Below are 56,933 nucleotides of genomic sequence, written 5' to 3' on the forward strand. Positions count from 1 at the left end.
CGATGCCCTCCTTCTTCAGGGCGTGCCGGATGGCGTGGGACGGCTGCGACTGGAGCGAGTTGTCCGGGCCCGCCACATTGCCGTGGGCGCCGATCTCGGCGATCCACTCCAGGCCCAGCTCCTCGGCCTTGGCCCTGCTCATGACGACGACCGCGGCGGCGCCGTCGGAGATCTGCGAGGAGGTGCCCGCGGTGATCGTGCCGTCCTTGGCGAAGGCGGGGCGCAGCTTGCCCAGGGACTCCGCGGTGGTCTCGGGGCGGATGCCCTCGTCCTTGGCGAAGAGGACCGGGTCGCCCTTGCGCTGCGGGATCTCGACCGGGGTGATCTCGGCCTCGAACAGGCCGTTCTTCTGGGCGGCGGCGGCGCGCTGGTGGGAGAGGGCGCCGATCTCGTCCTGGGCGGCGCGGCCGAGGCCGAGGCGGGTGTTGTGCTTCTCGGTGGACTCGCCCATCGGGATGTTCTCGTAGGCGTCGGTCAGACCGTCGTACGCCATCGAGTCCAGCATCTCGATCGCGCCGTACTTGTGGCCCTCGCGGGACTTGGGGAGCAGGTGTGGGGCGTTCGTCATGGACTCCTGGCCGCCGGCCACGACGATGTCGAACTCACCGGCGCGGATGAGCTGGTCGGCCAGGGCGATGGCGTCGAGCCCGGAGAGGCACACCTTGTTGACGGTGAGCGCGGGGACGTTCATCGGGATGCCGGCCTTGACCGCGGCCTGGCGGGCGGGGATCTGGCCCGCGCCGGCCTGGAGCACCTGGCCCATGATCACGTACTCGACCTGGTCGCCGCCGATGCCGGCCCGGTCCAGCGCCGCCTTGATGGCGATGCCGCCGAGGTCCGCGCCGGAGAAGGTCTTCAGGGAGCCGAGGAGCCGGCCCATGGGCGTCCGCGCGCCCGCGACGATCACGGAGGTGGTACCGGTCGTTCCTGACATGAGGCACAGCCCCTTGGAGTAGATGTGAACGAGGGTGGGAGGGGCCGGCATATGAGGGGCGGCGTCACAGTGCCCGGCACGCACATCTGCGGCGTTGTCGTCGGTCGGCGTGGCTCCGCCACGCCTCCCTCCTCCGCCTTGCAGCTGCACGCACCAGGCCCTGCTCCTTCTTCCACCCCTCATATGCCGGCCCCTCCGCTTGAATGTACTGAGCGGTACCCGCCCCGTCATCCGCCCGCGAGTGTGATCGCGCGCACGTTGCGTAACCACCCGGAGCGCGCTGCACTGGTCCCATGCTGACGCGAATCGACCACATCGGAATCGCCTGTTCCGACCTCGACGCGACCGTCGAGTTCTACCGCTCGACCTACGGGTTCGAGGTCTTCCACACCGAGGTCAACGAGGAGCAGGGCGTACGCGAGGCCATGCTCAAGATCAACGGTACGTCCGACGGGGGCGCCTCGTACCTCCAGCTCCTGGAGCCCACCCGGGAGGACTCCGCCGTGGGCAAATGGCTGGCCAAGAACGGGGAGGGCGTCCACCACATCGCCTTCGGCACGGCGGACGTCGACGCCGACGCCGCGGACATCCGCGAGAAGGGCGTCAGGGTGCTGTACGACGAGCCCAGGACGGGTTCGATGGGGTCCAGGATCACCTTCCTCCACCCGAAGGACTGCCACGGCGTCCTCACCGAACTGGTCACGGCGAAGACGGAGCACTGACCCCAGCCATACCCGCCCGGTAGAGTGGGCTCTTCCGGGCCGGGGCCGGGTCGGGGGCGCGCCGCGTCCCCAGCCGTTGATCTGTCACCATTCCCCGAACGTTGAGAGCTCGGGGAAGGATGGGACCGCGCAGTGCGGGGCTACGAACGCCAGGAGAGCCACCGAGCTGAAGACGACCATCTCTCGCGGTTCGAGGCCGAGATGGACCGGCTCAGGACCGACCGGGAGAAGGCCGTCCAGCACGCCGAGGACCTCGGCTACCAGGTCGAGGTCTTGCGCGCCAAGCTGCACGAGGCTCGGCGCAGTCTGGCGATGCGTCCCGCCTACGACAGCGCGGACATCGGCTACCAGGCGGAGCAGCTGCTCCGGAACGCCCAGGTCCAGGCCGAGCAGCTGCGCAGCGACGCCGAGCGCGAGCTGCGCGACGCCCGCGCCCAGACCCAGCGCATCCTCCAGGAGCACGCCGAGCACCAGGCCCGCCTCCAGGCCGAGCTGCACAACGAGGCGGTCCAGCGCCGCCAGCAGCTCGACCAGGAGCTGGCGGAGCGCCGCCAGACCGTCGAGTCCCACGTCAACGAGAACGTCGCCTGGGCCGAGCAGTTGCGGGCCCGGACGGAGTCGCAGGCCCGCCGCCTGATGGAGGAGTCCCGGGCCGAGTCCGAGCAGTCGCTCGCCACCGCCCGGGCCGAGGCCGCCCGGCTGGCCGAGGAGACCCGTCAGCGCGTCGGTTCCGAGGCGGAGTCCGCCCGGGCCGAGGCGGAGTCGATCCTGATGCGGGCCCGCAAGGACGCGGAGCGGATGCTCGGCGTCGCGGCCGGCCAGGCGCAGGAGGCCACCAGCCACGCGGAGCAGCTGCGGCTGACGACGACCGCGGAGACCGAGCAGACCCGGCAGCGGACGACCGAACTGAACCGGGCCGCCGAGCAGCGCATGCAGGAGGCCGAGACCGGGCTGCGCGAGGCGCGCCTGGAGGCCGAGAAGGTCCTCTCCGAGGCCAAGGAGGCCGCGGTCAAGCGGCTGGCGTCCGCCGAGTCGCAGAACGAGCAGCGCACCCGGACCGCCAAGACGGAGATCGCCCGGCTGGTCGGCGAGGCGACCAAGGAGTCCGAGACCCTCAAGGCGGAGGCCGAGCAGGCGCTCGCGGACGCCCGCGGCGAGGCCGAGCGGCTGCGCTCGGAGGCGGCCGAGGCCGCGCGCACCGCCGCCGCCGAGGACGCGGCGGCCCAGCTCGCGAAGGCCGCCCGGTCCGCCGAGGAGATCCTGACCAAGGCGTCCGAGGACGCGAGGACGGCCACCAGGGCGGCGGGCGAGGAAGCCGAGCGCATCCGCCGCGAGGCCGAGGCCGAGGCGGACCGGCTGCGCGGCGAGGCGGCCGAGCAGGCCGACCAGCTCAAGGGCGCGGCCAAGGACGACACCAAGGAGTACCGGGCCAAGACGGTCGAGCTCCAGGAGGAGGCGCGCCGGCTGCGCGGTGAGGCCGAGCAGCTGCGGGCCGAGGCGGTCGCGGAGGGCGAGCGGATCCGGGGCGAGGCCCGCCGCGAGGCCCTTCAGCAGATCGAGGAGGGCGCGAAGACCGCCGAGGAGCTTCTCGCCAAGGCCAAGGCCGACGCGGAGGAGCTGCGCGGTACGGCGACCGCCGAGGGCGAACGCGTACGGACCGAGGCCACCGAGCGGGCCGCCGCGCTGCGCAAGCAGGCGGAGGACGCGCTCGACCGGGCCCGCGCCGAGGCCGAGCAGCTGCGCACGGAGGCCGAGGAGCAGGCCGAGGCGGCGGGGACCGCTGCCGAGGAGGCGGCGGCCGCGCTGCGCGAGGAGACCGAGCTCGCCGTCGCGGCCCGGCAGGCGGAGGCGGCCGGTGAGCTGACCCGGCTCAAGGACGAGGCCGGGACCCGGGTCACCGCGGCCGAGCAGGCACTCGGCGAGGCGCGTACGGAGTCGGAGCGCATCCGGCGCGAGGCCGGTGAGGAGTCCGAGCGGCTGCGCGCGGAGTCCGCCGAGCGGCTGCGGACGCTCCAGGAGCAGGCGGAGGCCGAGGCCCAGCGGCTGCGCGACGAGGCCGCGGCGGACGCCTCGCAGTCGCGTGCGGAGGGCGAGGCCGTCGCCGTACGGCTGCGCACCGAGGCGGCCACCGAGGCGGAGCGGCTGCGGACCGAGGCGCAGGAGAGCGCCGACCGGATGCGGTCGGAGGCCGCCTCGGCCGCGGAGCGGGTAGGCACGGAGGCCGCCGAGGCGCTGGCCGCCGCCCAGGAGGAGGCGAACCGGCGCCGGCGCGAGGCCGAGGAGACGCTGGACGGGGCCCGCTCCGAGGCGAACCAGGAGCGTGAGCGCGCCCGTGAGCAGAGCGAGGAGCTGCTGGCCTCCGCGCGCAAGCGGGTCGGGGAGGCGCAGGCCGAGGCGCAGCGCCTGACCGGCGAGGCGGAGTCCCGGGCGGCCGAGCTGGTCGCGGCGGCCGAGCAGACCGCCCAGCAGGTGCGGGACGCGGTCAGCGGGCTGCAGGAGCAGGCCGAGGCGGAGATCGCCGGGCTGCGCTCGACGGCCGAGCATGTCGCGGAGCGGACCACGTCGGAGGCCCAGGACGAGGCCGACCGGCTGCGGGCCGACGCGCACGCCGAGCGGGAGCGGGCGGGCGAGGACGCCTCGCGCATCCGCCAGGTGGCCAAGGAGGAGACGGACGCCGCGAAGGCGATGGCGGAGCGTACGGTCTCCGACGCGATCGCGGAGTCCGAGCGGCTGCGGACGGACACCGCCGAGTACAGCCAGCGGATGCGCACCGAGGCGTCGGACGCGCTGGCGTCCGCCGAGCAGGACGCTTCGCGCAGCCGGGCGGAGGCCCGCGAGGACGCCAACCGGATGCGGACCGATGCGGCGGCCCAGGCCGACCTGCTGGTGTCCGAGGCGACCGCCGAGTCCGAGCGGCTGCGCACGGACACGGAGCGCCAGGCGGCCCGGACCGTGGACGAGGCGGCGGGCGACGCGGAGCGGATGCGCGCGGAGGCTTCGGCCACGGTGGGCTCCGCGCAGGAGCACGCGACGCGCACCCGGGAGGAGGCGGAGCGGCTGCGGGCGGACGCGGAGGCGGCTGCCGAGCAGATGCGGGCCGAGGCGCGCCAGGAGGCGGACCGTCTTCTGGACGAGGCGCGCGAGGCGGCGTCGAAGCGCCGGGCGGACGCGGCGGAGCAGGCGGACCAGCTCATCGCCAAGGCTCAGGAGGAGGCGCTGCGTGCCGCCACGGAGGCCGAGGAGCAGGCCGACACGATGGTCGGCGCGGCGCGCAAGGAGGCCGTGCGGATCACCTCCGGGGCGACGGTCGAGGGCAACTCGCTGGTGGAGCGGGCCCGGACGGACGCGGACGAGCTGCTGGTCGGCGCGCGCCGGGACGCGACGCAGATCCGGGCGCGGGCCGAGGAGCTGAAGACCCGGGCGGAGACCGAGGTCCAGGAGCTGCACGACCGGGCGCGCCGGGAGACGGCCGAGCAGGTCAAGACGGTCGGCGAGCGCGTCGACAAGCTGATCAAGGCCGCCGGCGAGCAGCGCGAGGAGGCCGCGGAGAAGGCCAAGGAGCTGATGGCGGACGCCAACTCGGAGGCGAGCAAGGTCAGGATCGCCGCCGTGAAGCGGGCCGAGTCGCTGCTGAAGGAGGCCGAGCAGAAGAAGGCCAGCCTGGTGCGCGAGGCCGAGAAGCTGCGGGCGGACGCCGAGGCGGAGGCCAAGCGGGTGGTGGACGAGGGCCGGCACGAGCTGGAGGTCCTGGTGCGCCGGCGCGAGGACATCAACACGGAGATCTCCCGTGTCCAGGACGTACTGGAGGCGTTGGAGTCTTTCGAGACCCCTGCGGCGGGCGGTAAGGGCGGGGGCGCCGCACCGGCCGGCGGCGTCAAGGCCGGGGCTGCGGCGGGCACTCGATCGAGTGGCAAGCAGTCCGATGGGTAGCCGAACCGCCGTCACCCGTGGTTCCGCATGGACCGTCATTCGTCCGAGTGGCAAGGGTTACGGGGGCCAGCCACTCAAAAGGGGTGTCATTCTCCAGATCAAACCGGCATCTGCTCGATGACACGCCGTTCCGGCCCCTAGGATTCCCTCTATCACCTCACCGGTCTCACTTCGACAGGAACCCCATGAGTGACCCTTCCTCCCCCTTCGGCTTCGAACTCGTGCGGCGTGGTTACGACCGCGGTCAGGTGGATGACCGCATTACCAAGCTCGTCGCCGACCGTGATAGTGCTCTCGCCCGCATCACATCGCTGGAAAAGCGCATCGAGGAGCTGCACCTCGAAACGCAGAACGCCCAGGCCCAGGTGAACGACGCGGAGCCGTCGTACGCGGGTCTCGGCGCGCGCGTGGAGAAGATCCTCCGCCTGGCCGAGGAGGAGGCGAAGGACCTGCGCGAGGAGGCCCGTCGCGCCGCCGAGCAGCACCGCGAGCTCGCCGAGTCCGCCGCCCAGCAGGTGCGCAACGACGCCGAGACCTTCGCCGCCGAGCGCAAGGCCAAGGCCGAGGACGACGGTGTGCGCATCGTGGACAAGGCCCAGGGTGAGGCCACCGCGCTGCGTGGCGACGCGCAGAAGGACGCGGCGCAGAAGCGCGAGGAGGCCGACGCCCTCTTCGAGGAGACCCGCGCCAAGGCCGCCCAGGCCGCCGCGGACTTCGAGACCAACCTCGCCAAGCGCCGCGACCAGTCGGAGCGCGACCTCGCGTCCCGCCAGGCCAAGGCCGAGAAGCGTCTCGCCGAGATCGAGCACCGCGCCGAGCAGCTGCGCCTGGAGGCCGAGAAGCTGCGCACGGACGCCGAGCGCCGGGCCCGTCAGACGGTGGAGACCGCGCAGCGCCAGTCCGAGGACATCGTGGCGGACGCCAACGCGAAGGCCGACCGCATCCGCAGCGAGTCGGAGCGCGAGCTCGCGGCCCTCACCAACCGCCGCGACTCGATCAACGCGCAGCTGACCAACGTCCGCGAGATGCTGGCGACGCTGACCGGTGCCGCGGTGGCCGCCGCCGGTACCCCCGCCGACGAGGAGCCCGCTCCGCGCGGCGTCCCGGCCCAGCAGACCCGCTGACCCCGGGAAGCAGCACCCGCACGGTTCTCCCGCGTGCCCGGTTCCGCCTTTGTGGTGGCGCCGGGCACGCGGCCGTTCTAGCGTGAACGCATGATCGAGCTCGATGGCCTCACGAAGAGGTACGGGAACAAGGTCGCCGTCGACCAGTTGTCGTGCGTGATCAAACCGGGAATGGTGACGGGTTTTCTGGGACCCAACGGGGCGGGCAAGTCCACCACGATGCGGATGATGCTCGATCTCGACAACCCGACCAGCGGTTCCGTGCGGATCGACGGCAAGCACTACCGCCAACTCGATGAACCGCTGAAGTACATCGGGGCGCTCCTGGACGCCAAGGCGATGCACGGTGGGCGCAGCGCGTACCACAACCTGCTCTGCCTGGCGCAGAGCAACCGCATTCCCGAACAGCGGGTGGCGGAGGTGCTGGAGACCGTCGGCCTGACCGCGGTGGCGCGGAAGAAGTCCAAGGGTTTCTCGCTCGGCATGGGCCAGCGCCTGGGCATCGCCTCGGCGCTGCTCGGCGACCCCCGGATCCTGATGTTCGACGAGCCGGTGAACGGTCTCGACCCCGAGGGCATCCACTGGATCCGGAACCTGATGAAGACGCTCGCCTCGCAGGGCCGGACGATCTTCGTCTCCTCGCACCTGATGAGCGAGATGGCGCTGACCGCCGATCATCTGATCGTGATCGGCCAGGGCAGGCTGCTCGCCGACACGTCGATGGCCGACTTCATCCAGGAGAACTCGCGCAGTTACGTCCGGCTGCGCTCCCCGCAGCAGGAGCGGCTGCGCGACGTGCTGCACCAGGAGGGTGTCGTCGCCGTCGAGGCGGACGGCGGCACGCTGGAGGTGGACGGTGCCACCACCGAGGACCTGGGCGAGCTGGCGGCCCGGCACGCGATCACGCTGCACGAGCTGAGCGCCCAGCGGGCGTCGCTGGAGGAGGCGTTCATGCAGATGACGGCGGGCTCGGTCGAGTACCACGCGCACTCGGAGCCGGGCGGGGGCGCCCCGCCGCCGCCCGAGAACCCGCAGTGGGGCGAGGGCTGGGTCCAGCGGCCCGGCGGCGGAGAGGGGGCGTGACGATGGCTTCGGTCCCCGCGGTCCTGACCTCTGAATGGACCAAGATCCGCACGGTCTCCTCCACCACCTGGACGCTGATCTCGGCGTTCCTGGTCACCGTGGCGATGGGCGCGGCCCTGTGCGCGGTGATGAACGCCCAGTTCGATGATCTGGGCGAGGCCGAGCGGCTGACCTTCGACCCGACGTTCGTCAGCTTCTCCGGGATGATCCTGGGCCAGCTGGCGATGGTGGTGTTCGGGGTGCTCGTCGTCGGTACGGAGTACAGCTCCGGCATGATCCGCACCTCGCTGGCGGCCGTGCCGCGGCGGGCGACCTTCCTGTTCAGCAAGATGCTGGTGGCCGGGGTCCTCGCACTGGTGGTGGGGCTGCTCACCAGCTTCGTCACGTTCTTCCTCGGCCAGGCGCTGCTGGGCGACCACGGTACGGACATCGGCGCGGACAACGTGCTGCGCGCGGTGGTCGGCGGCGGCCTCTACATGGGGCTGATCGCGCTGTTCTCCATGGGGGTCACGGCGATGCTGCGCAGCTCGATGCTGTCGCTGGGCATCCTGGTGCCGTTCTTCTTCCTGGTCTCGCAGATCCTGTCGGCGGTGCCGGGCGCCAAGAAGGTCGCCCAGTACTTCCCGGACCAGGCGGGCTCCAAGATCATGCAGGTGGTGCCGGACGCGATGAACAGCGACCCGGCACCGTACGGGCCGTGGGCCGGGCTGCTGATCATGGTGGCCTGGGTGGCGGCCGCGGTGCTCGGCGGCTTCCTCGTACTCAAGAAGCGGGACGCCTGAGAGCCCGTACGACAGGGCGGCCCGGGACTCGCCCCCGTAACGACTTGGCCGGAACCGTCAAGGCGCGGATATCCTCCTAACTCTTACGGGGGCGTACGGCCGGACGGCGTGTGCCCCGACGACAGATAAGTCGATGGGGCTGGAGCATGATCGAGGCAGTCGGCCTGACCAAGCGCTATGGCGCGAAGACGGCCGTGTACAACCTTTCCTTCCAGGTGCGGCCGGGCGCCGTCACCGGGTTCCTCGGTCCCAACGGGTCCGGCAAGTCGACCACCATGCGCATGATCCTGGGCCTGGACCGGCCGACGGCCGGCCGGGTGACCATCGGCGGCCACGAGTTCCGGAGCCTGCCGAACGCGCCCCGCCAGGTGGGCGCCCTGCTCGACGCGAAGGCGGTGCACGGCGGGCGCAGCGCACGCAACCACCTGCTCTCGCTCGCCCAGCTGGCCGGCATCCCGGAGGCCCGGGTGGACGAGGTGCTGGGCGTCGTCGGCCTCCAGGACGTGGCCCGTAAGCGCTCCAAGGGGTTCTCGCTGGGCATGGGGCAGCGGCTGGGCATCGCGGCGGCGCTCCTCGGCGACCCGCAGGTGCTGCTGTTCGACGAGCCGGTCAACGGCCTCGACCCGGAGGGCATCCTCTGGGTCCGCAATCTGATGAAGCTGCTGGCGTCCGAGGGCCGCACGGTCTTCGTCTCCTCACACCTGATGAGCGAGATGGCCCTCACCGCCGACCACCTGATCGTGATCGGGCGCGGCCAGCTGATGGCCGATATGAGCGTCAAGGACTTCATCTCGGCCAACTCGGCCGACTTCGCCCGGGTCCGGTTCCCGGACGAGACCCCGGAGCAGCGGGAGAAGCTGACCACCACGCTGACCGAGGCGGGCGGCCAGGTCCTGTCCGAGCCGGACGGGGCCCTGCGGGTCACCGGCCTGGCGCTCCCCCGCATCAGCGACCTGGCCCACGAGTCGGACGTCCGGCTCTGGGAGCTCTCGCCGCACCAGGCGTCGCTGGAGGAGGCGTACATGCGGATGACGCAGGGCGCCGTGGACTACCGCTCGACGGTCGACCAGCGGGCCCACCTCCAGCAGCAGCCGCCGCATCCCGGCTACGGGCAGCAGCCGGGGTACGCGCCGCCGCCGCCGCAGCCCGTGCCGGACGTGCCGCAGCAGGGCTGGTACGCCCCGCCGCCGCCCGGACAGAACCCGTACGCGGCCGGCGCACCGGCCCAGGCGCCCGTGCCCCCGGCCCAGGCGCCCGCGCCGGCCCCCGCAGACCTGACCAAGCGCGAGACCAGCGAGGACCCCCGATGACCACGCCGCCGGCGCCGCAGGCGCCGTACCAGCAGCCCGCGCCGCAGCAGGCGTACCCGCAGGGGCAGGGCTTCTACGTCTCGCCGATCCCGCAGCGTCCCGCGACGTTCGGGGACGCGATCGCCTCGGAGTGGACCAAGATCCGGTCCGTGCGCTCGACCATGTGGACGCTCGGCGTCATGACCGCGCTGCTGCTGGTCATCGGCGTGCTCGCGGCCGTCGCCGTCTCCGCGTCCGACTCGGACATGGGCGAGACCCCGGTGCTGAGCCTCGGCTTCTTCGGGGTGCTGCTCGGCACGATCTGCGTGATCACGCTCGGCGTGATGACGATCGCCTCGGAGTACGGCACCGGCATGATCCGTACGACGCTGACGGCCTGCCCGAGCCGGGGCCGGGTGCTCGGCGCCAAGGCGCTCGTCTTCTTCCTGCTCACCTTCGTCATCACCACCGTGATGACGTCGGTGGTCGCCCTGATCCAGTCGTCCATGCTGGACGCGGTGTCACCGACCGGCGAGGAGTGGCTGCGCGCCACGGTCGGGGTCGGGCTCTATGTGGCGACGCTGGGGCTGCTGGCACTCGCCGTCGGCGCGCTGATCCGGCACTCGGCCGGGGCGATCACCCTCATGATCGGCGTGGTGCTGCTGCCGCTCGTGCTGGCCATCTTCATGTTCGCGTCGTCGCTGTCGACGCTCCAGGAGAAGCTGCTGGAGTACTCGATCCCCAACCAGCTGAGCGTCTTCTACGACAACTCGGTCACGTCGTCCGGCGGCCCGTCCGGCTGGCAGCCGCTGTGGATCCTCCTCGTCGTGACGGCGCTCGCCATGGGCGGGGCGTACCTGTCGATGAACCAGCGCGACGTCTGAGGACTAGGGCGTGTTTCGAAAGTAGCGCCGTCCGCCCGCAGGGCGGGCCGGGCGGTGTCTGGTGCGTGCTCTCGGCGTGCCGGCCGCGATCCCTCGTACTGGACGTACTAGGGATCTCGGCCGGTGCGGCGAGAGTGCGTGCCAGGCGTCGCCCGGCAGGCGGGACTTTCGAAACACGCCCTAGTAGCGGGGCGCGTTCCGGGACCGCTGCACCTTCGTGGTGCGGCGGTCCTTCGCGTTCCAGCAGGCTTTGTGCCAGTGCCTGCGGTCGTCCACCCCGCCGTACTCGGACCAGGCCACCAGATGCGGGACGCCGGACGGGATCTCCTGGTCGCAGCCGGGGCAGCGGTAGCGCTTGCCGGCCGCGCTCGCGCCGCTGACCGGGCGCACCGACCACTCCTCGCCCTGCCACTCCTCCGTATTCCCTCCCCCGCCGTACCGGTCCGCCGAATCGCGCGCACTGTCGTCGCGGCTCTCGCCGCCTCGGGGGCGGTTGCGGCGCGGGGACACGTTTCACCTCACGGAACGGGCTGGGCGGGACCCGTCCAGCGTAGGGCCATTCGGGCGGGGTACCCGCCTCCCGGGCTTCGTGGCGCGAGCGGTTACCGGAAAATCGCAACAACTCCGCGCCGGACCGTGCCTTTGGCACGTGTCAGACGTTGTTGCCAGTAGGGGAGAGCCGCGGCGGCCGCAAGGAGGCAATTGGCGATGCGTGTCGGAACGTTCGTACTGGCGGCCCAGTTTCCGGGCCAGGGGCCGGGGGAAGCGCTGCACCGCGCGATCCGGTCCGCCGAGGTCGCCGAGGAGTCCGGGCTCGACTCGGTCTGGCTGGCCGAACATCACTTCGTGCCGTACGGGGTCTGCCCGTCCGCCGTCACCCTGGCCGCGCAACTGCTCGGCCGGACCCGCCGCATCCGCGTCGGTACGGCGGTGAGCGTGCTGCCCACGCAGCACCCGGTGGCGCTCGGCGAGCAGGCCGCGCTGCTCCATCTGACCAGCGGCGGCCGGTTCAGCCTCGGGGTCGGCCGGGGCGGTCCCTGGGTGGACCTGGAGGTGTTCGGCGGCGGCCTGGAGGCGTACGAGAAGGGGTTCCCGGAGTCCCTGGGGCTCCTGCTCGACTGGCTGCGGAAGCCGCGCGTGGCGGGCCGGGGCGAGCGGTACGCCTTCCGCGAGGTCGCGGTCGTCCCCCGGGCCGACGAGCTGATCGGCGTGGACGGCGCGGAGGGGGCCGGGCCCGAGGTGATCGTCGCGTGCACCTCCCGCAAGACCGTGGAGCTCGCCGCCGACCGGGGTCTGCCGATGCTGCTCGGCATGCACTGCGGGGACGAGGAAAAGGCGGAGATGGTGGCGCTCTGGCGGTCCCGCGCGCTGGCGGCCGGCCACGCTCCGGAGAGGGTCCACGGGGCGGGGCATGTCTCGGCCGGAGTGGCCCAGATCGCCGACCGCACCGAGGACGCCGTCGAGACGCTGGTGAAGGCGATGCCGGGCTGGCTGCGCCAGGGGCTCGGCGCGCATGTCACCGTCGACGGCCGGCACCGCGTGATGCGGGACCCCGTCGGGTACGCGGAGCTGTTGTGCGGCCTTCATCCGGTGGGCACGCCGGAGCTGGCGGCGGAGCGCCTCGCGGTCACCGCCGAGCGCACGGGCATCACCCGCTTCGCGCTCCTGGTGGAGGGTTCCGGAGATCTCGTCGCCACGGAGGAGAACGTAGCGCGGCTGGGCACGGAGGTACGGCCACTCCTCGAATGACCCCCGCGCACGGACGGAAGGGTGTACGGCGGTGTGCGTACGGCGCCGCCGCCCCGGACCAGTTGCACCTCCCGCGGCCCGGAACGGCGACGAAGCGTTCAGCAGTCCCGTAGTTCGGGCGACTGGTTGAGCAACTGGCCCCTCACCGAGGTGAACTTGGCCAGTCGGTCGTCGACCGAGGCGTCCAGCGGGAACACCGCGACGCGGTGGCAGTTCTGGAATGCGAGACGCACCCCGAAGTGCCGTTGCAGCGCTCCGCGTATCGCATCACTCGCGAGCGCGCGCAGCAGCTGACCACGTGCCTGCTCATTGGGCGGCGGCGTCTGGTTGTCGGCGAACTCCCCGCCGTCGACCTTCAGCTGAGCCACCAACGAGCTGATCATCTCCCATGCGAAGGGCAGGGAGGTCCGGACGCAGTCGACGAAGTCGGCTTCGTCGACCTCGCCTCGCTCGGCCTGTTCCAACAGCGCCGGTGAGACGTCGAGCGACATGGGTTCTCCTCTCGCGACCCCGGCGGATTACCGGAGCCTTACGGGCAGGGAAGAAGGCCGACGACGACGCAGCGTGCACGCACGGCGACCTCCCGCTTCCACGGTAAGGGCGCAGTCCGGGCCGCACCAGGAGATTGGGAACACAACCGGCCAATAACGAAGGGGTTCAAAGAGGGGCAAGACAGAAAGCGTCAACTCCGGAAGGGGCGGGAGTGACGGATGGGTGAATCGCGTCGGGCCCCCGACGTCGAGTAGCGTTGCCGACCATGCGTCTCGTCATCGCCCGCTGCTCCGTGGACTACGCCGGCCGGCTCACGGCCCACCTGCCCTCCGCTCCCCGCCTCATCCTGGTGAAGGCGGACGGGAGCGTGTCGATTCACGCCGACGACAGGGCGTACAAACCGCTCAACTGGATGTCGCCGCCCTGCACTCTGAAGGAGGGCGGCGGCGACGCCGAGGGCGTCTGGACCGTGGTGAACAAGGCGGGCGAAAAACTGATCATCACGATGGAGGAAATCCTCCACGACTCAAGCCATGAACTGGGCGTCGACCCGGGGCTGATCAAGGACGGCGTCGAGGCGCACCTCCAGGAACTGCTCGCGGACCGCATCGAGATCCTGGGCGAGGGCTACACGCTGATCCGCCGCGAGTACTTCACGGCGATCGGCCCGGTCGACATCCTGTGCCGCGACGCGGACGGGCAGACGGTCGCCGTCGAGCTGAAGCGGCGCGGCGACATCGACGGCGTCGAGCAACTGACCCGCTATCTGGAACTCCTCAACCGCGACCCGCACCTGGCCCCGGTGAAGGGCGTCTTCGCGGCCCAGGAGATCAAACCGCAGGCCCGCGTCCTGGCCACGGACCGCGGCATCGGCTGCGTGGTCCTGGACTACGACGCGATGCGAGGCATCGAGGACGACAAGCTCCGCCTGTTCTGAGCGTGGGGGCCGGCCGGGCGGGCTTTTCAAGCCCGTCCGGCGATTGAGGACGGAACCCTCGGGCCGAGGGCCGGCGCACTCTCGGACTACTCCCCCGAAGGGCTACCGCTCGCCGCACCCGTGGACCCACTCGCCTGCTCAGGCGTCTCCGGCTTCATGGGCGGCTCTTCCGGGTCCTCCGTCGGAGACTCGGTCTCCGTCGGCGTAGGCGTAGGCGGCGTAGGCGAGCCCGCCGTCTTCGTGGGCGTAGGCGAAGCAGACGTCGGCGGCTTGTGGGACGACTCGGTCGCCCGCGGCGACGACGGCGACCCCGGGGACGACGGCGTGTCCGGCGCCGAGGACGTCGCCGAGGGCGTCACCCCGCCGGCCGGCGCCGATTCGCTCCCCGTGGCGGACGGCGTCACCGAGGCCGACGAGGACGCGGACCCCGAAGGCGCCGCGCTCGTGGACGGCCCGTCCGCCGGCTCCCCGGTCTCCACCTCCTCGTCGTAGATGCCGTCGTCGTCCGGCACCTCCTGCTCGGTCGACGTACCGGCCCCGCCCTGCGGATCGCTGTTCGACGTCAGCCCGAGCGTCACCACCGTGCCGAGGACCCCGGCCAGCAGGACGCCCGCCCCGGCGGCGACCAGGTTGCGCCGGGCCCCGCCGATGAGGGCCAGCGGCCCGCCCCGCGCCGCACCCTTGCCGCCACCCGCCGCGGGGGCCGGCACCGGCATCGTCATCGGCTCCTGCCGGGGCACCACCGCGGTGTCGGCGAACGCACTCGTCATCGAGACCGGCACGACGGCCGGCACTCCCAGCGGCGGCGACGCCTCGAACGCACCGTCGCCCCCCGCCGCCGGACCTCCGGCCCGGTCCTCGACCAGGGCGAGCGCGCGCCGTCCGGCCACCGCGCCGCTCTTGTCGGCGAGCGCCCCGCGCATGCTGATCGCGGTCTCCAGCTCGGCCCTGGCCCGGTCGGGGTGACCGGTGCAGAGCGCGAGGACGCCCAACTCGTGGTGGAAGTACGCCTCTTCCGCGACCTCCCCGGCGAGCCGCCCGGCCTCCTGGCCGATCCGGAGCGCCCGCTCCCAGGCCCCCCAGAGCAGCCCGGCCGCGAAGGCGGGGGCCGCGCTGCGGGCGAGGAGCACGGCGGCGCTCGTCCCTCCGGCCCCCTCCCCCGGCACCAGCCGGCCCATGGCGGCGATGATCGCGTCGGCCTCGGCGGTCGCCCGCTCGGGGGTGACCGAGGGGTGCCCGGTCCACCAGGCGTAGTGCTGGGCGGCGGTGCGGGCGCGGTCGGCGGCGCCGTCCTCGTAACCGGCCGCCGCCAGCTGGGCCAGGACCCCGGCGGCCAGCCGGTAGCGGGAGCCGGACGGGGAGAGCAGCCCGCAGCCGGCCAGCTCGCCGAGGGCGGCGTCGGCGTGGGTGTCCCCGACGAGCGCGGGCAGATGGGCCTGGTGCGGCACCTCACCGCCGAGGGCCACCGCGAACCGCAGCGTGTCGCGGGCGGCGTCGCTCAGCCGGGAGGCGAGCAGGGCCGCGGGCGCCGCGGCCTCGCCGAGGCTGGGCAGCGGCACCTCGGATTCCCCGGCCGGCTCGGGCGCGGGCGGCGCGTCGGCGGGCCGGTTCTCCAGGTAGCCGTACTCGTCGTACGCGGCGGCGTCGGTGCGCAGCTGGTCGCGCCGGCGCAGCAGCGCACCGGCCTGGACGAAGCGCAGGGGCAGGCCCTCGGACTCGAACCAGAGGTCTCCGGCCCAGTTGGCCTCCTCCTCGGTGAGCTGCCGTTCGACCACCCGGCGCAGCAGGTCGAGAGAGGTGGCGCGGTCGAGGCCGGTGAGGAAGACCTCTTCGAGCGCGGAGTCGGCGCCGGGCGCGGCGGTCTCGGGCGTGGCGGCGAGCAGGAAGGCGCACTCGGGGGTCGCGTCGAGGAGTTCGCCCAGGGCGGCGCCGCCGAGCTCCAGGTCGTCCAGCACGACGACGGCGCCGGTGGAGCGCAGCGTCTCCAGCAGGAGCACCCGGTCCGGCCGGTGCCGGGGGGCGTCGTGGACGGCGTCGAAGAGCGCGTACATCAGGTCGGTGGCGGTGCGCTTGTGGCCGCTGAGGCGGACGACCCCGTCGGGCGCGAAGTCCGCGCAGTCGGCGGCGACGGCGGCGAGCAGGGCGGTACGGCCGGAACCCGCCGGTCCGGTGAGCCGGACGGAGCGGCCGCGGGCGAGGAGGCGGGTCAGCCGTTCGCGTTCCTCGTCGCGCCGCAGCAGCGGGAGCTGGGGGACGGGCGGGCCCGGCGGTACGGGCGGCGTCGCGGCCCGGGCGCGGTCGGCGCGCTCCTCGGGGGTGCGGCGGACGGGCGCCGCGGGCCGCTCACCGGGCGGGCACGGCTCGACCTCGCTGCCGTCGACGGGGTTGACGGTGAGCGTCAGGTCGCCGGCGACGAGGGTGACCATGCGGACCTGCTGCGGTGTTTGCTGACCGAAATCCGGGGTCAGTGGATCGCGGGAAGGACGGCGCCGGCCGGCCTCCTCGGCGAAGTCCTTGCTGTCGTGGCCGAACTCTTCCGGCCCCCGGTGTATCGGGTCCATCGCCAAAGCCCCCAAGACGCGTCGAGCGCGGTTGTCCGTCCCGGCCTCGCACGTCCAGATGCCGCCCACGGTCCGGTGTCCGCCGGGTCGGGTCCGTCAATCGGCAGACGGCCGAACCCTAAACCTTCGCACAGTATCCACGACCATCCGGGGTGGCGCGCCGCCCCGAGATCACGGTCTCGTGAGGATTGTGTGCCGTCTTGCCGTACGGTCACCGAGGGGGGCCACGCGGCGTCCCCGTGAGCCCCTTCAGACGCGGGGCAGGGACTCCGCCGCGATGCCGCCCTCGATGGCGAGGATGCGGTGCAGCCGGGTGGCCACCAGGAGGCGTTGCATCTGCGGAGGCACGCCGCGCAGCACGAGGCGCCGTCCGGCGCGCCCGGCCCTGCGGTGTGCGCCCATGATGACGCCGAGACCGGTGGCGTCCCACGAATCCAGCTCGGTCAGATCGAGCACCAGATCGCCGACGCCGCCGTCCAGGGCCGCGTGCAGGACCGTACGGGCGTCCGCCGCGCTTCGGACGTCGAGGCGGCCCCCGACGACCAGCTCGGCGTGGTCGCCCCTGATGTGCATATGCGCTCCCCTGGAATGCTCCGTGGCCCGGTCCGTCTGTCCGAAACTGTCTCTGCCCCAACTGACTGCGGCAGCGACAGGGTAGTTGCCGTCTGTAAGCGAACCGATACCGAATTCACTCCGAGGAGTGATGCGGGATGGTCGCGAACGCTGGTGGATCCGGTGGATCCGGACGGCGTTCCCCGAACGGCACCCGGTCTGACTGACAGCGGATCAGCCGGACCGGACCGAAAATGATCAGTAGGTGTAGAAGCCCTGCCCGCTCTTGCGCCCGATGTCACCTGCATCGACCATCCGGCGCATCAGCTCCGGGGCGGCGAACTTCTCGTCCTGCGACTCGGTGTAGATGTTGCTCGTGGCGTGCAGCAGGATGTCGACACCGGTGAGGTCCGCGGTGGCCAGCGGTCCCATCGCGTGGCCGAAACCGAGCTTGCACGCGACATCGATGTCCTCGGCCGTGGCGACGCCCGACTCGTACAGCTTGGCGGCCTCGACCACGAGCGCCGAGATCAGCCGGGTGGTGACGAAGCCGGCCACGTCGCGGTTGACGACGATGCAGGTCTTGCCGACGGACTCGGCGAACTCCCGCGCGGTGGCGAGGGTTTCGTCACTGGTCTTGTAGCCGCGTACGAGCTCGCAGAGCTGCATCATCGGGACCGGCGAGAAGAAGTGCACGCCGACCACGCGCTCCGGGCGCTCCGTCACGGCCGCGATCTTGGTGATCGGGATGGCGGAGGTGTTGGAGGCGAGCACGGCGTCGTCCCGGACGATCTTGTCGAGCGACCGGAAGATCTCGTGCTTCACCTCCAGCTTCTCGAAGACGGCCTCGACCACGATGTCCGCGTCGGCGACGGCGTCGAGGTCGGTGGTCGTGGTGATCCGGCCCAGCGCGGCCTCGGCGTCGGCCGCGTCCAGCTTGCCCTTGGCGACGAACTTGTCGAAGGAGCCCTGGATGCCGTCGCGGCCGCGGGTCAGGGCCTCGTCGGTGACGTCGCGCAGGACGACGTCCCAGCCGGCCCGGGCGGAGACCTGCGCGATGCCGGACCCCATGAGTCCGGCTCCGATGACGGCGAGCTTCCTGGCCACGTTGGCACCCCTCTGTATGTGTCGCTGGTTCTGGATCCATGCCCTCCGGCGGAGGTTAGTACCCGGGGCGGGTGCTGGGGCCGTGAAGAGATGCGCGTCACGTCTCAAATGACGGACATCACACCGGGGGCCGTCATCCGGCGGTGCGCCGGGCGTAGTTGAGCACCTTTTCGCCCAGCAGGTCCTCGATGTCGTCCAGCAGGACGAGCGCCCGCCTGGACACCTCGGCGGGCTTCCCGCCGGCCACCATCTCCTGCCCGATGCACGCCATGAGGGTGCTGTGGACCCAGGAGAGCTGACCGGCCACCAGGACCGGCGTCCGGTCCCCCGCCCCGGCGCCGCTCACCTCCACGAGGGTGGCCTCCAGATGCTGCGCGGCCTCCTGCTGGATGTGCCAGAGGCGGGCCTTGAGGCTGTCGGCCTCCTCGATGACCCGCATGAAGCGGGCGTACCCCTCCATCAGGCCGACGGTGGGCGAGACGCCCTCGACCTGGATGCGCAGCTCCCGCAGCACGGCGTCGGCCGCGGACTCGCCCCGGTCGCGGCCCCTGACGTACCGCGAGAGGCGTTCCACGATGCCCTTGCTCCGGTCGAGGAACAGGTCCTCCTTGGCGGGAAAGTAGTTGTACACGGTGTTGACGGAGACGTCGGCGGCGTGGGCGATCTCGGCGATCGTCACCGCGTCAAAGCCCCGCTCCAGGAAGAGGCCGGTGGCCACGTCCGAGAGGTGCTGCCTGGTCTGCCGCTTCTTTCGCTCCCTGAGCCCCTCAGCCATGGGTCCATCGTAGATCGTCTGGGGTTCTCACAAATTTGGTGTCATTGCATTTTTGCAGTGACTCTGTTTTCGTGGAGGCCATGACCGTCATCAGTACGTCCGGGCTCGCCCGGACCTTCATGGGCAAGTCCGGCCCCGTCGAGGCCGTCCGCCGGCTCGACCTGACCGTCGCGGCCGGCGAGATCGTCGGCCTGCTCGGCCCGAACGGCGCGGGCAAGACGACCACCCTGCGCATGCTCACCACGCTGCTCTCCCCCACCGGCGGCGCGGCCACCGTCGCCGGCCGCGACCTGGTCGCCGACCCGGCGGGCGTACGCGAGCAGTGCGGTTACGTCGCCCAGTCGGGCGGGGTCGACCCGCACACCACCGTGCGGGAGGAGCTGGTCACCCAGGGCCGGATGTACCGGCTCGGCAAGGCGGCGGCGGTCGCCCGGGCCGCCGAAATCGCCGGGGAACTGGGCCTGGCGGACCTGCTCGACCGGCGGACCGCGACCCTCTCCGGCGGCCAGCGCCGGCGCCTCGACATCGCCATGGGGCTCACCCACCGCCCCGCCGTGCTCTTCCTGGACGAGCCGACCACCGGCCTCGACCCGGGCAGCCGCGCCGACCTCTGGGACCTGGTACGCCGGCTGCGCGACGCGCACGGCACCACCGTCGTGCTCACCACGCACTACCTGGACGAGGCGGACGCGCTCGCCGACCGGCTCGTCGTCATCGACGGCGGCCTGGTCGCGGCGGAGGGCACCCCGGCCGCGCTCAGGACCCGGTACGCGGGCTCGCCCGACGCCACGCTCCAGGACGCCTTCCTGGCCCTCACCGGACGCGCCCCCGCCGCCGACACCGCTCCCCTCGCGGTCTGACACCTCCCGGGACACCCATGCTGCTGCACGACACCGCGCTGATCTTCGGGCGCTACGCCCGCCAGACCCTGCGCTCCAAGTTCCAGATCCTCTTCGGCATCCTGATGCCCCTGCTCTACCTGCTCTTCTTCGGCCCGCTGCTCACCGGGCTGCCACTCGGCGGGAACACCGACTCCTGGCAGGTCCTGGTGCCCGGGCTGCTGCTCCAGCTCGGCCTGTTCGGCGCCTCGTTCGCCGGGTTCGGCCTGATCATCGACAAGTCGACCGGGGTGGTCGAGCGGATGCGGGTGACCCCGGTGAGCCGGGCGGCGCTGCTGCTGGGCCGGGTGCTGCGGGACGCGCTGCTGTTCGTGTTCCAGGCGGTGCTGCTGGTGCTCGTCGCCGTACTGATGGGGCTGCGGGCGCCGCTGGCCGGTGTACTGATCGGCTTCCTCTTCGTCGGCCTGCTGACGGTCTCGCTGGCCTCGCTCTCGTACGCGCTGGCGATGCGGGTCTCGACGCCGCAGGAGTTCGGGCCCGTCATCAACTCCCTCACCATGCCCGCGATGCTGCTGTCCGGCCTGATGCTGCCGATGACGCTCGGCCCGAAGTGGCTCGACGTCCTCTCGCACTTCACGCCGTTCCGCTACCTGGTGGACGCGGTCCGGGACGCGTACGTGGGCTCGTACGCCACCCCGCACATGCTGTACGGGGTCCTCGTCGCCCTCGGCTTCGCGGCGCTGGCCGTGACAGTGGGCACAGGTGTCTTCCGGAAGGCCGGGGCCTAACTACTCTGGCCGCATGGTCAATCTGACGCGCATCTACACCCGTACCGGCGACAAAGGCACCACCGCCCTCGGCGACATGAGCCGCACCGCCAAGACCGATCTGCGGATCTCCGCGTACGCCGACGCCAACGAGGCCAACGCGGTCATCGGCACCGCGATCGCCCTCGGGCGGCTGGACGAGGACGTCGTGAAGGTCCTCGTCCGCGTGCAGAACGACCTGTTCGACGTGGGCGCGGACCTCTCCACGCCGGTGGTCGAGGACCCGAAGTACCCGCCCCTGCGCGTCGAGCAGTCGTACGTGGACAAGCTGGAGGCCGACTGCGACCACTACCTGGAACAGGTGGAGAAGCTCCGCAGCTTCATCCTCCCGGGCGGTACGCCGGGCGCCGCGCTCCTCCACCAGGCGTGCACCGTGGTCCGGCGTGCCGAGCGGTCCACCTGGGCGGCGATGGAGGTGCACGGCGAGGTGATGAACGCGCTGACGGCGACCTACCTCAACCGCCTCTCGGACCTGCTGTTCATCCTGGCCCGGGTGGCGAACAAGGAGGTCGGCGACGTGCTGTGGGTGCCGGGCGGCGAACGCTAGGCATTCGGGCCCGGCTCCCGCTTCGTATCCCGCCCCGGCTCCCCCTTCGGGAACACCGTGTAGCTCGCCGCGATCACCAGGTTGATCCCGATGACCAGCAGCATCGTCCGCTGCCAGGACCGCAGCGAGCTCGTGTCCCCGTCGCCGCCCACGTACCAGACGGCCGCCTGGAGCAGCGCCAGCGCGGTCGCGGCGGCCACGGTCCAGCGGCCGGCGACCTTCCACTCGTGCACCGCCCGCGCCTTCCCGTACCTCGGCGGCTTCACCGGCGGCGGGCCACCGGCGAACCGGTGGGCGACGCGGGCGTCGGCCCACTTGATGGTGGAGTGCCCGAGGCCGGCCGTGAAGCCGATGTACACCGCGGCGAGTCCGTGCTTCCAGTCCGGCTCGGCGCCGTTCTTCAGGTCCACGGCGGTCACCGCCAGCAGGACCAGCTCCAGCACCGGTTCGCACAGCAGCACCGCGGCGCCCAGGCGCGGCTTGCGCGCCCCGTAACGCAGGGCGAGTCCGGCGGCCAGAAGCACCCAGAAGGCGATCTCGCAGGCAACGATCAGTGTGACGATCACGGGTCCGCTCCTCTTCGCTCCCTTCCAGCCTGGCCGCCGCGCGAGCCCGAAGCGTCGGCCCAGGTGACGAGACCGGACTGCATACTTCGATGTAGTGCCGACGCTCTCCCCGCCCCGCCCGCACCGCGACGACGTGCTCATCGCGGTCCTCGGGCTGCTCGGCGGACTGGTGCTGTGGCTGCTCAACCTGTACATGCGGACCGGTGACGTCCTCGGGGGCACCCGCCTGCCGCTCGTCCCGCTCGTCGTGATGTCGGCGGCGGAGCTGCTGCGCAGGACCTCGCCGCGCACCGCCCTGACCATCGGCTCCGTCGCGCTCGTCGCGGACCAGTGCACCCACGGCAACCTGGCCACCGTGGCGATGTACACCGACGTCATGTACGCGGCGGTGCTGTACGGCACCCCGGCGGCCGCCCGCCGCATCCCGGTGGTCACGTTCCTGATCTCCCTCCTCGTCACCATCGGCTCGCTCGCCTGGACCCGCAGCCCCGAGGCCCTGCTCCTCGGTATCGTCACCGCCCTCGTCGTCTTCGTGCCCGCGCTCACCGGAGTCAGCGTGCGCAACCACCGGGACGCCGCCGACACTGCCCGGCTGCGCGCCGACCAGACCGCCCTGCTCGCCGAGATGGACCGCGCCCAGGCGGTGACCGCCGAGCGGGCCCGGATGGCGCGCGAGCTGCACGACCTGGTCGCCAACCACCTGTCCGCGATCGCCATCCACTCCACCGCCGCGCTCTCCCTCGGCGACCCGGAGACCTCGCGCGACGCCCTCGGGGTCATCCGCGAGAACTCCGTCGAGGGTCTGGCCGAAATGCGCCGCCTGATCGGGCTGCTGCGCACCGGGGCCGCCGACGCGGAGCCCATCAGCTCGCCGTCCCTGGGTTCGCTGGACGCGCTGGTCGAGCAGCACCGCGCGGCCGCCGCGGCCGACGGGCTGACCTGCGTGCTGGAGGACACCAGGGACGGCGGGGCGCCCCTGCCGGCGCCGGTCGAGCTGGCCGCGTACAGGATCGTCCAGGAGTCCCTGACCAACGCGCTCAAGCACGCGGCGCCGGGCCCGGTCACAGTGCGGCTGGAGCGGACGGGGCGGTGGCTGACGGTGGAGGTGAGCAGCGTGCTCGGGGACCGGGCGGGGCCGCGCGCGCCGGGGTCGGGGGCCGGCCTGGTGGGGATGCGGGAGCGGGTGGCGCTGCTCGGCGGGGAGTTCGCGGCGGGAAGCACCTCGGCGAGCGACGGGATGTGGCGGGTACGGGCCGAACTGCCCGTGGACGAAGGAGAAGTGGGGTCATGACGGTCCGGGTGGTGGTCGCGGAGGACCAGACGGCGGTACGGGCGGGGCTGGTGCTCATCCTGGGCAGCGCGCCGGACATCGAGGTCGTCGGGGAGGCCGGGGACGGCGAGGAGGCGGTACGGCTGGCCCGCGAGCTGCGGCCGGACCTGGTGCTGATGGACGTGCAGATGCCGCGCCTGGACGGGGTCGCGGCGACCCGGCAGGTGACCGCTGAGGGGCTGGCGGACGTGCTGGTGCTGACGACGTTCGACCTGGACACCTATGTGTTCGGCGCGCTGCGGGCGGGGGCCTCGGGCTTCCTGCTGAAGGACACCGAGGCGGCCGGGCTGCTCGACGCGGTGCGCACGGTGGCGCGCGGTGAGGGGCTGATCGCGCCGGCCGTGACGCGGCGGCTGATCGCGGAGTTCGCGGGCGGCGGTTCCGTACGGGCGGACGGCCCGGACGCGTCGGTGCTGGAGGCGCTGACCCGGCGGGAGCGCGAGGTGCTGGGATGCCTCGGCGAGGGGTTGTCCAACGCGGAGATCGCCGAACGGCTGTCCATGGCGGAGGCGACGGCGAAGACGCACGTCAGCCGGTTGCTGGGGAAGCTGGAACTGCGCAGCCGGGTCCAGGCGGCCGTGCTGGCCCAGGAGTTGGGCGTCTGAGGTTTATTCAGCGGACGGTCACGGTCTTTGGTCCAGACCTCTTGACGATTGGTCCAGACCTTCTTAATCTCACCGAACACACTGCGGTGAGCCTGCCATGACAAAGCGGGCTCAGGGCGGCGCAGGGTTGCAGTTCACGGACCACCCCGTATGTCCGGACCTCAACCGAGGAGCACCGTTGAGCACTGAGACCCCCCGCCGTACCCGATTCAGACTCGGGTCCGGTCGAGCCACCAGAAGCAGAGCCGTCGCGGGCCTCACCGCACTGCTCCTTCCCCTTGCCGCCATGGTCGGCATGGCCTCCCCCGCCGAGGCGGCGACCTCCGCCACGGCCACGTACGTCAAGAAGTCCGACTGGGGCACCGGCTTCGAGGGCCAGTGGACGGTGAAGAACACCGGCACCACGTCCCTCAGCTCCTGGACCATCGAGTGGGACTTCCCCAGCGGCACCGGCGTCGGCTCCGCCTGGGACGCCACCGTCACCCACACGGGCAACCACTGGACCGCCAAGAACGTCGGCTGGAACGGCACCGTCGCCCCCGGCGCCAGTGTCTCCTTCGGCTTCAACGGCACCGGCTCCGGCAGCGGCGCCGCCACCAACTGCACGCTGAACGGCGCCTCCTGCGACGGCGGCCCCACCGTGCCGGGTGACAATCCCCCGTCGGCGCCGGGCACCCCCACCGCGAGCGCCGTCACCGACACCTCGGCGAAGATCAGCTGGACCGCGGCCACCGACGACAAGGGCGTCAAGAACTACGACGTCCTGCGGGACGGCTCGGTCGTCGCGACGGTCACCGGCACCACGTACACGAACAGCGGCCTCACCGCGGGCACGGACTACTCGTACAGCGTGCAGGCGCGGGACACCGCCGACCAGACCGGCCCGGTCAGCGGCGCGGTCAAGGTCCACACCACGGGCGGCGGCGGCACCGACCCCGGCACCGGGGACAAGGTCAACCTCGGCTACTTCGCCGAGTGGGGCGTCTACGGGCGCAACTACCACGTCAAGAACCTGGACACGTCCGGTTCGGCTGCGAAGATCACGCACATCAACTACGCCTTCGGCAACGTCCAGGGCGGCAAGTGCACCATCGGCGACTCCTACGCCGACTACGACAAGGCGTACACCGCCGACCAGTCCGTCGACGGCGTCGCCGACACCTGGGACCAGCCGCTGCGCGGCAGCTTCAACCAGCTGCGCAAGCTGAAGGCGAAGTACCCCCACATCAAGGTGCTGTGGTCCTTCGGCGGCTGGACCTGGTCCGGCGGCTTCGGCCAGGCGGCCCAGAACCCGGCCGCGTTCGCCGACTCCTGCTACAGCCTGGTCGAGGACCCGCGCTGGGCCGATGTCTTCGACGGCATCGACATCGACTGGGAGTACCCCAACGCCTGCGGCCTGACCTGTGACACCAGCGGCCCGGACGCGCTGAAGAAGCTCACCTCGGCGCTGCGTACCAAGTTCGGCAGCAGCAACCTGGTCACCGCCGCCATCACGGCCGACGGCTCCCAGGGCGGCAAGATCGACCTGGCGGACTACGCCGGCGCCGCGCAGTCGCTCAACTGGTACAACGTGATGACGTACGACTTCTTCGGCGCCTGGGACGCGAAGGGCCCGACCGCCCCGCACTCCCCGCTGAACTCGTACTCCGGCATCCCGATCGCCGGCTTCAACTCCGCCGACGCCATCGCCAAGCTGAAGGCCCAGGGCGTCCCCGCGTCCAAGCTGCTGCTCGGCATCGGCTTCTACGGCCGCGGCTGGACCGGCGTCACCCAGGACGCGCCCGGCGGCACCGCCACCGGCGCCGCCCCGGGCACGTACGAGGCGGGCATCGAGGACTACAAGGTCCTCAAGAACACCTGCCCGGCCACCGGCACGATCGCCGGCACCGCGTACGCCCACTGCGGCACCAACTGGTGGAGCTACGACACCCCGGCCACCATCAAGTCGAAGATGGCCTGGGCGAAGACGCAGGGCCTGGGAGGCGCGTTCTTCTGGGAGTTCAGCGGGGACACCAGCAACGGTGAACTCGTGAGCGCGATGAACACCGGCCTCAAGTAACCCCCGAGGCTCAACCCCCCGAAAGACGCCGGGGAGACAGGTCCGCCCCCTGTCTCCCCGGTTTTCGTGTGTGCGGCACGCCGCTCAGGCGACGTTGACCCTCTGGCCGGGCGGGGCCGCCTCCAGCCAGGCGAGGAAACCGGTCAGCGCGTCCTCGCTCATCGCCAGCTCCAGGCGGGTCTCCCGGTGGAGACAGCCGAGCACGATCGCGTCGGAGAGCAGCGCCAGCTCCTCCTCGCCCTCCGGCATCCGGCGGGCCACGACCTCGATCGCGGACCGTTCCAGGACCCGGCGCGGCCGCGGCGAGTAGCTGAAGACCCGGAACCAGTTCACCTTGTCGCCGCTGTACCGGGCGACGCCGTACACCCAGCCCTTGCCGGACAGGTCGGGTTCCTCGGGTACGTTCCACCGGAGACTGCAGTCGAAGGTCCCGCCGGAGCGCTGAATCAGCCGCCGGCGCAGACCGAAGACGAAGAGTCCCAGCGCGACCAGTGCGACGACCAGTCCGCCCACCCACAGCGCGAGGTACATCTCCACCGACCTCCTCGCATCATCGAGTAAACGGATACCGTCCGTACGTCACCTGCATCTGCATCGCCTCAGCCGCGACACGGTCCGGAGAGGTCTCCGGCACGGGCCGCGGCTGAGGGTACATCCATGTCGTGAGGTGGCTAGTGTGCCGCCACCGCACGCAGTCGCACTTCGGCGCGCCGCTCGGAAGCGGCGTCCGTGTCCGACTTCGCTCGCTCCAGCGCACGCTCGGCGCGCTGGACGTCGATCTCGTCGGCAAGCTCCGCGATCTCCGCGAGAAGCGAAAGCTTGTCGTCGGCGAACGAGATGAAACCGCCGTGCACGGCGGCGACGACGGTCGCGCCCTCGCTCGTACGGATCGTCACCGGGCCCGATTCCAGCACACCCAGAAGCGGCTGGTGACCGGGCATGACGCCGATGTCGCCGGACGTGGTGCGCGCGACGACCAGGGTGGCCTCGCCGGACCAGACACTGCGGTCCGCGGCGACCAGCTCGACGTGCAGCTCAGCAGCCAAGGGTGGCTCCTCGGGTCACCACCCGGCGGTCGTGCCGGGTGTTGGGTCAATTCTACGGGGCGTGGTGAGGGGGACGGGACGCACCCGCCCCCCTCGGTGAGCCGGGGGCTCAGGAGACGCCGAGCTCCTTGGCGTTGGCCTTCAGGTCCTCGATGCCACCGCACATGAAGAACGCCTGCTCGGGGAAGTGGTCGTACTCACCGTCGCAGATCGAGTTGAACGCGGCGATCGACTCCTCCAGCGGAACGTCCGAACCGTCCACGCCGGTGAACTGCTTGGCGACGTGGGTGTTCTGCGACAGGAAGCGCTCGACGCGACGGGCACGGTGGACAACGAGCTTGTCCTCCTCGCCCAGCTCGTCGATACCGAGGATCGCGATGATGTCCTGGAGGTCCTTGTACTTCTGGAGGATCCCCTTGACACGCATGGCGGCCTCGTAGTGGTCCGCCGCGATGTACCGCGGGTCGAGGATGCGGGACGTCGAGTCCAGCGGGTCCACGGCCGGGTAGATGCCCTTCTCGGAGATCGGACGGGAGAGAACCGTCGTCGCGTCGAGGTGGGCGAAGGTGGTCGCCGGCGCCGGGTCGGTCAGGTCGTCCGCGGGGACGTAGATCGCCTGCATCGAGGTGATCGAGTGACCGCGGGTCGACGTGATGCGCTCCTGGAGCAGACCCATCTCGTCGGCCAGGTTCGGCTGGTAACCCACCGCGGACGGCATACGGCCGAGCAGGGTGGACACCTCGGAACCGGCCTGGGTGTACCGGAAGATGTTGTCGATGAAGAAGAGCACGTCCTGCTTCTGCACATCGCGGAAGTACTCCGCCATGGTCAGACCGGCCAGGGCGACGCGGAGACGGGTCCCCGGCGGCTCGTCCATCTGGCCGAAGACGAGCGCCGTCTTGTCGATGACGCCGGAGTCGGCCATCTCCTCGATGAGGTCGTTGCCCTCACGGGTACGCTCACCGACGCCCGCGAACACCGACACACCGTCGTGGTTGTTGGCGACGCGGTAGATCATTTCCTGGATCAGCACGGTCTTGCCGACACCGGCACCACCGAACAGACCGATCTTTCCACCCTTGACGTACGGGGTGAGCAGGTCGATGACCTTGACGCCGGTCTCGAACATCTCGGTCTTGGACTCGAGCTGGTCGAAGTTGGGCGCCTTGCGGTGGATCGGCCAGCGCTCGGTGACCTCGGCCTCGGCCTCGGGCTTGTTCAGGATCTGGCCGAGGGTGTTGAACACCTTGCCCTTGGTGACGTCACCGACGGGGACGGTGATGCCCGTGCCCGTGTCGGTCACCGGGGCCTGGCGGACCAGACCGTCGGTGGGCTGCATCGAGATCGCGCGGATCACGCCGTCACCGAGGTGCTGGGCGACCTCGAGCGTCAGCGTCTTGAGCTTGCCGTCCTCGGCCGGGTCGGCCACCTCGACGGTCAGCGCGTTGTAGATCTCCGGCATCGCGTCGACGGGGAACTCCACGTCGACGACCGGGCCGATGACCCGGGCGACGCGGCCCGTGGCGACGGCCGTCTCCACTGTGGTCGTCATTACTTGTCACTCCCCGCGGTCGCGTCGGCCAGCGCACTGGCACCACCGACGATCTCGCTGATTTCCTGGGTGATTTCGGCCTGGCGGGCCGCGTTGGCAAGCCGGGAGAGCGTCTTGATGAGCTCACCGGCGTTGTCGGTGGCCGACTTCATCGCGCGGCGGCGGGCGGCGTGCTCGGAAGCAGCGGCCTGCAGCAGCGCGTTGTAGATACGGCTCTCGACGTACCGCGGAAGCAGGGCGTCGAGGACGTCCTCCGCCGACGGCTCGAAGTCGAAGAGCGGCAGGATCTCGCCCTTGCCGGTCTCCTGCTCCGTGGCATCGAGACTGAGCGGCAGCATCCGGTCGTCGACCGGGTTCTGCGTCATCATCGACACGAACTCCGTGAAGACGATGTGCAGCTCGTCGACGCCGCCCTCGGCGGTCTCCTTGGTCACCGCCTCGATCAGCGGAGCAGCCGCCCGCTTGGCATCCGCGTACGTCGGGCTGTCGGTGAAGCCGGTCCACGAGTCCGCGATCTTGCGCTCGCGGAACCCGTAGTAGGCGACACCCTTGCGGCCGATCACATACGTGTCGACCTCCTTGCCCTCACCGCGCAGCCGCTCGGTCAGCTTCTCCGCGGCCTTGATGGCGTTGGAGGAGTAACCGCCGGCCAGACCGCGGTCGCTCGTGATGAGCAGGACCGCGGCCCGGGCCGGGGACTCGGCCTCGGTGGTCAGCGGGTGCTTGGTGGTGGAGCCGGTCGCCACCGCGGTCACCGCGCGGGTGAGCTCGGTCGCGTACGGCGTCGACGCCGCCACCTGGCGCTGCGCCTTGACGATGCGCGAGGCGGCGATCATCTCCATCGCCTTGGTGATCTTCTTCGTGGCGGTGACGGAGCGGATGCGGCGCTTGTAAACGCGAAGCTGAGCGCCCATCGATCAGCCCTCGCCCAGGAGCTTGCCGTCCGAGGTCTCGAACTGCTGCTTGAAGGCGGCCACGGCGTCGGCGATCGCCTCCAGCGTGTCGTTGGACATCTTGGCGCCCTCGCGGATGCCGGTGAGGAGGTCCTTGCGCTCGCGGCGCAGGTACTCCAGCAGCTCCGACTCGAAGCGGCGGATGTCCTCGACCGGGACGTCGTCCATCTTGCCGTTGGTGCCGGCCCAGACGGAGACGACCTGCTCCTCGACCGGGAACGGGGCGTACTGCGGCTGCTTCAGCAGCTCGACCATGCGCTTACCGCGCTCCAGCGACGCCTTGGAGGCCGCGTCCAGGTCGGAACCGAAGGCGGCGAACGCCTCCAGCTCGCGGTACTGGGCGAGGTCCACGCGAAGCCGGCCGGACACCTGGCGCATGGCCTTGTGCTGGGCTGAGCCACCGACGCGGGAGACCGAGATACCGACGTTCAGGGCCGGACGCTGACCGGCGTTGAACAGGTCGGACTCCAGGAAGCACTGGCCGTCGGTGATGGAGATGACGTTGGTCGGGATGAACGCCGACACGTCGTTCGCCTTGGTCTCGACGATCGGGAGACCCGTCATCGAACCGGCACCCATGTCGTCGGAGAGCTTGGCGCAGCGCTCCAGCAGACGCGAGTGGAGGTAGAAGACGTCGCCGGGGTACGCCTCACGGCCCGGCGGACGGCGCAGCAGCAGGGAGACGGCGCGGTAGGCGTCGGCCTGCTTCGAGAGGTCGTCGAAGATGATCAGGACGTGCTTGCCCTGGTACATCCAGTGCTGGCCGATGGCCGAGCCGGTGTACGGCGCGAGGTACTTGAAGCCGGCCGGGTCGGACGCCGGGGCGGCGACGATGGTCGTGTACTCCAGCGCACCGGCCTCTTCGAGGGCGCCGCGCACGGACGCGATCGTGGAGCCCTTCTGACCGATGGCGACGTAGATGCAGCGCACCTGCTTGTTCACGTCGCCCGAGCGCCAGTTGTCGCGCTGGTTGATGATCGTGTCGACGGCCAGAGCGGTCTTACCCGTCTGACGGTCGCCAATGATCAGCTGACGCTGGCCGCGGCCGATCGGCACCATGGCGTCGACGGCCTTGTAGCCGGTCTGCATCGGCTCGTGCACCGACTTGCGGACCATGACGCCAGGGGCCTGCAGCTCGAGGGCGCGGCGGCCGTCGGTCGCGATCTCGCCGAGACCGTCGATCGGGTTGCCGAGCGGGTCGACGACGCGGCCGAGGTAGCCCTCGCCTACGCCGACGGAGAGCACCTCACCGGTGCGCTGCACCGGCTGGCCCTCCTCGATGCCGCTGAACTCGCCGAGGACGATCGCACCGATCTCGCGCTCCTCAAGGTTGAGGGCGAGACCGAGGGTGCCGTCCTCGAACTTCAGCAGCTCGTTCGCCATGGCGGAGGGCAGGCCCTCCACCTTCGCGATGCCGTCGCCGGCAACGCTGACCGTACCGACCTCCTCGCGCGAGGCCGCGTCCGGCTTGTACGACTGGACAAAGTTCTCCAGCGCGTCCCGGATCTCCTCCGGCCGGATCGTGAGCTCCGCCATCTGGGTTCCCTGCTCTCCTTGTTGGGCCCGAAGTTTCTTAAGGGGGTCTGGGGGCGACCCCCAGGAATCTTCTGCAGTTTCTGCACGGCCCAACCGGGCCGCTTGTCTTGCTCTGTTCTGTTGCGCCTGCGTCAGCCGGCCATACGGCGGGTCGCCTCGTCGAGGCGGTCCGCGATGGTGCCGTTGATGACCTCGTCGCCGACCCGCACCGCGATCCCGCCGAGGACCGAGGGGTCCACGTCCAGGTTCAGGTGCATCTCGCGGCCGTAGATCTTCGCCAGGGCCGCGCCCAGGCGCTGCTTCTGCCGGTCGCTGAGCGGCACCGCGGAGGTGACGATCGCGACCATGCGCTCCCGGCGCTCCGCGGCGAGCTTGGAGAGGGAGTCGAGTCCCGCTTCCAGGCTACGTCCACGCGGCTGGGTGACAAGCCGCACGATGACGCGCTCGGTGGCGGGCCGCACCTTGCCGCCGAGCAGGCTGCGGAGCAGCTCGCCCTTGGCGGCGGGGGTCGCGGTCCGGCTGGTGAGCGCGGCGCGCAGGCCGGTGTCCGAGGCGACGATGCGGCCGAACCGGAAGAGCTCGTCCTCCACGTCGTCCAGGTCGCCGGTGCGCTGGGCGGCGGTGAGGTCGGCGGTGTTCGCCAGTTCCTCGACCGAGTCGACCAGGTCACGCGACTGCGACCAGCGCGAGCGGACCATGCCGGAGACCAGGTCGACGGCTTCGCCGCCCACCTGGCCGCCGAGCAGGCGGCCCGCCAGCTCGGCCCTGGCCTCGCCGGGCTGCGCCGGGTCGGTCAGGACCCGGCGCAGCGACACCTCGCGGTGCAGCAGCGCCGTGACGCCGGCCAGGTCCTCGGCGAGCTTCGCCGCGTCGACCGACGTGGAGTCGGTCAGCGCGTCGAGACGCTCGCGTGCGGCAGCCAGTGCCTCGCGGCTCGCGCTGTTCATCGGACGGCCTCGGCCTTCGCTTCGAGCTCGTCGAGGAAGCGGTCGACGGTGCCACTCTGCCGGGCGTGGTCCTCCAGGGACTCACCGACGAGCTTGCCGGCCAGGTCGGTGGCGAGCTTGCCCACGTCCTGGCGCAGCGCGGCGGCGGCGGCCTTGCGGTCGGCCTCGATCTGGGCGTGGCCGGCGGCGACGATCTCGTCGCGCTGGCGCTGGCCCTCGGCGCGCATTTCCTGCAGGATCACGGCGCCCTGCTCCTGCGCCTCCTGGCGCATACGAGCGGCTTCGTGGCGGGCCTCGGCGAGCTGAGCCTTGTACTGCTCAAGAACGCTCTGGGCCTCGGTCTGGGCCGCATCGGCCTTCTCGATCCCGCCTTCGATGGCCTCGCGACGCTCTTCCAGAACCTTGTTGATGTTCGGGAGGAGCTTCTTGGCGAGGAAGCCGAAGACGATGACGAAAGCGATGAGGCCAATGACGAGCTCAGGGATCGGCGGGATGAGCGGGTTTTCCGCTTCCTCCGCCGCGAGCTGAACCAGGGGGTTCACGTCAGTGCCTTCCGTCGAATGGGCTGTTCGCGACCGGTCAGGAGGTCGGGTAGACGAACGGCATGACCAGACCGATCAGGGCGAGCGCCTCACAGAAGGCGAAGCCGAGAATCTGGTTGGCGCGGATGAGACCGGCAGCCTCGGGCTGACGGGCGAGCGCCTGGGTGCCGTTACCGAAGATGATGCCGATGCCGACGCCGGGGCCGATCGCGGCGAGGCCGTAACCGATCGAGCCGAGGTTGCCCTTGATTTCGACGCCGGCGGCGAGGGTCTGGAGAGCGGACATGCCGGTTCTTCCTTCTCTTTCAATGTCCGGTGGGGGTTGGCCACCGGGTGCTTCAGGAGTGGGGTGCTCAGTGGCCCTTGGCGAGAGCGCCCTGGATGTAGCTGCAGGCCAGCAGCACGAAGACGTAAGCCTGAACAGCCTGGATGAAGAGTTCGAAGGCGGTCATCACGATGACCATCACGAACGACACACCTGCGTAGGCGATTCCGATGCCGTTGAGCATGTACCAGCTGGCGATCGTGAAGAGCAGCAGGAGCGTGTGGCCCGCGAACATGTTGGCGAACAGTCGGACCGCGTGCGTGAACGGCCGGACGAACAGGTTCGAGAAGAACTCGATGGTCATCGAGAGCGGCAGGACCCCGCCGAGGCTCTTGTCGTAGCCCGTGAAGTTCTTGAGGGCTCCGACGAAGCCGTGCTTCTTGAAGGTCAGTCCGACCCACAGGAAGTAGACGATCGCGGCCAGTGCGGCCGGGTAGGAAATGATCGCCGTTACGGGGAACTGGGCAACCGGGATGATGGACCAGAGGTTCATCATCCAGATGACGAAGAACAGGGAGACCATCAGCGGGACGTACTTCTCGCCGTCGCGCTTGCCGATCGTCTCGTAGACGATGCCGCGGCGGATGAAGTCGTATCCGGCCTCGGCCGTCATCTGGAGCTTGCCGGGCACCAACTTCGGCTTGCGGAAGGCGGCCCAGAAGAAGCCAACGATGATCACCGAGCCGAGCAGGGCCAGCAGCATCGTCTTGTTGAAGTACAAGTTGCTGTCCGCGTCGCCCCAGAGGGGCTCGAACAGGAACGAGTGCAGGCCGGGTGCCGGAAAGCCACAACCGTCGAAGAGGTGGCAATCGGTCTCGAAGGCGAGCACCTGTGTCGGGTCAGCACTCACCGCGGGCTCCTTCAGCGTGGCGCATAGGTACGGCAACCTCGTTGTGTCGGCGCGGCGCGCAGCCGCGGTTCGGCACTGGACTGGTGTTTCGGATGTGTGAGCGGCGGTCAGGCATGTGAGCCTCGCGATCGAGCAGGCGTCAGCTCACATGCACGCGCCCGCAGTGCCGCAGTTGGAACCGGACGATAGCAGGGTCCTGACCCCGCACTTATTCCGCCCCTACCCTTCACGCGTCGGACCCCGGTTTCCCGGCCTTGTCGGCCTTCTCGGATTCGGGTTCCACGTAAAGGATCTTCGCCTTCATGTGCGCACGCGCCTGTGCGCCGATCCACACGAGGGTCGTCGCGACCAGGGTGATCGCGAACGCCTTCGGGTTGAACAGCGAGGTGTTCTTGAATACGGCGACGAAGATGAACAGCAGCAGGAGTTGCGCCGTGTAGAGCGCGAGCCCCATCGCCTGGAAGAGGTGGGGCATGGACCTGGCGGTCCGTTGCAGGACCAGGAGTCCGATCCCCATGAAGAGGATGACCACGACCGTCCCCACGATCGCGCCCAGGGCTCCCTTGCCACCGGCGACGCCAGCGCTGATCGCGACGGCTACGGCGCCGGCGACAGCGGTGGGTACGGCGGTCTGGAGGAGAGTCCGGACGTCGTTGGACGGCATGGCGGCAGCTCCGCTTGCAGGGGGTGGGCAGTGTGTCGTCATGGACGAGCGTAGGCCCGGTCCGAGTCGATGCCTCGGGCCGATGGACCGTGCTACATCAGGTCCTTCGGCTCTGTCACCGGGCTTCGTGAACGGTATCACAAACTATTTGATGAGGTCTTTACCAAGAAAGTGTGCTTGCTGTCACACGTGAGGGCTAACGAGCACGTGTGAGCGAGGCGCAGCTTCGCTTTGTCTGCTAATGGGCGCCCGTGACCGGTTCACCGTCGGGTGGAACCGGCCGCCCGACGGTCGGTCGTACGCGAACGGTGGCCGATGGCGGTCGCCCCGTTGACGCCCGAGACACCCGCGACGACGGGAGCCCCGTCAGCCGCCTCACGCTCCTCTGCGGCATCCCCGGCCCCATCCGCCGCATCCGTCCCCATCTGGCCGTCCACGGCCCCCTGTTGGCCCTCCGCGGCCTCCTCCGACGCGGCGGCACCCGGCCCCTCCTGGCGACGCCGTCCGCGGCGGTAGCGAGGCGGCACGAAGCGTTCCGCCCAGCGCGGGGCGCGCGGGGTGAACCGGGGCATCAGGAGCAGGATCAGCCCGAGCGCGCTCAGCCCCACGATCACGAGCACGATCCACAGGGACGTCGAGTGCACCGAGTACCCCACCGCGCCGAACGCGATCAGCGCCGACCAGAAGTACATGATCAGCACCGACCGGCTGTGCGAGTGGCCGATGTTCAGCAGCCGGTGGTGCAGGTGGCCGCGGTCCGCCGCGAACGGCGACTGGCCGTTCCAGGTGCGCCGCACGATCGCCAGCACCAGGTCGGCCGCCGGGATCGCGATGATGGTCAGCGGCAGCAGCAGCGGGATGAACACCGGGAGCATCGCGTGGGTCGCCTCGCGCTCGCTGCCCGCGAAGAGCCTCATGTTGTCCGGGTCGACCTGCCCGGTCACCGAGATCGCACCGGCCGCCAGCACCAGCCCGATCAGCATCGAACCCGAGTCGCCCATGAAGATCCGCGCCGGGTGCATGTTGTGCGGCAGGAAGCCGAGGCACATGCCCATCAGGATCGCCGCGAACAGCGTCGCCGGGGCGGCGGCCTCGATCGTGTGCCCGTACCAGAGCCGGTACGTGTACAGGAAGAACGCGGCGGCGGCGATGAGGACCATGCCCGCAGCGAGCCCGTCCAGGCCGTCCACGAAGTTGACCGCGTTGATGGTGATGACGACCAGCGCCACGGTGAGCAGCGTGCCCTGCCACGGGGTGAGGGCCACGGTGCCGACGCCCGGGATCGGCAGCCACAGGATCGTGAGGCCCTGGAGGACCATCACGGCGGCGGCGAGCATCTGCCCGCCCAGCTTGATCAGGGCGTCGATCTCGAACTTGTCGTCCAGGACCCCGATCAGCCAGATCAGCGCCGCCCCGGAGAGCAGCGCCCTCGGTTCGCTGGAGAGCTCGAAGACACCGTCGAGGTTGGCGAGGTGGTTGGCCACGATGAGCCCCGCGCACAGCCCGCCGAACATGGCGATGCCGCCGAGCCTCGGGGTCGGTTCGCGGTGGACGTCGCGCGCGCGGATCGCGGGCATCGCCCCGACCGCGATGGCGAACTTGCGCACCGGACCGGTGAGCAAGTAGGTCACAGCGGCCGTGACACAGAGTGTCAGCAGGTAATCACGCACGGGCTGCCCCACAGATATCGCCGGCCATCTCAGCCCACACCTTAACTAGACAGGTCCCATGGTTGAGGACACGGAGTCCGTCGCGATGGTTGCACAGAGGAAGTCAGTGGGGCGCGGAGACGCCGGTCAGCGCGGTGACGACCGGGTCCAGGGCCTGGCTGATCTCGTCGCCGATGGACCGGAAGAAGGTGATCGGGGCGCCGTACGGGTCGTGGACCTCGTCGGCGTCCGGGGTCGGGGCCAGCAGCCAGCCGCGCAGCGCGGCGGCGGCCCGGACCAGGGCGCGGGCACGCTCGACCACGCCCTCCTCGGCGGCGTCGGGCAGGGTGGCCGGGTCTATGGCCCGGACCAGCCTGGTGAACTCCTTGAGCGTGAAGGTGCGCAGCCCGGCCGAGTGGCCCATGGAGATGACCTGGGCGCGGTGGTCGCGGGTGGCCGTGAGCACGAGGTCGGCACGGATCACGTGCTCGTCCAGCAGCTCACGGCCGGTGAAGCCGGTGGCGTCGGCGCCGAAGTCGGCGAGGACCACCTCGGCGTTGGCCTCCATCGGGGCGCCCTCGTGGCCCCAGGTCCCGGCGCTCTCCACGATCAGCCCGCCCTGGAGCGGGTCCCCGAGCCGGTGCACCAGGGCGTGCCGGGTCAGCCGCTCGGTGATCGGCGAGCGGCAGACGTTGCCGGTGCTGACGTGGAGGATGCGGAAAGTGTCGGGCCGCCCCGCTATGCCACGCCCCTCGGGGGCGGTCAATTGGCCACCTCAAGGTCGGGGACCACCTTGCGCAGTTCCTCCGCCGAGATCGCTCCGGCGCGCAGCAGGACGGGCACCTTGCCGGTGACGTCCACGATGGAGGAGGGCACGATGCCGGGGGTCGGGCCGCCGTCGAGGTAGACGGAGACGGAGTCGCCGAGCATCTCCTGGGCGGCGTCGCAGTCCTCCGGCGAGGGGTGGCCGGTCAGGTTGGCGCTGGAGACGGCCATCGGGCCGACCTCGGTGAGGAGCTCGATGGCGACCGGGTGCAGCGGCATCCGGACGGCGACGGTGCCCCGGGTGTCGCCGAGGTCCCACTGGAGCGAGGGCTGGTGCTTGGCGACCAGGGTCAGGGCGCCCGGCCAGAAGGCGTCGACCAGCTCCCACGCCTGTTCGGAGAAGTCCGTGACCAGGCCGTGCAGGGTGTTCGGGGAGCCGATGAGGACCGGCGAGGGCATGTTGCGGCCGCGGCCCTTGGCTTCCAGGAGGTCGCCGACGGCCTCGGAGGCGAAGGCGTCCGCGCCGATCCCGTACACGGTGTCGGTGGGCAGCACGACGAGCTCGCCGCGGCGGACGGCCGACGCGGCTTCGCGCAGCCCCGTCGTGCGGTCGGTCGCGTCGTTGCAGTCGTATCGCCGTGCCATCAGCCGGCCTCCTCAAGCATGTACGGGTAGGGGTGCGGGGCGCGGGTCACGGCATCGCCTTGCGGGCGGTGGCGAACCGGGGTCGCCGGTTGAGGTCGGGATGGTCGGCCGCGTCGGCCCAGCCCCGTTCCTCGGTGAAGATCCAGGGCACCTGGCCGCCCTGGGTGTCGGCGTGCTCGATGACGACGAGGCCGCCGGGGCGGAGCAGGCGGTGCGCGGTGCGCTCGATGCCCCGGATGGTGTCGAGGCCGTCCTCGCCGGAGAACAGCGCCATCTCGGGGTCGTGGTCGCGCGCCTCGGGCGCCACGTACTCCCACTCGGTGAGCGGGATGTACGGCGGGTTGGAGATGACCAGGTCGACCTGGCCGTCCAGCTCGGGCAGGGCGGTGAGCGCGTCGCCGCGGTGGACGGTGACGCGGGAGTTCTCGGCGTTCTTCCGGGTCCACTTCAGGGCGTCCTCGGAGAGCTCCACGGCGTGTACGCGGGAGCGCGGGACCTCCTGGGCCATGGCGAGGGCGATGGCGCCGGAGCCGGTGCACAGGTCCACGATCAGCGGCTCCACCACGTCCATCGCGCGGACGGCGTCTATGGCCCAGCCGACGACCGACTCGGTCTCGGGGCGGGGTACGAAGACGCCGGGGCCGACCTGGAGCTCCAGGTAGCGGAAGAAGGCGCGTCCGGTGATGTGCTGGAGGGGTTCGCGGGCCTCGCGGCGGGCGATGGTCTCCCAATAGCGGGCGTCGAAGTCGGCGTCCGGCACGTGGTGCAGTTCGCCCCGCTTGACGCCGTGCACGAACGCGGCGAGTTCCTCGGCATCGAATCTCGGTGAGGGAACACCGGCGTCGGCCAGCCGCTGGGTGGCCTGGGCCACCTCGGCGAGCAGCAGGTTCATCGCGGTTCTCCGTACGGGTTCACGAGCGGGGCGGGACGGGCGGTGGGCTCAGGCGGCTGCCAGCTTGGCGGCGGAGTCGGCGTCGACGCACGCCTGGATCACCGCGTCCAGGTCACCGTCGAGCACCTGGTCCAAGTTGTACGCCTTGAAGCCGACGCGGTGGTCCGAGATCCGGTTTTCCGGGAAGTTGTACGTCCGGATCTTCTCGGAACGGTCGACCGTACGCACCTGGCTGCGACGTACGTCCGAAGCCTCCTGCTCGGCGGCCTCCTGGGCGGCGGCGAGGAGCCGGGAGCGCAGGATGCGCATCGCCTGCTCCTTGTTCTGGAGCTGGCTCTTCTCGTTCTGGCAGGAGGCGACGACGCCGGTCGGCAGGTGCGTGATGCGGACGGCGGAGTCGGTCGTGTTGACGGACTGGCCGCCGGGGCCGGACGAGCGGTAGACGTCGATGCGGAGGTCGTTGGCGAGGATCTCGACGTCGACCTCCTCGGCCTCGGGCGTCACGAGGACACCGGCGGCGGAGGTGTGGATGCGGCCCTGGGACTCGGTGGAGGGCACGCGCTGCACACGGTGCACCCCGCCCTCGTACTTCATCCGGGCCCAGACGCCCTGGCCGGGCTCGGTGGCCCCGTTGCCGCCCTTGGTCTTCACGGCGACCTGGACGTCCTTGTAGCCGCCGAGCTCGGACTCGGTGGAGTCGATGATCTCGGTCTTCCAGCCGACGCGCTCGGCGTAGCGCAGGTACATGCGCAGCAGATCGCCGGCGAACAGCGCGGACTCGTCGCCGCCCGCCCCGGCCTTGATCTCCAGGAGCACGTCCTTGTCGTCGCTGGGGTCCCGGGGGACGAGCAGCAGGCGCAGCTTCTCGGTGAGCTCCTCGCGCTGCTTCTCCAGGTCCTTGGCCTCGGCGGCGAAGTCGGGGTCGTCGGCGGCGAACTCGCGGGCGGTCTCGATGTCGTCACCGGACTGCTTCCAGGAGCGGTACGTCGCGACGATCGGGCTCAGCTCCGCGTAGCGCTTGTTGAGCTTGCGCGCGTTGCCCTGGTCGGCGTGGACCGCGGGGTCGGCGAGTTGCTTCTCGAGATCGGCGTGCTCACCGATCAGTTCCTCGACCGCCTCGAACATCTCGGGCTCCTGGTTCCTTCGCTCGTCGTGCCTGCCGGCCGGTGGGTGCCTGCCGGGGCCGGGATACGGAGACCCCGTGCCCGGACCGGAAAAAAACGCCGGCCGCGGCGCCCCCGGGAAGAGGGCGCCGCGGACCGGCGCGGACGGCTCGCTACTTGCCGGCGGCCTTGGCGCCCTTGCCGAAGCGGGCCTCGAAGCGGGCCACACGGCCACCGGTGTCGAGGATCTTCTGCTTGCCCGTGTAGAACGGGTGGCACTCGGAGCAGACCTCGGCACGGATGGTGCCGCTGTCCAGCGTGGAGCGGGTGGTGAACGACGCGCCACAGGTGCAGCTGACCTGCGTCTCGACGTACTGGGGGTGGATGTCGCGCTTCAAGGGTGTCTCCTAGGTTCGGGAGGGCACCGGGTCGTACGCGCGGATTGCGCGCCCGTGAACCGGGGCCGACGTACCAGTCTGCCAGGACCGGCCGTATCTCCCAAAACCAGGGTGGACGGCCGGGTATTCCCCCCGGACCCGGCCGGGGGTCCGGGTCACCGGACGATCTTGCCCGCGTCGCCCTTGTCGCCCGCCGACTGCTTCGTCGCGGAGGCGGGGACCGGCTTGTCGGCGTGCAGCGCGTCCCAGACCTGCTGGTCGGCCTTCTCCAGCGGGATGACGCGGTTGGGGTCGGCGGGGTCGTACTGGACGGGCAGGGTCACCATGTTCACGTCGTCGGAGCCGAGGCCCTTGAGGCCCTTGGCGAAGCCCGCGAGCTCGGTGACCGAGCCGAGGTCGGAGTCGGTGGTGACCGCCTTGGTGGCGGTGTCCGCGATCCCGTAGAGCTTGGTGCCGTCGAACACGCCCACGCTCTTGACCTGCTGCATCAGCGCCTTGATGAACGCCTGCTGGAGCTGGATGCGGCCGAGGTCGCTGCCGTCGCCGACGCTGTGCCGGGTGCGGACCAGGCCGAGGGACTGCTCGCCGTCCAGGGTGTGGGTGCCGGGTTCGAGGTCCAGATGGCTGTCGGGGTCGTCGATCGGCTCGGTGGTGGTGATCCCGACGCCGCCGAGCTTGTCGATCAGCTTCTTGAAGCCGGTGAAGTCCACCTCGACGTAGTGGTCCATGCGGATGCCGGACATGGATTCCACGGTCTTGACCGCGCAGGCCGGCCCGCCGACCTCGTACGCCGTGTTGAACATGGCGCGCTGCTGCCCGGCCACCGGATCGCCGCTGGCGTCGCCGGTGCAGTCGGGCCGGGTGACGAGGGTGTCGCGCGGGATGGAGACCACACTCGCGGTCCGGTGCCCCTTGTTGACGTGGACGACCATCGCGGTGTCGGAGCGGGCCGCTCCGCCGTCCTCGCCGTACTCGCCGTTCGCGCCGGAGCGGGAGTCGGAGCCCAGGACGAGGATGTCCTCGGAGCCGTTGTCGACGTTCTCGGGGCGGTCCTTGCCGAGCGCGGTGTCGATGTCGACGGCCTGGAGGTTGCCGTTGAGGTGGACGTACGCGTAACCGAGGCCCGCACCGCCCACGACGACCGCGCCGGCCAGGCTCCAGACGGCTATCCGCGAGGCCCTGCGGCCGCGGGACGGTTTCTTCCGGCGCTTGCCGGTGGCCCGTATTCGGCCGCTGCTCCCGCTTCGCTCGCTCATGCGTCTCCCTCGTTCCGTCGGCTACCCCCTTGCTTCGGCGGCGACAAGAAGCGTGGCACAGGCGGCTGGGGCCCCCGGGTGGGCCGGGAACGGCTCACCCGGGGGCGGGAACGGCCGGCATTCCGGTGCTCACCTGCGGTTTCGTGGCGCGCACGACGGTTGTACGAGGGTCCCGCGCGACGGCGCCCGTGTGGCGAAGGTCTCGGAACGGCAACGGTGTACGGCACAGGGCCGCCCCCGCACCGGAAGTGCGGGGGCGGCCCTGTGTGCTGCCGGAGGGCGACGACTAGTCGTTGTTGCCCGGGGCCGGCGTCGTCTTCTGGATCTGGAGCAGGAACTCCGCGTTCGACTGGGTCTTCTTCATCCGGTCGAGCAGGAGCTCGATGGCCTGCTGCTGGTCGAGCGCGTGAAGCACCCGGCGCAGCTTCCAGACGATCCCCAACTCCTCGCTGCCGAGCAGGATTTCCTCCTTGCGGGTGGAGGACGCGTCGACGTCCACCGCCGGGAAGATCCGCTTGTCGGAGAGCTTGCGGTCGAGCTTGAGCTCCATGTTGCCGGTGCCCTTGAACTCCTCGAAGATCACCTCGTCCATGCGCGAGCCGGTCTCGACCAGCGCGGTGGCCAGGATGGTCAGCGAGCCGCCGTCCTCGATGTTGCGCGCGGCACCGAAGAAGCGCTTCGGCGGGTAGAGCGCGGTCGAGTCGACACCACCGGACAGGATGCGGCCGGAGGCCGGGGCGGCGAGGTTGTACGCGCGTCCCAGGCGGGTGATCGAGTCCAGCAGGACGACCACGTCGTGGCCCAGCTCCACGAGGCGCTTGGCGCGCTCGATGGCCAGCTCGGCGACCGTGGTGTGGTCCTCGGCGGGGCGGTCGAAGGTCGAGGAGATGACCTCGCCCTTCACCGACCGCTGCATGTCGGTGACCTCTTCCGGACGCTCGTCCACGAGGACGACCATCAGGTGGCACTCGGGGCTGTTGACCGTGATCGCGTTGGCGATGGCCTGGAGGATCATGGTCTTACCGGTCTTCGGCGGGGCCACGATCAGACCGCGCTGGCCCTTGCCGATGGGGGCGACCAGGTCGATGATCCGCGTCGTCAGGACGTTGGAGTCGGTCTCCAGGCGGAGCCGGTCCTGCGGGTAGAGCGGGGTCAGCTTCTGGAACTCGGGCCGGCCGCGGCCCGATTCGGGCGCCCCGGCGTTGACCGTGTCGAGGCGGACCAGCGCGTTGAACTTCTCGCGGCGCTCGCCGTCCTTGGGCTGGCGCACCGCACCGGTGACGTGGTCGCCCTTGCGCAGGCCGTTCTTGCGGACCTGGGCGAGCGAGACGTACACGTCGTTCGGGCCGGGCAGGTAGCCGGAGGTCCGGATGAACGCGTAGTTGTCGAGGATGTCCAGGATGCCCGCGACGGGGATCAGGACGTCGTCGTCGGTGACGGGCGGGGCGTCGGCGAACTCCTCGCGCCCACGACGGCCCCGGCGGTCGCGGTAGCGCCCGCGACGGCCGCGCCGGCTGCCGTCGTCGTCGAAGTCGTCCTGCGGGCCGTTGTTGCCGCCCTGGTTCTGGCCGCCGCCGCCCTGGCCCTGGCGCCGGTTGCCGCCCTGGTCGTCGCCCTTGCCGCGCTGACGGTCGCGCTGGCGGTCGCGGCGCTGCTCGCCCCCGCGGTCCCCGCGCTGGCGGTCGCCGCGGTCGCCCCGGCGGCCCTCGGCGTTGTCCGCGCCGGACTCGGCCTTGGAGTCGGCGGAGCGGTCCTCGGCGGGCGCCTCGTGCTTCTGCTCCTGCTTCGGCTCGTCCTGGGCGCGGTCCTTGGTCTGCGCCTTGGCGTCCGGCTTGCTCTCCGGGCTGCCCGCCTGCGCGGTGGCGCGGCGGCGACGGCGCTCGCCCGCGGGCTGGTCGTCGCTGGCCGGCTGGCCCGGGATGTCGATCTGCTGCTGGGCCGTGGCCTTGTCGGCGGGCGCGGCGGCCGGGGCCTCGTCGGCGGTGCGCGCCTTGGAGGTGGCGCGGCGCTTCGGCTTGGTCTCGGCACCCTCGGCGGGGGCCGCGGCGGCCTTGGCCTTGGAGGCGGAGGAGCCGCTGCCGGCCTGGGCCTCCTTGATGACCTCGATCAGCTGGCTCTTGCGCATCCGCGCGGTGCCCTTGATGCCGAGGCCGGACGCGACCTGCTGCAGCTCGGCCAGGACCATGCCGTCAAGGCCGGTGCCGGAGCGGCGGCGCCGTGCGGTGGTGCCAGTGGCAGCACCTTCGGCGGGCGCGGCGCTGTCGACGCTCTTGTCGGCAGTCACGCCCATCAGATCGGTGGTGTCGCTCACGAAGGGTCCTTCCCTGGAGCGGACGTCGGCCTTCTGGCTCGGCGACCGGTTGTGCTGTCCGGCTGCGGTCCTCGGTTGGTGCGGCCCGTGCCGGGGCGGTGGTCCGCCGGATGGAACGGCGGAGAGATGAGGTGTGCGTGTGCCCGGCGCGAGCATCCCCCTGCTCGGCCCACTCCTGGACGAGCGAGGGGTGTCGTGCCGGTTCCGGAGCGTGCTCGCAACTGCTCAGGCAGGCTGCTCAGGCAGTTGGGGAGGCTCCCGGAAGAAATGGTGGTCCCGAAGGGGACACGAAGCAACGCGCCTCTTGGACGTCGATTGCAGACTTGAGATTAACACTACCGGCTCCAACAAACATTCCCCCTCTCCCTCACCGGCAATCACTTCTCGCCCGGCGGCCTCGCGGGCTACGGGGCCAGTGGCAGGACGCTGGCGCCCTGCGCGTCGAGAGCGAGCCGGTTGGCCGCCCATCCCTCACCCGCCAGTCGGGCGACCTTGTCCGCGTCGCCGTCCCCGGCCAGGGCCAGCACGGTCGGTCCCGCGCCGGAGATGACGGCGGGGACGCCCTCGGCGCGCAGCCGGCCGACGAGTTCGACGCTCTCGGCCATGGCGGGCGCGCGGTAGTCCTGGTGCAGCCGGTCCTCGGTGGCCGTGAGCAGCAGCTCGGGGCGCCTGGTCAGGGCCTCTACGAGGAGCGCGGCACGGCCGGCGTTGAACGCGGCGTCGACGTGCGGGACGGTGCGCGGCAGGAGTCCGCGGGCGGTCTCGGTGAGCACCGGCTTGCCGGGGACGAAGACCACCGGAACGATGGAGTCAGCGGGGTCCATCCTGATCGCGCGGGCGGAGGCGCCGTCCATCCAGGCGAGCGTGAATCCGCCGAGCAGGCAGGCCGCGACGTTGTCGGGGTGGCCCTCGATCTCGGTGGCGAGCTCCAGCAGCGCGGCGTCGTCCAGCCGGGCGTCGCCGCCGGTCGTCACGGCGCGGGCGGCGACGATTCCGGCGCAGATGGCGGCGGAGGAGGAGCCGAGGCCGCGTCCGTGCGGGATGCGGTTGGCACAGACGATCTCCAGGCCGCGCGGCTGTCCGCCGAGCAGGTCGAAGGCGGTGCGCAGGGACCGTACGAGCAGGTGCTTCTCGTCGCGGGGCAGGGTGTCCGCGCCCTCACCGGCGATGTCGATGTGCAGTCCGGAGTCGGCGACGCGGACGACGACGTCGTCGTACAGGCCGAGCGACAGGCCGAGGGCGTCGAAACCGGGGCCCAGGTTGGCGCTGGTCGCGGGGACGCGCACCCGGACGGCGGCGGCTCGGAAGGCGGGACCGGCCATCGCTGTGACGACTCTCCTTGTGAGGCGGCGGGGATTCCGGGGGCTGCGGGCGGGGATTCTTTGGGGGAGCCGCAACGGCCCGGGGACACCCCGGCAGATGCGGCGGGGCGGGTTGGGTACAGCTTATCGAAGGAAGGTTCTGTGGCGACATAGGGCGCACGGGAGGCGCACGATGCGTGTCGCACCCCCGCGGTGCGCTCTTGTTGCCGGAAAGGGGCCGGTAGGACGCCCTTTCTGACGAGTCGTCGCGCGGTTCCCCCGGGCCGTCGTCCGGACCGGCCCGGGGGGTGACGCGTTACGTGCTTACGCCAGGCCCAGCTTCTCGGCGGCGGCGGCCGCGTCGACCGGGACGGTGACGGGCTGCGGGGCGCCCGCGACGGCCCAGTCGGGGTCCTTGAGGCCGTTCCCGGTCACCGTGCAGACGATGCGCTGGCCGGGGTCGACCTTGCCCTCCTCGGCGGCCTTGAGCAGTCCGGCGACGGACGCGGCCGAGGCGGGCTCCACGAAGACGCCCTCCTGGGAGGCCAACAGCCGGTACGCGGACAGGATCTGACGGTCCGTGACCTCATCGATGAAGCCGCCCGACTCGTCCCGCGCGGCCAGCGCGTAGTTCCAGGAGGCCGGGTTGCCGATCCGGATCGCGGTGGCGATGGTCGACGGGTCCTTGACGACCTCGCCGCGCACGATGGGCGCGGAGCCGGACGCCTGGAAGCCCCACATGCGCGGCTTGTGCGCGGCCATGCCGTCCCCGGCGTACTCGGTGTAGCCCTTCCAGTACGCGGTGATGTTGCCCGCGTTGCCGACCGGGAGGACGTGGATGTCCGGGGCGTCGCCGAGCGCGTCGACGATCTCGAACGCGGCGGTCTTCTGGCCCTCGATACGGACCGGGTTGACCGAATTGACCAGCGCGACCGGGTAGTTGTCCGAGAGCGAGCGGGCCAGCGTGAGGCAGTCGTCGAAGTTGCCGTCGACCTGGAGGATCTTGGCACCGTGCACGAGCGCCTGGCCCATCTTGCCGAGCGCGATCTTGCCCTGCGGCACGAGGACCGCGCAGACCATGCCGGCCCGGACCGCGTAGGCGGCGGCCGAGGCGGAGGTGTTGCCGGTGGAGGCGCAGATGACGGCCTGCGCGCCCTCCTCCTTGGCCCGGGTGATGGCCATGGTCATGCCGCGGTCCTTGAAGGACCCGGTGGGGTTGGCGCCCTCGACCTTGAGGTGCACCTCGCAGCCCGTGCGCTCGGAGAGGACCTGAGCGGGGACGAGCGGCGTACCGCCCTCACGGAGCGTGACGACCGACGTCGTGCTCGTGACCGGGAGACGGTCCCGGTACTCCTCGATGATGCCGCGCCACTGGTGGGTGCCCTTGGTGGTCATGGGTCCTTACTCCCCTTCAACACGCATGATGCTGGCGACACCGCGCACGGTGTCGAGCTTGCGCAGCGCTTCGACGGTCCCGGAGAGGGCGGCGTCTGGCGCGCGGTGGGTGACGACGACGAGAGATGCCTCGCCGTCGGTTTCCTGGCTGTCCGGCCGGCTCTGCTGGCGGACCGTATCGATGGATACGCCCTGGTCGGCGAAGACCGTCGCGACCTGGGCGAGCACGCCCGGCTTGTCGGCCACGTCGAGGCTGATGTGGTACCGCGTGACGACCTCGCCCATGGGGCTCACCGGCAGCCGCGTGTACGCGGACTCGCCGGGCCCGGGGGCCTCGTTGAGCTTGTTGCGGCAGACGGCCACGAGGTCGCCGAGGACGGCGGACGCGGTGGGCGCCCCGCCCGCGCCGGGGCCGTAGAACATCAGCTGCCCGGCCGCCTCGGCCTCCACGAACACCGCGTTGTACGCCTCGCGCACCGAGGCGAGCGGGTGGCTGAGCGGGATCATCGCGGGGTGCACGCGGGCCGTCACGGAGGCACCGTCGGCGGCGCGCTCGCAGATGGCGAGGAGCTTGACGGTGCAGCCCATGCGGCGGGCGGAGGCGATGTCGGCGGCGGTGACCTCGGTGATGCCCTCGCGGTGCACGTCGCCGATGCGGACCCGGGTGTGGAAGGCGATCCCGGCGAGGATCGCGGCCTTCGCGGCGGCGTCGAAGCCCTCCACGTCGGCGGTGGGGTCGGCCTCCGCGTAACCGAGGGCGGTGGCCTCGTCCAGCGCCTCGGAGTAGCCGGCGCCGCTGGTGTCCATCTTGTCGAGGATGAAGTTGGTGGTGCCGTTGACGATGCCGAGCACCCGGTTGACCTTGTCGCCGGCCAGGGACTCGCGCAGCGGCCGTACGAGCGGGATGGCACCGGCCACCGCGGCCTCGTAGTAGAGGTCCCGGCCGTGCTGTTCGGCGGCGGCGTGCAGGGCCGCGCCGTCCTCGGCGAGCAGGGCCTTGTTCGCGGAGACGACGCTCGCGCCGTGCTCGAAGGCGGTCCTGATCAGCGTGCGGGCGGGCTCGATGCCGCCGATGACCTCGATGACGACGTCGATGTCGCCGCGTTTGACGAGGGCGGTGGCGTCCGTGGTGATCAGGGCGGGGTCGATGCCCTCGCGCACCTTGGAGGGCCGGCGGACGGCGACACCGGCGAGCTCCACCGGCGCGCCGATGCGCGCGGCGAGGTCGTCGGCGTGCGTCGTCATGATGCGCGCCACCTCTGAGCCGACCACACCACAGCCCAGCAGCGCCACCTTCAGCGGACGCGTACGCATCATCCGACCTCGTTTCCTTTACACCTGTAGTACGGACCAGTCTCACTCACCGGACGGGGGTTCCCGCCCCCCGTCCGGATCCTGAGATGTTTACGGGGATAGCGTGGTACGCCCCCGGAAATTCGGCGTCAGCCGACATCGAGACGCAGGAGATCTTCCTCCGTCTCGCGCCGGACGATCACCCGCGCCTCCCCGTCCCGCACGGCGACGACCGGCGGGCGCAGGGCGTGGTTGTAGTTGCTCGCCATGGAGCGGCAGTACGCGCCGGTGGCGGGCACGGCGATCAGGTCGCCGGGGGCCAGGTCCGCCGGCAGGAAGGCGTCCTTGACCACGATGTCGCCGCTCTCGCAGTGCTTGCCGACGACCCGGACGAGCATCGGTTCGGCGTCCGAGGTCCGCGAGACGAGCGCGACGCTGTACTCGGCGTCGTACAGCGCGGTCCGGATGTTGTCCGACATGCCGCCGTCGACGCTCACGTAGGTGCGCAGGCCCTCCAGCGGCTTGATCGTGCCGACCTCGTACAGCGTGAAGGCGGTCGGGCCGACGATGGCGCGGCCGGGCTCGACGGAGATGCGGGGGGTGGCGAGCCCGGCGGCCTCGCACTCGCGGGTCACGATGTCGCCGAGCGACTTGGCGATCTCGTGCGGTTCGCGCGGGTCGTCCTCGGAGGTGTACGCGATGCCGAGGCCGCCGCCGAGGTCGATCTCGGGCAGTTCGACGCCGTGCTCGTCGCGCACCTCGGCGAGCAGCTGCACGACGCGGCGGGCGGAGACCTCGAAGCCGGCCATGTCGAAGATCTGGGACCCGATGTGGGAGTGGATGCCGACGAGTTCGAGCCCGTCCAGGGTGAGCGCCCGGCGCACGGCCTCGGCGGCCTGTCCCCCGGCGAGCGCGATGCCGAACTTCTGGTCCTCGTGGGCGGTGGCGATGAACTCGTGGGTGTGCGCCTCGACGCCGACGGTCACCCGGATCTGGACGCGCTGGCGCTTGCCGAGGCCCTGCGCGACGTGGGCGACGCGGGCGATCTCCTGGAAGGAGTCCAGGACGATGCGCCCGACGCCCGCCGTGACGGCGCGCTCGATCTCGTCGACGGTCTTGTTGTTGCCGTGGAGGGCGATGCGCTCGGCGGGCATCCCGGCGTCGAGCGCGGTGGCCAGCTCGCCGGCCGAGCAGACGTCGAGGTTGAGCCCCTCCTCCTTGAGCCAGCGCACGACGGCCCGGGAGAGGAACGCCTTGCCCGCGTAGAAGACGTCGGCCCCGGGCCCGAAGGCGTCGGACCAGGCGCGGCAGCGGGCCCGGAAGTCGGTCTCGTCCAGGAAGTAGGCGGGGGTGCCGAACTCCTCGGCGAGGCGGGAGACGGCGAGCCCGCCGACGGTCAGGGCTCCGTGCTCGTCTCGGGTGACGGTGTGGGACCACACCTTCTCGTCCAGGACGTTGAGGTCGTCGGCGGGGGCGAGGTAGTGGCCCTCGGACATGACGTCGGCGTGACGGGGTCCGGCGGGGTGTGCGGATCGGCTCATCGTGTGGCTCTGCTCTCTCGGGTGCTCAGAGGTGTTCGGGCGCGCTGACGCCGAGCAGGGACAGGCCGCCGGCCAGCACCGTCCCGGCGGCTTCGGCGAGGGCCGTCCGGGAGCGGTGGGCGGCCGAGGGTTTCTCGTCCCCGACGGGGAGCGGTGGGGCGGCGTCGTGGAAGTCGAAGAAGGCGGCGGCGACCGCGTCGAGGTGCCGGGCGAGCCGGTCGGGGGCGCGGTGGCGGGCCGCGCCCGCGAGGACGGCGGGGTGCGCGTCGATCAGCGTGAGCAGGGCGGTGGCCCCGGTGGCGTCGATGCCCTCGCCGGGCCCGGCGACGGTGAGGCCGAGCCGGTGCGCGCCCCGGAGCACGGCGCGAGCGCGGGCGTGTGCGTAGCGGACGCGGAAGAGGCCGTTGGCCTCGGTCTGCGCGAGCAGTTCGTTCCCCAGGGGGGCACGGTCGTGCGCGGCTGGCCGGAGCAGGCCCCAGCGGGCGGCGTCGGGGCCGAGGCGGTCGAGCAGGGCGGCGGCGGTGTCCCCGGCGGGGACGGGACGCACAAGGGTTTCCGCCTGGGCGTCGGACGCCTCCGCGCTCACCCCGAGCCGCGTCCAGGCCGGGTCCGGCTCCCCGTCGCAGCTGAGGTGTACGTCGGCACCCTGGGCGGCCAGCAGGCGGCGGACGGCGTCGGCGGTGACGGCGGCCCGGACCTCGCGGGCGTGGACGAGCCGCAGCCGCTGTCCGGCGAGGGCGTCCCCGTACCCGTACCGCTCCCCCTGCTCCCGCACCCGGTGGACGAGGTCGCGGTGGGCGGCGGCGCCGGTGGCGGTGTCGAGCGTGAAGTTGAGGAAGCCGGGTCCGGTGATCTCGACCCCGGCGACCCCGGGGGCTCCGGCGAGCCGGTCGCGCAGGATCTCGGCGACCTCGCGGGCGTGGAGCCCGGCGGGTCCGGCGAGCTGGAGCGCGACGGCGCTGGCGTAGTCGCCGCGCCCGCCGGGCCGGGTCCTCTCCACCCGTACGCGCGCGGGAACGGGCGCGTGCAGGGCGTCCTCGCGGACCGCGCGGCGCACGGCGTGCAGCACGGTCGTGGAGAGATCGACGGGGGTCACGGGACAAGCGTAGGGGAGGGAGGGGGCCCCTTCGCGAACCGGTTTCGCCATGCGGTCAGCCGGCGGCGCTCTCCGCCCGCCCGGCACCCGCCCCACCGTCGAGCGCGGCGGGCCGGCCGCGCTCCATCAGCCGACGCACGAGCCGTACCAGCTCGGTCGGCTCGAAGGGCTTGGCGAGGAACGCGTCGACCCCGGCGGCGACCCCGCTGTCCACCTCGTACGGCGTGCAGGCGCTGACGATCGCGAGCGGCAGATGCCGGGTGCGCGGGTCGGACCGCAGCCGGGTGGCGGTCTGGAGGCCGTCGAGCCGGGGCATGACCACGTCGAGCGTGATCACGTCGGGCCGGACCCGGTGCACGAGATCCAGACACTCGACACCATCGCCCGCGGTCACGACCTCGAAGCCCTCCAGCTCGAGATTGACCCTGATCAACTGCCGGATGACCTTGTTGTCGTCGACAACAAGCACGCGGCCGCATGCCCCAGACACCCTTCGAGAGTAGGCGCGCCGGAAGGGCTGCGTCCGGGTTTTGCCCACTTCCGCCCCCGGAGGAGGCCCCGTAAGGATGGCCGGATGTGTGTACGAGGGGGCGCGCACCGTCACGCGATGACGCGGAATACCTGTTCACGGGCACCCCGTCGGAGCTGGTAGTGTTTCACCCGTCGCAGAGCAGCACAGCGATACGCCCCCGTAGCTCAGGGGATAGAGCATCGGCCTCCGGAGCCGGGTGCGCAGGTTCGAATCCTGCCGGGGGCACTTCGCAGGAAGTGCCACAGAAGCGCTGACCCACAGAAATGTCGGTCAGCGCTTTTTTGTGTCAGCGGGCGGCGCTGGTGGGGATGTTGGCGCAGATGGTCCGCGCCGCGAGCACGGCACAGGCCGTGACGTCCCGGGGGTGGGCGGCCGGCAGCATCCAGGAGTGGGCGGTGTGCCCGCTGATCTGGGCTCGCTTCTGGGTCCGCCCTTCGAGGTCGGTGATCCGGGCGATGTCTCCAGGGTGGGTCTGGCTGATTCTGGCCCAGGCCGCTTTGCACCTCGGGCTGTAGCGGAGCTCGACTCCGATCACCGTGTCGGCGTCGACGAAGGCGGTGACCGCGTCGTTGCGGCACACCGTGTAGTTGGGCTCCAGTCCGGTGCACGCCTCCCCTTCGCAGACGGCGAGGGCCCCTGCCGACCGGGTCGCGGCGGCCGGCGCATCGTCGTCCGAGTGGCGCGCGCTCTCCCAGGGGGCGGCCAGCCACAGGGCACCGGCGCCGAGGAGGACGAGGGCGGCGGCCGCCAGACCGTGGCGCCGTCCGCGCGCGGGACGGCCCGGCGCAAGCGGCGGGGCAAGGGCGGGGCCGGGTTCGGCCGGGGGCGTCTCCGGGGTCCGGTTCCGGGCGGTGCGTTCCGTGGTGGCCCGCGCCCACAGACCGAGAGCGAGCGCCAGGTCTTCCGGTGGGCGCTGGAAGATCGCGTGGAGCGCCCTGACCACCTCTTCCCGGGCGATCGACGGCTTGGCCGGGTCCAGGTACCGCGACAGCGTCGCCTGGGTGATCTCGATTCCGTGGGACCTGAGCTTGCCCACGACGGAGTCCTGCTTGAGCACGACCTCTTCGCCCTGCCACCACTGCCGGAGCACCGTGGACAACTCGGCCCCCGCATTCACCTGATCGGGTTGCCCCATCTGCCCATCCCTTGATCGCCATATACATGCACAGCTACGAAACAGCAGGTCAGGGCCGTGTATGACCGCTGAATCAGCGGTGCATGAGACGGCCCCCAGCGCAGGGTAGAGGCCCCCCGGGTCGGCGGGGCAATCTGTGTCCAGCGGTCGCCGACGCGGCACCGCACATCCCACTCCCTCCGCCCCCAGACGGGCTGCCTCGCCGTGCCACGGCGTGGTTCGCCGTGCCCGGTGCGGTGGAGGCCACCCCGAAGGAGAACCCTGTGACCCGGCCTCGCGCTCTCTCCCGCGCCCTGCTGACCCTCACGCTGTCCGGTGCGTTGCTCGCCCCCGTGGCCCCCTCCATCGCGGCCGCCACGCCGGCCTCGCACGCCTCCTTCGTGAGGGCCGCGGCGACGTGGCCCGTGCTGCGGGCCGGGGCACGCGGTACGGACGTCGCCACCGTCCAGGACCTGCTCGCCGCGACCGGGCGCCCGGTGGCCGCGGATGGCGTGTTCGGGACGGCGACCACCCGCGCCGTGAAGGGCTTCCAGTCGGCCCGCCACCTGACCCCGGACGGTGTCGTCGGCGGGCGGACATGGGCGGCCTTGGCCGTCACCCTGCGGTCCGGGGCAAAGGGCCGGGCCGTACGGGCGCTCCAGCGCCAGCTCGTCCAGGAGGGCCACCGCCTTGACCGGGACGGAACCTTCGGCCCGGCAACGGGCGACGCGCTGCGAGCGGCCCAGCGGGGCCACCGGCTGCCCGCCGACGGGGTGGCCGGACCGCGCACCTGGGCGGCGCTCCTCGCCACCGCCACCCCCGGGCGGCCGTCCGGTGACGTCTCCGCGCTGCGCGGGCGGATCGTGGCCACGGCGCGCGGCCAGCTCGGCGTCTCCGAACCGTCCGGCTGCCGCACCTATCTCAAGGACTGCGCGCACACGGCGTGGTGCGCCGCGTTCGCCTCGTGGACGTGGCGGAAGGCGGGCGTCCCGGACTCGTCGGTGCCGAAGACGCTCGTCGCCCGCGCGGTCGGGCTGTGGGGGCAGCGCAACGGGCTCTTCCACAGCGCCCACCCCAAGCCCGGCGACATCGCCGTGTGGGGCGAGCCCGCCGACCGGACCGGCGGCCATGTCGGGATCGTCGTCGCCGTCCATGCCGACGGGCGCATCGACACCGTCGACGGCAATTACGGCGACAAGGTCACCCTCCGCAAAAACATCGACCCCCGCACGGCGAGGACCCGCTCGCACCGCATCTCCGGCTACGTCTCCCCGCGCGGTGCCTGACCCAGCCCGTTCCCGTACACCCACACCAACGCAAGGAGTGCACACCATGTCCCGTACGCAGCTTCTCCCCACCCGCTGGTTCCCGCTCGCGGTCGGCGCCGCGACGGCCGCCACCCTGCTGCTCGGCACCGCCGCCGAGGCCACGTCCCCCACCCCGGGACGGCACGGCACCGCCACCGCCCGTCCGGCCGCGTCCGCCTACTACACCCCGTCCCAGGCGAAGGCCAAGCTTCGTCAGGCCGGCATCACCTGGCGGGCCAGCAAGCGTTGCGAGGACAAGAACCGGAACGGCTGCACCAGCTTCCAGGGCATCCGGAGGACGACCGTCGACGGAGTGATCGACCTGCGGCACGCGAGCCACTGCTGGATCGTCATCACCGGTGCGGCCGAGATCCCGCCGCACAAGACCGAGGGCGCCTACACCCACGGCAAGGGGTACAAGGTCGACATCGCGCTCGGTGACTGCATCAACAAGTACATCGTCAACCACTCACGTACGACCCGCGGCTCCAAGCGCGTGGCCGGAACCGTCGAGTACCTCCGCGAGGGCAACCACTGGGACATCACCTACCGCCCCACCGGCTCGACCGCGCCCGCGAGCCGGGCCTGGCCCACTCTCCGCTCCGGCTCGCGGGGGCACGCGGTGGCCACCGCCCAGCAGCTACTGGGCGTCAAGGCCGACGGGCGCTACGGCCCCGCCACGGCCCGGGCGGTGAAGGCGTTCCAGCGCGGCCACCGCCTCGGCGCCGACGGCATCGTGGGCCCGGCCACCTGGCAGCGCCTCGCCCCCACCTTGCGGACCGGCGCGCACGGCACCCCGGTCAGGGCACTGCAGACCCAGTTGCGCCGGCACGGCGCCCGTATCGGCGTCGACGGCGCGTACGGCAAGGCCACGGCCGTCGCGGTCCGCGCGTTCCAGCGCGGCCACCGGCTGACCGCCGACGGCATCACCGGCCCCACGACCTGGCAGCGCCTGCTCACCACCGGCTGAGCCCCTGCCCTCAGACAGCCCCGGCCGAGCACGGCCGGGGCTGTCCCGCGCCGTCAGCCCGGCAGGTCCAGCTCGGCCGCAATCGTCTTGCCCACCGGGACGCGGTCCAGCACCTCCCACCGGTCGGCGAGCGCCGACACCAGGAGCAGCCCGCGCCCGTCCTCGGCGAGCGGGGCCGGGTCGGCCACGCCCCCGGCGGGCGGCCGCCGTTCGCCGCGGGCGTCGGAGACCTCGATGCGGAGGGTCCGGCCGGTGAGCCGGACGGCCAGCTCGAAGTCGCGGCCGGGGACGCGGCCGTGGGTGACGGCGTTGGCGGTGAGTTCCGCGACCAGCACGGCGGCGGTGTCCGACGCCGTGCTGCCGTACGGCACGCCCCAGGCGTCGAGCTGGTGCAGGGCGAGCCGTCGGGCGAGCCGGGCGCCGCGCGGGGTGGAGCTGAAGCGTTGGGTGAACGCCTTTGCGGTGGCCGGAGCTTGGGGGGCGGCCGCGGTGGGCAGTGGTGTCATGCCAACAATCTGGCGGTATGTTCGTGGCGCGCACCAGTGATCACCCGCGTACTCCGGGTGAGCGTACGCGCCCCGGGCGTGGGCGGCACCGGATGTCGCCCTTCGCCGCGATCCCGCGTCCGGGGCAGAGCCCGCCCTACCGACCGGCACGCCTCCAGGCGCCGACGAACTCCCGGTAGAGGAATCGTTGGAAGGGTTGCGCACCCGCGAAGGAGAACTGCTTGCCGAGTGCGCGTGCACCGAACCACAGTCCGCTGACTATCGGCACGCCGGTGGCGACCTCGCCCACCGACGCGACTGTGCCGATCAGCTCGCGTTCCACCGCGGAAAGCTCCGCCCTGCGCAGACCGAGGCGTTCCAGGAGCTGACGCTTGACGCCCTCGATGTCGCGGGCGAGACGCACGTAGTCCTCGTCCGTGACGCAGCGCTCCACCGCGGCCCGCAGGTCGGCGGCACGGTCGCGGTATCGCCGGATGCGGGACGCCACCAGCTCAATCCAGCCCCGGTCGTCGCATCTTCCGGTCTCACTCGGCACCCACAGGCGCCCCCCGAGCAGGGGAAGTTCGAGCTGGAGCAGCTGGACCCGGTGACTTTCGTCTGGGCCGGCTGCCCGGCTGAGCGTGGTGTGGATGCCACGCACTGACCGGATCAAGTCCAGAACCCGGCTCTCGTCCGCCCCCTCGCGCGTCATGTCGAAGGTCAACGAGAAGTCGCGTCGCATCGGGTGTGACTGGTAGGAGACGCCTGCGGCTTCCGCTCTGGCCCGGTACTTCATGCCCCGGGCCAGCGTGGCCATGAGGTAGTCGCCCTGGGCCGGCGCGGCGATCCCCTCAAGGGCCTGCCCCAGCATGACCGCTGCCGCCCTGGCCCACACGCCGAATGCGTCCTCCTCCACGCCGTCGTGGGTGGATATGCGCTCGCCGTGGTGTCCCGTGACACGGCGGACCTGACGCTCCTGGAACGCGCTCCAGTCCCGTATCCGAGAAGAGAGCGCATCCTGACCACCCGCGGCGGCGGTGTCGCAGACGAATGCCTGCTCTACGAATCGGGCCATGCTCGTCAGGCCGTGCACGGTCTGCAGGTCATGCACGGCGGAGGCTTCGAGAGCTGCTGACGCTTCCTGCCGGGCCTGGTCGAGACACAGGGGGTGCAGCAGCCCGGCGTCGACCAGGGCACGGAGCAGGTAGGGGCGCTCACCGAAGTCCTTCGGCTCCGGCGTGTGCAGAACCGGATGAGCTACGTAGACCTGAGACATGAAGATCAAGGACTGGACGATCTCCACGAAGCACTGCCGGGCGAAGGGATCCTCAGGCGTGTCGCGGCGATTCTGCGACAGCAGGAACTCCTCCGCACCGATGAGTGAGGTGACGTCGACGACCACGTCCGTGTTGGCCTGGCGGCCCCTCATGCCCGTTCGGCCTCAAGGAACCAGGTGACGGTTTCGGGCCGTCCGGTGACGTTGGCGGCGAAGGTGGGAGTCGCCTGCGAGAGGAAGTCGGGCGTCAGCGTCAGCGGCTCGCCGCTCTCGTCGCAACTGCGCAGGCCGGCGGCGGCGGCCAGGCACAAGCCGGCCGCGCCGTCCCACAGTTTCTGACTCCGCCGCCAGAACAGGTCGAAGGGCGCCATGGCCGGAGTGGTGCGGTCGCCGATGTCCACGGCGGTGCGCAGCATGTCGAGAGTCTGCGAGGTGGTGCGCGTCTTGAGTTCGTACCCGGCCCGGCGCGCGCCCGCGTCGAACGCGGGGCGCTCCTCGCCGTGACTCCGGGTCACCGACATCCGCATTCCGGCCTCGGCCCGGCGGGTGGACGGGACCTCGCGGCCGTCCACCCGCAACCGGGACGTCCGAGCGCAGGCCGAAACCGAGACGGGCACTCGCCCCCTTCCCAGTTCGGGGGCCAGAACGAAGGCGGCGCTGGGCCGCCAGTCCTCCAGGAGACAGACGACCGAGCAGAATTCCACGCTCTCGCCCCGGACGAACTCCGCCGTCCCGTCGATCGGGTCCACGACCCATACACGCCCGCCACTGCCCGCCACCTCGGAGCGGAGGCCGACCCGCCCGTCCTCCTCGGCGATCACCACGGCGTCCGGGCCGTCGAAGTCGCGGATGGCGGCCACGACCAGTTCCTGGACCTCGATGTCGGCCTTAGTGAGGAGTGTGCGGTCACGCTTGACCTCGACGGGCAGACCGGCCAGTCGTGACCTGTAGTCCGCGAAGACCGGAAGCAGTCGCTCTTCCAGTGTGGACCAGAGTGTCGAGGTGGTCGACATGTCGTCTCGGGCCTCCGTGTCCTGCGGGGGAACTGACGGATAGCCCGTTCAGCGCTCGAAGCCTGTCACAGGGCCCCTCACCCGGGAAGAGGCCGCCTCCCGTCCTGTCCGGATTCCGCCGTGCGGACCAGCCCGGACGGCCCCACCGTTGCCGCCCTGCGGCCGCCGGAGAGAACCGGCACCTCCGCCCCGCACACCCGGGGGCCCGCAGTTCAGGGTGTCCGCATCAGTCCCCGGAGTCCGGCGACGTGGGTCGCGATGTCGTGGGCTCGGTCCGGGGCCGATGACTGTGCGTGCGAGCCCCGGCACGGGCGGCAGAGGCCGTCCCGTAGAGCGGCCGTCGGGCCGGGGCGGCCGCATTCGACGCACTCGACCCGGAGGCCGTTCGCGGCGCGGGGCGCGTCCGGGACGTGCGGCGGCATCTTGTCCGTGAGGCGGCGGCGCACCAGGCCGAGCGGGTGCGTGACGGGCTCCGGCAGTCC

General features: G+C 71.4%; 54 protein-coding genes and 1 tRNA gene (2 of these 55 running past the window's edge). 18 read left to right on the forward strand and 37 right to left on the reverse strand.

The window, feature by feature from the left end:
• On the reverse strand, positions 1-934 hold the 5' portion of the coding sequence (locus OG867_RS08160; protein WP_406283936.1) for an acetyl-CoA C-acetyltransferase. Its footprint begins 269 nt before the window's first position; only the first 934 of its 1,203 coding nucleotides appear in the window; the start codon lies at positions 932-934; the stop codon falls past the left edge of the window.
• Positions 935-1,227: 293 nt separating this feature from the next.
• On the opposite strand from OG867_RS08160, the gene mce reads away from it, so the two are divergent.
• The 7 genes from mce to OG867_RS08195 all read left to right on the forward strand — a co-directional run bounded on the left by mce (position 1,228) and on the right by OG867_RS08195 (position 10,748).
• Positions 1,228-1,656: a methylmalonyl-CoA epimerase gene (mce, locus tag OG867_RS08165; RefSeq protein WP_328902448.1), complete on the forward strand. Its 429-nt coding sequence runs from the start codon at positions 1,228-1,230 to the stop codon at positions 1,654-1,656.
• A gap of 132 nt (positions 1,657-1,788) precedes the next feature.
• Positions 1,789-5,586, forward strand: a complete 3,798-nt coding sequence (gene scy / locus OG867_RS08170) for a polarized growth protein Scy (RefSeq protein WP_406283938.1) — start codon at positions 1,789-1,791, stop codon at positions 5,584-5,586.
• Between the two features lie 185 nt (positions 5,587-5,771).
• Positions 5,772-6,710, forward strand: coding sequence for a cellulose-binding protein (locus tag OG867_RS08175; RefSeq protein WP_328902446.1), 939 nt, complete (start codon positions 5,772-5,774; stop codon positions 6,708-6,710).
• Between the two features lie 90 nt (positions 6,711-6,800).
• Positions 6,801-7,793 carry an ATP-binding cassette domain-containing protein gene (locus OG867_RS08180; protein WP_406283940.1) on the forward strand — a complete coding sequence of 331 codons (993 nt, stop codon included), beginning with the start codon at positions 6,801-6,803 and terminating at the stop codon, positions 7,791-7,793.
• A 2-nt stretch (positions 7,794-7,795) separates the two neighbouring features.
• Positions 7,796-8,575 (forward strand): ABC transporter permease subunit, encoded by a 780-nt coding sequence (locus OG867_RS08185; protein ID WP_328902444.1) that lies wholly within the window; start codon positions 7,796-7,798, stop codon positions 8,573-8,575.
• A 146-nt stretch (positions 8,576-8,721) separates the two neighbouring features.
• Positions 8,722-9,885: an ABC transporter ATP-binding protein gene (locus tag OG867_RS08190; RefSeq protein ID WP_406283943.1), complete on the forward strand. Its 1,164-nt coding sequence runs from the start codon at positions 8,722-8,724 to the stop codon at positions 9,883-9,885.
• Positions 9,882-10,748 carry an ABC transporter permease subunit gene (locus tag OG867_RS08195; RefSeq protein ID WP_328902442.1) on the forward strand — a complete coding sequence of 289 codons (867 nt, stop codon included), beginning with the start codon at positions 9,882-9,884 and terminating at the stop codon, positions 10,746-10,748. Before OG867_RS08190 ends, OG867_RS08195 begins: the two co-directional genes overlap by 4 nt.
• A 180-nt stretch (positions 10,749-10,928) precedes the next feature.
• Here the strand turns inward: OG867_RS08195 and OG867_RS08200 are convergent, their stop codons facing one another.
• On the reverse strand, positions 10,929-11,258 hold the full coding sequence (locus tag OG867_RS08200) for an ATP/GTP-binding protein (protein WP_328902441.1): 330 nt from the start codon (positions 11,256-11,258) through the stop codon (positions 10,929-10,931).
• A gap of 198 nt (positions 11,259-11,456) precedes the next feature.
• On the opposite strand from OG867_RS08200, the gene OG867_RS08205 reads away from it, so the two are divergent.
• Complete coding sequence (locus tag OG867_RS08205) at positions 11,457-12,497, forward strand: LLM class flavin-dependent oxidoreductase (RefSeq protein WP_406283946.1); 1,041 nt, start codon at positions 11,457-11,459, stop codon at positions 12,495-12,497.
• Between the two features lie 98 nt (positions 12,498-12,595).
• On the opposite strand, the gene OG867_RS08210 is transcribed toward OG867_RS08205, so the two are convergent.
• Positions 12,596-12,988: an SCO5389 family protein gene (locus OG867_RS08210; protein WP_018550059.1), complete on the reverse strand. Its 393-nt coding sequence runs from the start codon at positions 12,986-12,988 to the stop codon at positions 12,596-12,598.
• A 266-nt stretch (positions 12,989-13,254) separates the two neighbouring features.
• Between OG867_RS08210 and nucS the strand changes: the two genes are divergently transcribed.
• A complete protein-coding gene (gene nucS / locus OG867_RS08215; protein ID WP_136316511.1) occupies positions 13,255-13,926 on the forward strand; it encodes an endonuclease NucS in 672 nt (223 codons plus the stop codon).
• Positions 13,927-14,012: 86 nt separating this feature from the next.
• Here nucS and OG867_RS08220 read toward each other — a convergent pair whose 3' ends face one another.
• The 4 genes from OG867_RS08220 to OG867_RS08235 all read right to left on the reverse strand — a co-directional run bounded on the left by OG867_RS08220 (position 14,013) and on the right by OG867_RS08235 (position 18,921).
• Positions 14,013-16,487: an ATP-binding protein gene (locus OG867_RS08220; protein WP_406283949.1), complete on the reverse strand. Its 2,475-nt coding sequence runs from the start codon at positions 16,485-16,487 to the stop codon at positions 14,013-14,015.
• A gap of 249 nt (positions 16,488-16,736) precedes the next feature.
• Entirely contained in the window at positions 16,737-17,060 is a 324-nt protein-coding gene (locus tag OG867_RS08225) for an STAS domain-containing protein (RefSeq protein WP_328902438.1), read from the reverse strand.
• A gap of 237 nt (positions 17,061-17,297) precedes the next feature.
• Positions 17,298-18,146 carry a 3-hydroxyacyl-CoA dehydrogenase family protein gene (locus OG867_RS08230; protein ID WP_406283951.1) on the reverse strand — a complete coding sequence of 283 codons (849 nt, stop codon included), beginning with the start codon at positions 18,144-18,146 and terminating at the stop codon, positions 17,298-17,300.
• A 133-nt stretch (positions 18,147-18,279) separates the two neighbouring features.
• On the reverse strand, positions 18,280-18,921 hold the full coding sequence (locus OG867_RS08235) for a TetR/AcrR family transcriptional regulator (protein ID WP_406283953.1): 642 nt from the start codon (positions 18,919-18,921) through the stop codon (positions 18,280-18,282).
• Positions 18,922-19,001: 80 nt separating this feature from the next.
• Between OG867_RS08235 and OG867_RS08240 the strand changes: the two genes are divergently transcribed.
• Genes OG867_RS08240 through OG867_RS08250 form a run of 3 tightly spaced genes read left to right on the forward strand, consistent with a single transcriptional unit; the run spans position 19,002 to position 21,134 of the window.
• Entirely contained in the window at positions 19,002-19,781 is a 780-nt protein-coding gene (locus OG867_RS08240; protein ID WP_406283955.1) for an ABC transporter ATP-binding protein, read from the forward strand.
• 17 nt (positions 19,782-19,798) lie between these two features.
• A complete protein-coding gene (locus OG867_RS08245) occupies positions 19,799-20,548 on the forward strand; it encodes an ABC transporter permease (protein ID WP_406283957.1) in 750 nt (249 codons plus the stop codon).
• Between the two features lie 13 nt (positions 20,549-20,561).
• Positions 20,562-21,134, forward strand: a complete 573-nt coding sequence (locus OG867_RS08250; protein WP_406283959.1) for a cob(I)yrinic acid a,c-diamide adenosyltransferase — start codon at positions 20,562-20,564, stop codon at positions 21,132-21,134.
• Here OG867_RS08250 and OG867_RS08255 read toward each other — a convergent pair.
• Positions 21,131-21,700 (reverse strand): hypothetical protein, encoded by a 570-nt coding sequence (locus tag OG867_RS08255; RefSeq protein ID WP_406283961.1) that lies wholly within the window; start codon positions 21,698-21,700, stop codon positions 21,131-21,133. The two genes, OG867_RS08250 and OG867_RS08255, sit on opposite strands and share 4 nt — an antisense overlap.
• A gap of 94 nt (positions 21,701-21,794) precedes the next feature.
• Between OG867_RS08255 and OG867_RS08260 the strand changes: the two genes are divergently transcribed.
• From OG867_RS08260 to OG867_RS08270, 3 genes are all read left to right on the forward strand, one after another.
• Positions 21,795-22,991 (forward strand): sensor histidine kinase, encoded by a 1,197-nt coding sequence (locus OG867_RS08260; RefSeq protein ID WP_406283963.1) that lies wholly within the window; start codon positions 21,795-21,797, stop codon positions 22,989-22,991.
• Complete coding sequence (locus OG867_RS08265) at positions 22,988-23,635, forward strand: response regulator (protein WP_406283965.1); 648 nt, start codon at positions 22,988-22,990, stop codon at positions 23,633-23,635. Before OG867_RS08260 ends, OG867_RS08265 begins: the two co-directional genes overlap by 4 nt.
• A gap of 295 nt (positions 23,636-23,930) precedes the next feature.
• Positions 23,931-25,694: a glycosyl hydrolase family 18 protein gene (locus OG867_RS08270; protein ID WP_406290834.1), complete on the forward strand. Its 1,764-nt coding sequence runs from the start codon at positions 23,931-23,933 to the stop codon at positions 25,692-25,694.
• A gap of 84 nt (positions 25,695-25,778) precedes the next feature.
• Here the strand turns inward: OG867_RS08270 and OG867_RS08275 are convergent, their stop codons facing one another.
• The 24 genes from OG867_RS08275 to OG867_RS08390 form a co-directional block, all read right to left on the reverse strand.
• Positions 25,779-26,225, reverse strand: a complete 447-nt coding sequence (locus OG867_RS08275; protein ID WP_020207372.1) for a DUF2550 domain-containing protein — start codon at positions 26,223-26,225, stop codon at positions 25,779-25,781.
• 140 nt (positions 26,226-26,365) lie between these two features.
• Positions 26,366-26,740 carry a F0F1 ATP synthase subunit epsilon gene (locus OG867_RS08280; RefSeq protein WP_073863017.1) on the reverse strand — a complete coding sequence of 125 codons (375 nt, stop codon included), beginning with the start codon at positions 26,738-26,740 and terminating at the stop codon, positions 26,366-26,368.
• A 109-nt stretch (positions 26,741-26,849) separates the two neighbouring features.
• Positions 26,850-28,292, reverse strand: coding sequence for a F0F1 ATP synthase subunit beta (gene atpD, locus OG867_RS08285; RefSeq protein ID WP_328902428.1), 1,443 nt, complete (start codon positions 28,290-28,292; stop codon positions 26,850-26,852).
• Positions 28,292-29,206 (reverse strand): F0F1 ATP synthase subunit gamma, encoded by a 915-nt coding sequence (locus OG867_RS08290; protein ID WP_328902427.1) that lies wholly within the window; start codon positions 29,204-29,206, stop codon positions 28,292-28,294. The genes atpD and OG867_RS08290 overlap by 1 nt, the downstream gene beginning before the upstream one ends.
• 3 nt (positions 29,207-29,209) lie before the next feature.
• The gene (gene atpA, locus OG867_RS08295; protein ID WP_328902426.1) at positions 29,210-30,781 is read right to left on the reverse strand and encodes a F0F1 ATP synthase subunit alpha; all 1,572 of its coding nucleotides are present in this window, start codon (positions 30,779-30,781) and stop codon (positions 29,210-29,212) included.
• A gap of 131 nt (positions 30,782-30,912) precedes the next feature.
• Positions 30,913-31,728, reverse strand: a complete 816-nt coding sequence (locus tag OG867_RS08300; protein WP_328902425.1) for a F0F1 ATP synthase subunit delta — start codon at positions 31,726-31,728, stop codon at positions 30,913-30,915.
• Positions 31,725-32,270, reverse strand: coding sequence for a F0F1 ATP synthase subunit B (locus OG867_RS08305; protein WP_018102635.1), 546 nt, complete (start codon positions 32,268-32,270; stop codon positions 31,725-31,727). Before OG867_RS08305 ends, OG867_RS08300 begins: the two co-directional genes overlap by 4 nt.
• 37 nt (positions 32,271-32,307) lie before the next feature.
• Entirely contained in the window at positions 32,308-32,556 is a 249-nt protein-coding gene (gene atpE / locus OG867_RS08310) for an ATP synthase F0 subunit C (RefSeq protein ID WP_018102636.1), read from the reverse strand.
• Positions 32,557-32,623: 67 nt separating this feature from the next.
• Positions 32,624-33,445, reverse strand: coding sequence for a F0F1 ATP synthase subunit A (gene atpB, locus OG867_RS08315; protein WP_328902424.1), 822 nt, complete (start codon positions 33,443-33,445; stop codon positions 32,624-32,626).
• Positions 33,446-33,671: 226 nt separating this feature from the next.
• Entirely contained in the window at positions 33,672-34,109 is a 438-nt protein-coding gene (locus OG867_RS08320; RefSeq protein ID WP_328902423.1) for a hypothetical protein, read from the reverse strand.
• Between the two features lie 260 nt (positions 34,110-34,369).
• Positions 34,370-35,791 carry an MraY family glycosyltransferase gene (locus tag OG867_RS08325; RefSeq protein WP_406283970.1) on the reverse strand — a complete coding sequence of 474 codons (1,422 nt, stop codon included), beginning with the start codon at positions 35,789-35,791 and terminating at the stop codon, positions 34,370-34,372.
• Between the two features lie 91 nt (positions 35,792-35,882).
• Entirely contained in the window at positions 35,883-36,524 is a 642-nt protein-coding gene (locus OG867_RS08330; RefSeq protein WP_406283972.1) for a protein-tyrosine-phosphatase, read from the reverse strand.
• A complete protein-coding gene (locus OG867_RS08335; RefSeq protein ID WP_018102641.1) occupies positions 36,521-37,168 on the reverse strand; it encodes an L-threonylcarbamoyladenylate synthase in 648 nt (215 codons plus the stop codon). Before OG867_RS08335 ends, OG867_RS08330 begins: the two co-directional genes overlap by 4 nt.
• 46 nt (positions 37,169-37,214) lie before the next feature.
• Positions 37,215-38,060 carry a peptide chain release factor N(5)-glutamine methyltransferase gene (prmC, locus tag OG867_RS08340; RefSeq protein WP_406283974.1) on the reverse strand — a complete coding sequence of 282 codons (846 nt, stop codon included), beginning with the start codon at positions 38,058-38,060 and terminating at the stop codon, positions 37,215-37,217.
• 48 nt (positions 38,061-38,108) lie between these two features.
• Complete coding sequence (gene prfA / locus OG867_RS08345) at positions 38,109-39,185, reverse strand: peptide chain release factor 1 (protein WP_328902420.1); 1,077 nt, start codon at positions 39,183-39,185, stop codon at positions 38,109-38,111.
• Between the two features lie 151 nt (positions 39,186-39,336).
• Positions 39,337-39,561 carry a 50S ribosomal protein L31 gene (gene rpmE, locus OG867_RS08350; RefSeq protein WP_018102644.1) on the reverse strand — a complete coding sequence of 75 codons (225 nt, stop codon included), beginning with the start codon at positions 39,559-39,561 and terminating at the stop codon, positions 39,337-39,339.
• A 155-nt stretch (positions 39,562-39,716) separates the two neighbouring features.
• Complete coding sequence (locus OG867_RS08355; protein WP_406283977.1) at positions 39,717-40,817, reverse strand: LCP family protein; 1,101 nt, start codon at positions 40,815-40,817, stop codon at positions 39,717-39,719.
• A gap of 286 nt (positions 40,818-41,103) precedes the next feature.
• A complete protein-coding gene (rho, locus tag OG867_RS08360; protein WP_406283979.1) occupies positions 41,104-43,128 on the reverse strand; it encodes a transcription termination factor Rho in 2,025 nt (674 codons plus the stop codon).
• 404 nt (positions 43,129-43,532) lie between these two features.
• Positions 43,533-44,450 (reverse strand): homoserine kinase, encoded by a 918-nt coding sequence (thrB, locus tag OG867_RS08365; RefSeq protein ID WP_018102647.1) that lies wholly within the window; start codon positions 44,448-44,450, stop codon positions 43,533-43,535.
• A 303-nt stretch (positions 44,451-44,753) separates the two neighbouring features.
• Positions 44,754-45,824, reverse strand: a complete 1,071-nt coding sequence (gene thrC, locus OG867_RS08370) for a threonine synthase (protein WP_406283981.1) — start codon at positions 45,822-45,824, stop codon at positions 44,754-44,756.
• 6 nt (positions 45,825-45,830) lie between these two features.
• Positions 45,831-47,141 (reverse strand): homoserine dehydrogenase, encoded by a 1,311-nt coding sequence (locus tag OG867_RS08375; RefSeq protein ID WP_328902416.1) that lies wholly within the window; start codon positions 47,139-47,141, stop codon positions 45,831-45,833.
• A gap of 125 nt (positions 47,142-47,266) precedes the next feature.
• Positions 47,267-48,658, reverse strand: a complete 1,392-nt coding sequence (gene lysA, locus OG867_RS08380) for a diaminopimelate decarboxylase (protein WP_328902415.1) — start codon at positions 48,656-48,658, stop codon at positions 47,267-47,269.
• Positions 48,659-48,683: 25 nt separating this feature from the next.
• The gene (gene nrtL, locus OG867_RS08385; protein WP_406283984.1) at positions 48,684-49,754 is read right to left on the reverse strand and encodes an ArgS-related anticodon-binding protein NrtL; all 1,071 of its coding nucleotides are present in this window, start codon (positions 49,752-49,754) and stop codon (positions 48,684-48,686) included.
• Between the two features lie 55 nt (positions 49,755-49,809).
• On the reverse strand, positions 49,810-50,223 hold the full coding sequence (locus tag OG867_RS08390; protein WP_328904465.1) for a response regulator: 414 nt from the start codon (positions 50,221-50,223) through the stop codon (positions 49,810-49,812).
• Between the two features lie 216 nt (positions 50,224-50,439).
• Here OG867_RS08390 and OG867_RS08395 point away from each other — a divergent pair.
• Positions 50,440-50,511, forward strand: a tRNA-Arg gene (locus tag OG867_RS08395).
• 61 nt (positions 50,512-50,572) lie between these two features.
• Here the strand turns inward: OG867_RS08395 and OG867_RS08400 are convergent.
• Positions 50,573-51,421: a DUF2690 domain-containing protein gene (locus OG867_RS08400; protein ID WP_406283986.1), complete on the reverse strand. Its 849-nt coding sequence runs from the start codon at positions 51,419-51,421 to the stop codon at positions 50,573-50,575.
• Between the two features lie 263 nt (positions 51,422-51,684).
• Here OG867_RS08400 and OG867_RS08405 point away from each other — a divergent pair, with 263 nt between their 5' ends.
• Together OG867_RS08405 and OG867_RS08410 are read left to right on the forward strand one after the other, a co-directional pair.
• Positions 51,685-52,686 (forward strand): peptidoglycan-binding protein, encoded by a 1,002-nt coding sequence (locus tag OG867_RS08405; protein ID WP_406283988.1) that lies wholly within the window; start codon positions 51,685-51,687, stop codon positions 52,684-52,686.
• A 46-nt stretch (positions 52,687-52,732) separates the two neighbouring features.
• Positions 52,733-53,677: a peptidoglycan-binding protein gene (locus OG867_RS08410; RefSeq protein ID WP_406283990.1), complete on the forward strand. Its 945-nt coding sequence runs from the start codon at positions 52,733-52,735 to the stop codon at positions 53,675-53,677.
• A 53-nt stretch (positions 53,678-53,730) separates the two neighbouring features.
• On the opposite strand, the gene OG867_RS08415 is transcribed toward OG867_RS08410, so the two are convergent.
• The 4 genes from OG867_RS08415 to OG867_RS08430 all read right to left on the reverse strand — a co-directional run.
• A complete protein-coding gene (locus OG867_RS08415; protein ID WP_406283992.1) occupies positions 53,731-54,183 on the reverse strand; it encodes an ATP-binding protein in 453 nt (150 codons plus the stop codon).
• Between the two features lie 136 nt (positions 54,184-54,319).
• On the reverse strand, positions 54,320-55,564 hold the full coding sequence (locus tag OG867_RS08420; protein WP_406283994.1) for a hypothetical protein: 1,245 nt from the start codon (positions 55,562-55,564) through the stop codon (positions 54,320-54,322).
• 23 nt (positions 55,565-55,587) lie between these two features.
• Positions 55,588-56,451 (reverse strand): inositol monophosphatase family protein, encoded by an 864-nt coding sequence (locus OG867_RS08425; RefSeq protein ID WP_406283996.1) that lies wholly within the window; start codon positions 56,449-56,451, stop codon positions 55,588-55,590.
• A 212-nt stretch (positions 56,452-56,663) separates the two neighbouring features.
• Positions 56,664-56,933, reverse strand: the 3' end of a protein-coding gene (locus OG867_RS08430; RefSeq protein WP_406283998.1) for a MarR family transcriptional regulator. Its footprint extends 618 nt past the window's final position; 270 of the gene's 888 nt are visible here — the last part of the coding sequence; the start codon falls outside the window, past its right edge; it ends in the stop codon at positions 56,664-56,666.

The sequence above is a fragment of the Streptomyces sp. NBC_00209 genome (assembly GCF_045206345.1).
In the GTDB taxonomy this organism is placed as follows: Bacteria; Actinomycetota; Actinomycetes; order Streptomycetales; family Streptomycetaceae; genus Streptomyces.

Coding starts and splice junctions, on each gene's coding strand:
- mce (WP_328902448.1), top strand. CDS start 1,228: ATGCTGACGCGAATCGACCACATCGGAATCGCCTGTTCCGACCTCGAC.
- OG867_RS08175 (WP_328902446.1), top strand. CDS start 5,772: ATGAGTGACCCTTCCTCCCCCTTCGGCTTCGAACTCGTGCGGCGTGGT.
- OG867_RS08180 (WP_406283940.1), top strand. CDS start 6,801: ATGATCGAGCTCGATGGCCTCACGAAGAGGTACGGGAACAAGGTCGCC.
- OG867_RS08185 (WP_328902444.1), top strand. CDS start 7,796: ATGGCTTCGGTCCCCGCGGTCCTGACCTCTGAATGGACCAAGATCCGC.
- OG867_RS08190 (WP_406283943.1), top strand. CDS start 8,722: ATGATCGAGGCAGTCGGCCTGACCAAGCGCTATGGCGCGAAGACGGCC.
- OG867_RS08195 (WP_328902442.1), top strand. CDS start 9,882: ATGACCACGCCGCCGGCGCCGCAGGCGCCGTACCAGCAGCCCGCGCCG.
- OG867_RS08205 (WP_406283946.1), top strand. CDS start 11,457: ATGCGTGTCGGAACGTTCGTACTGGCGGCCCAGTTTCCGGGCCAGGGG.
- OG867_RS08210 (WP_018550059.1), bottom strand. CDS start 12,988: ATGTCGCTCGACGTCTCACCGGCGCTGTTGGAACAGGCCGAGCGAGGC.
- nucS (WP_136316511.1), top strand. CDS start 13,255: ATGCGTCTCGTCATCGCCCGCTGCTCCGTGGACTACGCCGGCCGGCTC.
- OG867_RS08220 (WP_406283949.1), bottom strand. CDS start 16,487: ATGGACCCGATACACCGGGGGCCGGAAGAGTTCGGCCACGACAGCAAG.
- OG867_RS08225 (WP_328902438.1), bottom strand. CDS start 17,060: ATGCACATCAGGGGCGACCACGCCGAGCTGGTCGTCGGGGGCCGCCTC.
- OG867_RS08235 (WP_406283953.1), bottom strand. CDS start 18,921: ATGGCTGAGGGGCTCAGGGAGCGAAAGAAGCGGCAGACCAGGCAGCAC.
- OG867_RS08240 (WP_406283955.1), top strand. CDS start 19,002: ATGACCGTCATCAGTACGTCCGGGCTCGCCCGGACCTTCATGGGCAAG.
- OG867_RS08245 (WP_406283957.1), top strand. CDS start 19,799: ATGCTGCTGCACGACACCGCGCTGATCTTCGGGCGCTACGCCCGCCAG.
- OG867_RS08250 (WP_406283959.1), top strand. CDS start 20,562: ATGGTCAATCTGACGCGCATCTACACCCGTACCGGCGACAAAGGCACC.
- OG867_RS08265 (WP_406283965.1), top strand. CDS start 22,988: ATGACGGTCCGGGTGGTGGTCGCGGAGGACCAGACGGCGGTACGGGCG.
- OG867_RS08270 (WP_406290834.1), top strand. CDS start 23,931: ATGGCCTCCCCCGCCGAGGCGGCGACCTCCGCCACGGCCACGTACGTC.
- OG867_RS08275 (WP_020207372.1), bottom strand. CDS start 26,225: ATGTACCTCGCGCTGTGGGTGGGCGGACTGGTCGTCGCACTGGTCGCG.
- atpD (WP_328902428.1), bottom strand. CDS start 28,292: ATGACGACCACAGTGGAGACGGCCGTCGCCACGGGCCGCGTCGCCCGG.
- OG867_RS08290 (WP_328902427.1), bottom strand. CDS start 29,206: ATGGGCGCTCAGCTTCGCGTTTACAAGCGCCGCATCCGCTCCGTCACC.
- atpA (WP_328902426.1), bottom strand. CDS start 30,781: ATGGCGGAGCTCACGATCCGGCCGGAGGAGATCCGGGACGCGCTGGAG.
- OG867_RS08300 (WP_328902425.1), bottom strand. CDS start 31,728: ATGAACAGCGCGAGCCGCGAGGCACTGGCTGCCGCACGCGAGCGTCTC.
- atpE (WP_018102636.1), bottom strand. CDS start 32,556: ATGTCCGCTCTCCAGACCCTCGCCGCCGGCGTCGAAATCAAGGGCAAC.
- OG867_RS08320 (WP_328902423.1), bottom strand. CDS start 34,109: ATGCCGTCCAACGACGTCCGGACTCTCCTCCAGACCGCCGTACCCACC.
- OG867_RS08335 (WP_018102641.1), bottom strand. CDS start 37,168: ATGGCACGGCGATACGACTGCAACGACGCGACCGACCGCACGACGGGG.
- prmC (WP_406283974.1), bottom strand. CDS start 38,060: ATGAACCTGCTGCTCGCCGAGGTGGCCCAGGCCACCCAGCGGCTGGCC.
- prfA (WP_328902420.1), bottom strand. CDS start 39,185: ATGTTCGAGGCGGTCGAGGAACTGATCGGTGAGCACGCCGATCTCGAG.
- OG867_RS08355 (WP_406283977.1), bottom strand. CDS start 40,817: ATGAGCGAGCGAAGCGGGAGCAGCGGCCGAATACGGGCCACCGGCAAG.
- thrB (WP_018102647.1), bottom strand. CDS start 44,450: ATGGCCGGTCCCGCCTTCCGAGCCGCCGCCGTCCGGGTGCGCGTCCCC.
- thrC (WP_406283981.1), bottom strand. CDS start 45,824: ATGACCACCAAGGGCACCCACCAGTGGCGCGGCATCATCGAGGAGTAC.
- OG867_RS08375 (WP_328902416.1), bottom strand. CDS start 47,141: ATGATGCGTACGCGTCCGCTGAAGGTGGCGCTGCTGGGCTGTGGTGTG.
- lysA (WP_328902415.1), bottom strand. CDS start 48,658: ATGAGCCGATCCGCACACCCCGCCGGACCCCGTCACGCCGACGTCATG.
- OG867_RS08400 (WP_406283986.1), bottom strand. CDS start 51,421: ATGGGGCAACCCGATCAGGTGAATGCGGGGGCCGAGTTGTCCACGGTG.
- OG867_RS08410 (WP_406283990.1), top strand. CDS start 52,733: ATGTCCCGTACGCAGCTTCTCCCCACCCGCTGGTTCCCGCTCGCGGTC.
- OG867_RS08415 (WP_406283992.1), bottom strand. CDS start 54,183: ATGACACCACTGCCCACCGCGGCCGCCCCCCAAGCTCCGGCCACCGCA.
- OG867_RS08425 (WP_406283996.1), bottom strand. CDS start 56,451: ATGTCGACCACCTCGACACTCTGGTCCACACTGGAAGAGCGACTGCTT.